This is a genomic window from Phenylobacterium zucineum HLK1 (assembly GCF_000017265.1).
GTDB classification, from domain to species: Bacteria; Pseudomonadota; Alphaproteobacteria; order Caulobacterales; family Caulobacteraceae; genus Phenylobacterium; species Phenylobacterium zucineum.
On the sequence record NC_011144.1, the window covers coordinates 1,280,001 to 1,334,839 of the forward strand.

54 protein-coding genes (2 of these 54 cut by a window edge) are annotated in these 54,839 nt (G+C 72.5%); 34 read left to right on the forward strand and 20 right to left on the reverse strand.

The genetic code is table 11. The annotated features are described in order from the left end of the window. Both PHZ_RS06160 and PHZ_RS06165 read left to right on the forward strand, forming a co-directional pair. On the forward strand, nucleotides 1-114 hold the end of the coding sequence (locus tag PHZ_RS06160; RefSeq protein ID WP_041373281.1) for a cytochrome c. Its footprint begins 318 nt before the window's first position; 114 of the gene's 432 nt are visible here — the last part of the coding sequence; the start codon falls outside the window, past its left edge; the stop codon is at nucleotides 112-114. 83 nt (nucleotides 115-197) lie between these two features. Continuing rightward, a complete protein-coding gene (locus PHZ_RS06165; protein WP_148216806.1) occupies nucleotides 198-710 on the forward strand; it encodes a hypothetical protein in 513 nt (170 codons plus the stop codon). Here PHZ_RS06165 and PHZ_RS06170 read toward each other — a convergent pair. The 3 genes from PHZ_RS06170 to PHZ_RS06180 form a co-directional block, all read right to left on the reverse strand. Then, nucleotides 699-1,646, reverse strand: coding sequence for an aldo/keto reductase (locus tag PHZ_RS06170; RefSeq protein ID WP_148216807.1), 948 nt, complete (start codon nucleotides 1,644-1,646; stop codon nucleotides 699-701). The two genes, PHZ_RS06165 and PHZ_RS06170, sit on opposite strands and share 12 nt — an antisense overlap. Before the next feature lie 82 nt (nucleotides 1,647-1,728). After that, nucleotides 1,729-2,493, reverse strand: a complete 765-nt coding sequence (locus tag PHZ_RS06175) for an SDR family NAD(P)-dependent oxidoreductase (protein ID WP_012521678.1) — start codon at nucleotides 2,491-2,493, stop codon at nucleotides 1,729-1,731. Continuing rightward, entirely contained in the window at nucleotides 2,490-3,224 is a 735-nt protein-coding gene (locus PHZ_RS06180) for an SDR family NAD(P)-dependent oxidoreductase (protein ID WP_012521679.1), read from the reverse strand. Before PHZ_RS06180 ends, PHZ_RS06175 begins: the two co-directional genes overlap by 4 nt. A gap of 123 nt (nucleotides 3,225-3,347) precedes the next feature. Here PHZ_RS06180 and PHZ_RS06185 point away from each other — a divergent pair, with 123 nt between their 5' ends. Genes PHZ_RS06185 through PHZ_RS06215 form a run of 7 tightly spaced genes read left to right on the forward strand, consistent with a single transcriptional unit; the run spans nucleotide 3,348 to nucleotide 9,085 of the window. Further along, nucleotides 3,348-4,313 (forward strand): alpha/beta fold hydrolase, encoded by a 966-nt coding sequence (locus PHZ_RS06185; protein ID WP_012521680.1) that lies wholly within the window; start codon nucleotides 3,348-3,350, stop codon nucleotides 4,311-4,313. Between the two features lie 52 nt (nucleotides 4,314-4,365). Then, the gene (locus PHZ_RS06190; RefSeq protein WP_012521681.1) at nucleotides 4,366-5,328 is read left to right on the forward strand and encodes a Vgb family protein; all 963 of its coding nucleotides are present in this window, start codon (nucleotides 4,366-4,368) and stop codon (nucleotides 5,326-5,328) included. 26 nt (nucleotides 5,329-5,354) lie between these two features. Further along, complete coding sequence (locus tag PHZ_RS06195) at nucleotides 5,355-5,696, forward strand: c-type cytochrome (RefSeq protein ID WP_049758158.1); 342 nt, start codon at nucleotides 5,355-5,357, stop codon at nucleotides 5,694-5,696. Further along, on the forward strand, nucleotides 5,693-6,328 hold the full coding sequence (locus PHZ_RS06200; protein ID WP_012521683.1) for a glutathione S-transferase family protein: 636 nt from the start codon (nucleotides 5,693-5,695) through the stop codon (nucleotides 6,326-6,328). Before PHZ_RS06195 ends, PHZ_RS06200 begins: the two co-directional genes overlap by 4 nt. A gap of 58 nt (nucleotides 6,329-6,386) precedes the next feature. Next, a complete protein-coding gene (locus PHZ_RS06205) occupies nucleotides 6,387-6,761 on the forward strand; it encodes a phosphatase domain-containing protein (protein ID WP_012521684.1) in 375 nt (124 codons plus the stop codon). A gap of 3 nt (nucleotides 6,762-6,764) precedes the next feature. Beyond that, nucleotides 6,765-8,363 (forward strand): capsular polysaccharide biosynthesis protein, encoded by a 1,599-nt coding sequence (locus PHZ_RS06210; RefSeq protein ID WP_012521685.1) that lies wholly within the window; start codon nucleotides 6,765-6,767, stop codon nucleotides 8,361-8,363. Continuing rightward, on the forward strand, nucleotides 8,360-9,085 hold the full coding sequence (locus PHZ_RS06215; RefSeq protein WP_012521686.1) for a glycosyltransferase family 2 protein: 726 nt from the start codon (nucleotides 8,360-8,362) through the stop codon (nucleotides 9,083-9,085). Before PHZ_RS06210 ends, PHZ_RS06215 begins: the two co-directional genes overlap by 4 nt. Here the strand turns inward: PHZ_RS06215 and PHZ_RS06220 are convergent. After that, nucleotides 8,995-10,230, reverse strand: a complete 1,236-nt coding sequence (locus PHZ_RS06220) for a glycosyltransferase family protein (RefSeq protein WP_012521687.1) — start codon at nucleotides 10,228-10,230, stop codon at nucleotides 8,995-8,997. The genes PHZ_RS06215 and PHZ_RS06220 overlap by 91 nt on opposite strands. Nucleotides 10,231-10,378: 148 nt before the next feature. On the opposite strand from PHZ_RS06220, the gene PHZ_RS06225 reads away from it, so the two are divergent. The 3 genes from PHZ_RS06225 to PHZ_RS06235 are packed head-to-tail and all read left to right on the forward strand — an operon-like array spanning nucleotide 10,379 to nucleotide 13,994. Further along, entirely contained in the window at nucleotides 10,379-12,229 is a 1,851-nt protein-coding gene (locus tag PHZ_RS06225; RefSeq protein WP_012521688.1) for an AMP-binding protein, read from the forward strand. A gap of 1 nt (nucleotide 12,230) precedes the next feature. Continuing rightward, a complete protein-coding gene (locus PHZ_RS06230) occupies nucleotides 12,231-13,139 on the forward strand; it encodes a glutathione S-transferase family protein (protein ID WP_012521689.1) in 909 nt (302 codons plus the stop codon). A gap of 12 nt (nucleotides 13,140-13,151) precedes the next feature. Then, complete coding sequence (locus PHZ_RS06235; protein WP_012521690.1) at nucleotides 13,152-13,994, forward strand: crotonase/enoyl-CoA hydratase family protein; 843 nt, start codon at nucleotides 13,152-13,154, stop codon at nucleotides 13,992-13,994. Between the two features lie 53 nt (nucleotides 13,995-14,047). Here PHZ_RS06235 and PHZ_RS06240 read toward each other — a convergent pair whose 3' ends face one another. Both PHZ_RS06240 and PHZ_RS06245 read right to left on the reverse strand, forming a co-directional pair. Continuing rightward, entirely contained in the window at nucleotides 14,048-14,320 is a 273-nt protein-coding gene (locus PHZ_RS06240) for a hypothetical protein (RefSeq protein WP_041373283.1), read from the reverse strand. Between the two features lie 211 nt (nucleotides 14,321-14,531). Next, nucleotides 14,532-15,272: an SDR family oxidoreductase gene (locus tag PHZ_RS06245; protein WP_012521691.1), complete on the reverse strand. Its 741-nt coding sequence runs from the start codon at nucleotides 15,270-15,272 to the stop codon at nucleotides 14,532-14,534. A gap of 60 nt (nucleotides 15,273-15,332) precedes the next feature. On the opposite strand from PHZ_RS06245, the gene PHZ_RS06250 reads away from it, so the two are divergent. Then, nucleotides 15,333-17,336, forward strand: a complete 2,004-nt coding sequence (locus tag PHZ_RS06250; protein ID WP_041373285.1) for a TonB-dependent receptor — start codon at nucleotides 15,333-15,335, stop codon at nucleotides 17,334-17,336. On the opposite strand, the gene PHZ_RS06255 is transcribed toward PHZ_RS06250, so the two are convergent. Together PHZ_RS06255 and PHZ_RS06260 are read right to left on the reverse strand one after the other, a co-directional pair. Further along, on the reverse strand, nucleotides 17,333-18,544 hold the full coding sequence (locus PHZ_RS06255) for an LLM class flavin-dependent oxidoreductase (protein ID WP_012521693.1): 1,212 nt from the start codon (nucleotides 18,542-18,544) through the stop codon (nucleotides 17,333-17,335). The two genes, PHZ_RS06250 and PHZ_RS06255, sit on opposite strands and share 4 nt — an antisense overlap. An 89-nt stretch (nucleotides 18,545-18,633) precedes the next feature. Further along, complete coding sequence (locus tag PHZ_RS06260; protein WP_012521694.1) at nucleotides 18,634-19,710, reverse strand: DNA topoisomerase IB; 1,077 nt, start codon at nucleotides 19,708-19,710, stop codon at nucleotides 18,634-18,636. Nucleotides 19,711-19,817: 107 nt separating this feature from the next. Here PHZ_RS06260 and rlmJ point away from each other — a divergent pair, with 107 nt between their 5' ends. From rlmJ to PHZ_RS06290, 6 genes are all read left to right on the forward strand, one after another. Further along, complete coding sequence (rlmJ, locus tag PHZ_RS06265; RefSeq protein WP_012521695.1) at nucleotides 19,818-20,645, forward strand: 23S rRNA (adenine(2030)-N(6))-methyltransferase RlmJ; 828 nt, start codon at nucleotides 19,818-19,820, stop codon at nucleotides 20,643-20,645. A 62-nt stretch (nucleotides 20,646-20,707) separates the two neighbouring features. Further along, nucleotides 20,708-21,160, forward strand: coding sequence for a hypothetical protein (locus PHZ_RS06270; RefSeq protein WP_049758159.1), 453 nt, complete (start codon nucleotides 20,708-20,710; stop codon nucleotides 21,158-21,160). A 53-nt stretch (nucleotides 21,161-21,213) separates the two neighbouring features. After that, a complete protein-coding gene (locus PHZ_RS06275; RefSeq protein ID WP_041373958.1) occupies nucleotides 21,214-21,774 on the forward strand; it encodes a sugar transferase in 561 nt (186 codons plus the stop codon). A 60-nt stretch (nucleotides 21,775-21,834) separates the two neighbouring features. Continuing rightward, complete coding sequence (locus PHZ_RS06280; protein WP_236611874.1) at nucleotides 21,835-23,961, forward strand: AsmA family protein; 2,127 nt, start codon at nucleotides 21,835-21,837, stop codon at nucleotides 23,959-23,961. A gap of 59 nt (nucleotides 23,962-24,020) precedes the next feature. Then, nucleotides 24,021-24,527, forward strand: coding sequence for a c-type cytochrome (locus PHZ_RS06285; RefSeq protein ID WP_012521698.1), 507 nt, complete (start codon nucleotides 24,021-24,023; stop codon nucleotides 24,525-24,527). 4 nt (nucleotides 24,528-24,531) lie between these two features. Continuing rightward, nucleotides 24,532-25,203, forward strand: coding sequence for a cytochrome b/b6 domain-containing protein (locus PHZ_RS06290; RefSeq protein WP_012521699.1), 672 nt, complete (start codon nucleotides 24,532-24,534; stop codon nucleotides 25,201-25,203). Here PHZ_RS06290 and PHZ_RS06295 read toward each other — a convergent pair. Then, nucleotides 25,200-25,532 carry a hypothetical protein gene (locus PHZ_RS06295; RefSeq protein ID WP_041373286.1) on the reverse strand — a complete coding sequence of 111 codons (333 nt, stop codon included), beginning with the start codon at nucleotides 25,530-25,532 and terminating at the stop codon, nucleotides 25,200-25,202. The two genes, PHZ_RS06290 and PHZ_RS06295, sit on opposite strands and share 4 nt — an antisense overlap. Nucleotides 25,533-25,692: 160 nt before the next feature. Between PHZ_RS06295 and PHZ_RS06300 the strand changes: the two genes are divergently transcribed. Next, complete coding sequence (locus PHZ_RS06300; protein WP_012521700.1) at nucleotides 25,693-26,445, forward strand: hypothetical protein; 753 nt, start codon at nucleotides 25,693-25,695, stop codon at nucleotides 26,443-26,445. Between the two features lie 67 nt (nucleotides 26,446-26,512). Further along, entirely contained in the window at nucleotides 26,513-27,652 is a 1,140-nt protein-coding gene (locus PHZ_RS06305) for an L-lactate dehydrogenase (RefSeq protein ID WP_012521701.1), read from the forward strand. Here PHZ_RS06305 and PHZ_RS06310 read toward each other — a convergent pair. After that, nucleotides 27,649-28,731 (reverse strand): acyltransferase family protein, encoded by a 1,083-nt coding sequence (locus tag PHZ_RS06310; RefSeq protein ID WP_012521702.1) that lies wholly within the window; start codon nucleotides 28,729-28,731, stop codon nucleotides 27,649-27,651. The two genes, PHZ_RS06305 and PHZ_RS06310, sit on opposite strands and share 4 nt — an antisense overlap. Nucleotides 28,732-28,834: 103 nt before the next feature. On the opposite strand from PHZ_RS06310, the gene PHZ_RS06315 reads away from it, so the two are divergent. The 3 genes from PHZ_RS06315 (at nucleotide 28,835) to PHZ_RS06325 (ending at nucleotide 32,335) form a co-directional block, all read left to right on the forward strand. Continuing rightward, entirely contained in the window at nucleotides 28,835-30,022 is a 1,188-nt protein-coding gene (locus tag PHZ_RS06315) for a glycosyltransferase (RefSeq protein ID WP_012521703.1), read from the forward strand. A 109-nt stretch (nucleotides 30,023-30,131) separates the two neighbouring features. Further along, the gene (locus PHZ_RS06320; protein WP_236611875.1) at nucleotides 30,132-31,382 is read left to right on the forward strand and encodes a glycosyltransferase family 2 protein; all 1,251 of its coding nucleotides are present in this window, start codon (nucleotides 30,132-30,134) and stop codon (nucleotides 31,380-31,382) included. Beyond that, the gene (locus tag PHZ_RS06325; RefSeq protein WP_012521705.1) at nucleotides 31,379-32,335 is read left to right on the forward strand and encodes a glycosyltransferase family 2 protein; all 957 of its coding nucleotides are present in this window, start codon (nucleotides 31,379-31,381) and stop codon (nucleotides 32,333-32,335) included. The genes PHZ_RS06320 and PHZ_RS06325 overlap by 4 nt, the downstream gene beginning before the upstream one ends. An 8-nt stretch (nucleotides 32,336-32,343) precedes the next feature. On the opposite strand, the gene PHZ_RS06330 is transcribed toward PHZ_RS06325, so the two are convergent. The 6 genes from PHZ_RS06330 to PHZ_RS06355 all read right to left on the reverse strand — a co-directional run bounded on the left by PHZ_RS06330 (nucleotide 32,344) and on the right by PHZ_RS06355 (nucleotide 40,452). Beyond that, a complete protein-coding gene (locus tag PHZ_RS06330) occupies nucleotides 32,344-33,849 on the reverse strand; it encodes a lipopolysaccharide biosynthesis protein (protein ID WP_148216808.1) in 1,506 nt (501 codons plus the stop codon). Further along, the gene (locus tag PHZ_RS06335) at nucleotides 33,846-35,414 is read right to left on the reverse strand and encodes an O-antigen ligase family protein (protein ID WP_041373287.1); all 1,569 of its coding nucleotides are present in this window, start codon (nucleotides 35,412-35,414) and stop codon (nucleotides 33,846-33,848) included. The genes PHZ_RS06330 and PHZ_RS06335 overlap by 4 nt, the downstream gene beginning before the upstream one ends. Next, on the reverse strand, nucleotides 35,411-36,340 hold the full coding sequence (locus PHZ_RS06340; protein ID WP_049758160.1) for a glycoside hydrolase family 16 protein: 930 nt from the start codon (nucleotides 36,338-36,340) through the stop codon (nucleotides 35,411-35,413). Before PHZ_RS06340 ends, PHZ_RS06335 begins: the two co-directional genes overlap by 4 nt. Before the next feature lie 20 nt (nucleotides 36,341-36,360). Next, complete coding sequence (locus PHZ_RS06345) at nucleotides 36,361-38,571, reverse strand: GumC family protein (protein WP_049758161.1); 2,211 nt, start codon at nucleotides 38,569-38,571, stop codon at nucleotides 36,361-36,363. Between the two features lie 194 nt (nucleotides 38,572-38,765). Beyond that, nucleotides 38,766-39,440, reverse strand: coding sequence for a polysaccharide biosynthesis/export family protein (locus PHZ_RS06350; RefSeq protein ID WP_049758162.1), 675 nt, complete (start codon nucleotides 39,438-39,440; stop codon nucleotides 38,766-38,768). Between the two features lie 109 nt (nucleotides 39,441-39,549). Beyond that, nucleotides 39,550-40,452 carry a glycosyltransferase gene (locus tag PHZ_RS06355; RefSeq protein ID WP_012521710.1) on the reverse strand — a complete coding sequence of 301 codons (903 nt, stop codon included), beginning with the start codon at nucleotides 40,450-40,452 and terminating at the stop codon, nucleotides 39,550-39,552. Between the two features lie 148 nt (nucleotides 40,453-40,600). Here PHZ_RS06355 and PHZ_RS06360 point away from each other — a divergent pair, with 148 nt between their 5' ends. The 3 genes from PHZ_RS06360 (at nucleotide 40,601) to PHZ_RS06370 (ending at nucleotide 42,445) form a co-directional block, all read left to right on the forward strand. Beyond that, nucleotides 40,601-40,789: a hypothetical protein gene (locus PHZ_RS06360; RefSeq protein WP_041373288.1), complete on the forward strand. Its 189-nt coding sequence runs from the start codon at nucleotides 40,601-40,603 to the stop codon at nucleotides 40,787-40,789. Between the two features lie 261 nt (nucleotides 40,790-41,050). Continuing rightward, a complete protein-coding gene (locus tag PHZ_RS06365) occupies nucleotides 41,051-41,722 on the forward strand; it encodes a sugar transferase (RefSeq protein ID WP_148216809.1) in 672 nt (223 codons plus the stop codon). 9 nt (nucleotides 41,723-41,731) lie between these two features. Next, nucleotides 41,732-42,445 carry a phosphatase PAP2 family protein gene (locus tag PHZ_RS06370; RefSeq protein ID WP_012521712.1) on the forward strand — a complete coding sequence of 238 codons (714 nt, stop codon included), beginning with the start codon at nucleotides 41,732-41,734 and terminating at the stop codon, nucleotides 42,443-42,445. Here the strand turns inward: PHZ_RS06370 and PHZ_RS06375 are convergent. Next, a complete protein-coding gene (locus PHZ_RS06375; protein WP_012521713.1) occupies nucleotides 42,442-43,719 on the reverse strand; it encodes an amidase in 1,278 nt (425 codons plus the stop codon). The genes PHZ_RS06370 and PHZ_RS06375 overlap by 4 nt on opposite strands. Before the next feature lie 71 nt (nucleotides 43,720-43,790). Here PHZ_RS06375 and ppc point away from each other — a divergent pair, with 71 nt between their 5' ends. After that, a complete protein-coding gene (gene ppc, locus PHZ_RS06380; RefSeq protein WP_012521714.1) occupies nucleotides 43,791-46,487 on the forward strand; it encodes a phosphoenolpyruvate carboxylase in 2,697 nt (898 codons plus the stop codon). Continuing rightward, entirely contained in the window at nucleotides 46,487-47,893 is a 1,407-nt protein-coding gene (locus PHZ_RS06385; RefSeq protein WP_012521715.1) for a malonate--CoA ligase, read from the forward strand. Before ppc ends, PHZ_RS06385 begins: the two co-directional genes overlap by 1 nt. Here the strand turns inward: PHZ_RS06385 and PHZ_RS06390 are convergent. After that, nucleotides 47,869-48,600: a Crp/Fnr family transcriptional regulator gene (locus tag PHZ_RS06390; RefSeq protein WP_049758163.1), complete on the reverse strand. Its 732-nt coding sequence runs from the start codon at nucleotides 48,598-48,600 to the stop codon at nucleotides 47,869-47,871. The two genes, PHZ_RS06385 and PHZ_RS06390, sit on opposite strands and share 25 nt — an antisense overlap. A 367-nt stretch (nucleotides 48,601-48,967) precedes the next feature. Here PHZ_RS06390 and PHZ_RS06395 point away from each other — a divergent pair, with 367 nt between their 5' ends. Next, on the forward strand, nucleotides 48,968-49,174 hold the full coding sequence (locus tag PHZ_RS06395) for a hypothetical protein (RefSeq protein ID WP_041373289.1): 207 nt from the start codon (nucleotides 48,968-48,970) through the stop codon (nucleotides 49,172-49,174). Between the two features lie 68 nt (nucleotides 49,175-49,242). Next, the gene (locus tag PHZ_RS06400; protein ID WP_012521717.1) at nucleotides 49,243-50,013 is read left to right on the forward strand and encodes an SDR family NAD(P)-dependent oxidoreductase; all 771 of its coding nucleotides are present in this window, start codon (nucleotides 49,243-49,245) and stop codon (nucleotides 50,011-50,013) included. Nucleotides 50,014-50,020: 7 nt separating this feature from the next. Here PHZ_RS06400 and PHZ_RS06405 read toward each other — a convergent pair whose 3' ends face one another. Continuing rightward, nucleotides 50,021-50,881, reverse strand: a complete 861-nt coding sequence (locus PHZ_RS06405) for a pirin family protein (RefSeq protein ID WP_012521718.1) — start codon at nucleotides 50,879-50,881, stop codon at nucleotides 50,021-50,023. Between the two features lie 85 nt (nucleotides 50,882-50,966). Here PHZ_RS06405 and PHZ_RS06410 point away from each other — a divergent pair, with 85 nt between their 5' ends. Further along, a complete protein-coding gene (locus PHZ_RS06410; protein ID WP_012521719.1) occupies nucleotides 50,967-51,785 on the forward strand; it encodes an acyl-CoA thioesterase in 819 nt (272 codons plus the stop codon). Here the strand turns inward: PHZ_RS06410 and PHZ_RS06415 are convergent, their stop codons facing one another. Then, nucleotides 51,786-52,220 carry a hypothetical protein gene (locus tag PHZ_RS06415; protein ID WP_049758164.1) on the reverse strand — a complete coding sequence of 145 codons (435 nt, stop codon included), beginning with the start codon at nucleotides 52,218-52,220 and terminating at the stop codon, nucleotides 51,786-51,788. Nucleotides 52,221-52,367: 147 nt separating this feature from the next. On the opposite strand from PHZ_RS06415, the gene PHZ_RS06420 reads away from it, so the two are divergent. Further along, on the forward strand, nucleotides 52,368-54,488 hold the full coding sequence (locus tag PHZ_RS06420; protein WP_012521721.1) for a M13 family metallopeptidase: 2,121 nt from the start codon (nucleotides 52,368-52,370) through the stop codon (nucleotides 54,486-54,488). A 101-nt stretch (nucleotides 54,489-54,589) separates the two neighbouring features. Next, nucleotides 54,590-54,839, forward strand: partial view of a TrmH family RNA methyltransferase gene (locus PHZ_RS06425; protein WP_012521722.1) — the beginning only. It continues 458 nt past the right edge of the window; 250 of the gene's 708 nt are visible here — the first part of the coding sequence; its start codon is at nucleotides 54,590-54,592; the stop codon falls past the right edge of the window.

Genomic DNA, 54,839 nt, shown 5'->3' on the forward strand with positions numbered 1-54,839 from the left:
GGCGCGGTCCCCGCGCTCCGCGCCCGGGACGCGGAAGCCGCCTTCGCCGCGGGCGGGGCGCTCTACGACTCCTGCAACGGCTGCCACAAGATCTACGCGCCCGCCCTGCGCTGAGGGCCGCCCGTCCTGCGCCGAGGCGCCACAGGAGCGCCGCGATGCTGCGCGATGGGGCGGACAGTCCCCCGCCGGAGTCGCGCATGCGCCGCCTGATCCCCACCGCCCTCCTGATCGCCCCCCTGGTCGTTCTGACCTGGCCCGCCGTCGCCGTGGGCGCGCCCACCGAGGAAGCCCGGTCGGCGGTGGGGGCCTGCCTGTCGGCCGTGATCGACGGCGCGCCCGTGGCCGACCAGATCGAGGGGGAGGACGTCGAGATTCGCCGCCGCGCCGAGCCGGCCACCTGTACGGTGACGGTGACCGGGGGCGAGCCGGTGGCGGTTCGCGCCGCCGTCCTGGAGGCCCTCGCCAAGCGGCGCGAGCGGTTCTCGCCCGCCAAGACGAAGTGGGATCCCGGCAAGTTCGCCAGCCGCGAGACGTTCTGCAACATGCCCGCGGGCCGCTCGTTCAACGTCCTGGTCAGCACGGCCAAGCCGGGCGAGCCGCTGGTGCTGACCGCTACCGTGCTCGAGACCAAGGCGCGGGACGTCCGCTGCGACCGCGACGAGGGCCTGCAGACCCCGGCCCTGCCCGAGGAGGGCGGCTCAGGCGGCTGAGACCGCCTCGACGATCCGGCGGCGCTGGGCCTCGTCGGGGAGGGGTTCGGTCGCCGCGCCCAGGTTGTCGAGCACGTGGCGCGGGTTGCGCGTGCCGGGGATGGCGCAGGTCACCGCCGGATTGGACAGCACGTACTTCAGCATCACCTGGGCCCAGCTGGGGGCGCCGATCTCGGCCGCCCAGCCGGGAAGCGGCAGGCGCCGCACGCGGGCGAACAGGTCGCCGCCGGCGAACGGCCGGTTGACGATCACGCCCATGCCGCGCTCCTGCGCCAGCGGCAGGATGCGGGCCTCGGACTCGCGCTCGGCCACCGAGGCGTTGATCTGGATGAAGTCGAGCCGGTGGCGGGTCATGGCCGCCTCGAGCGCGTCATAGGCGCCCTCATGATAGTGGGTCACGCCCAGGTAGCGGATCCGCCCGGCCGCCTTCCAGTCGCGCAGCGTCGCCAGGTGGGTCTCGAGGTCGAGCAGGTTGTGCACCTGCATCAGGTCGATCGTCTCGGCCTGGAGCAGGCGGCGCGAGTCCTCCATCTGGCGCAGGCCCGCCTCGCGCCCGCGGGTCCAGACCTTGGTGGCCAGGAACAGGCCGGACCGCAGGCCGAGCTCGGCGGAAAGCGCGCCGACCGCCGCTTCGGCGCGGCCGTACATCGGCGAGGAGTCCACGACGCGTCCGCCGGCCGCGGAGAAGACGCGCAGGGCCTCGCGCGCCTGGTCCCACTCGGGCCCGCCGGGCGCGATGTCGAACGCCTGCCAAGTGCCGAGGCCGACGACCGGCAGCTGCTCGTCGGTGTTCGGGATGGCGCGGCTCAGCAGCGGGGTTCTGCGGAACGGGGCGGCGGGCATCTTCGGCTCCTCGGGCGCGGCGGCGGCCGGTTCGCGCGAGCAGCCGGCGAGCGCCGCGCCGGCGGCGATGATCTGGCGTCGGCTCCAGCGCATGGGCGGCTCCGCGGGGTCCGCCGGCATGATGCGCGCAAACCAGTCCTGGCGGAAAGTCCGGACGGGAAGGTGGGCCGGGACCTCAGGCGTTCCGGGCCATCAGCCCGCCGTCGACCGGGATCGTCGCGCCGGTGACGTAGGAGGCGGCCGGCAGGCAGAGGCTGAGCGTCATGTGGGCGACCTCCTCGGGCGCCCCGTAGCGGCGCAGGGCCGTGCGCCGCCTGGCGAAGGTCTGGCGGTCGGCCTCGGGAAGGCCTTCCGTCATGCCGGTGAGGATGGGACCCGGGCAGATGCAGTTGACGGTGATCCCCTCGGGGCCGAGCTCGACGGCGAGGGCGCGGGTGAGGCCGGTGACGCCCGCCTTGGCCGCCGCATAGGGACTGTCCCGCGACGTGGCGCCAAGGGCCTCGGTGGAGGCGATGTTGACGATCCGCGGCGCCTGCGAGCGGCGAAGGTGGGGCAGGGCGGCGCGGATGATCCGCTGGTGGGCGGTGAGCAGAACGCCGACGGCGCGGTTCCAGATGTCGTCGTAGTCCTCGGAATCTATGGGAGAAAAGGCAGAAATCCCGGCGTTGTTCACGACGATGTCGAGACCGCCGAAGCGGGCGGCGATCGCCGCCACGACTTCGCGGATCGCCCGTGGGTCCGAGACGTCGAGCGCCCAGGCCTCGGCGCTTCCGCCGGCGGCCTCGATCGCATCGGCGACGGCGCGGGCCCCGGCCTCGGAGACGTCGGTGACGGCTACGTGCGCGCCCTCGGCGGCGAAGAGTTCGGCGGTGGCCCTGCCCATGCCGCCGGCCGCGCCGGTGACGAGGGCGACCGAGCCCTTGATCGAGCGGCTGGTCATGAGAGCGAGAGGCCTCCGTCCACGATGAGGGTCTGGCCGACGACATAGGCCGCCAGCGGCGAGGCCAGGAACAGGGCCGCGCCGGCCATGTCCTGCGGCGTGCCCATCCGGCCGATGGGGATGGACCGGAGCGCCGCCTCGCGCCGGCCGGGATGTTCGGTCGTCACCTTGGTGAGCTTGGTGTCCACGAGCCCGGGGGCCAGGCCGACGACGCGGATCCCGTCGGGCGCCCAGGCCTCGCCCAGGGTCTTGGTCAGGCTGACCGCCCCGGCCTTGGAGGCGGCGTAGGCCGGATTGCCGCGGTTCGACTGGAAGCCGGACACCGAGCTGACCACGATGACGACTCCGCGCCGCTCGGCCAGGGTCTCGCGGAACTTGCGCGCGCAGTCCATCAGGCTGTCCAGGTTCACGGCCATCACCCGGTCCCAGCCCTCGGGCTCGAACTCGGCGCGGCGGTACTGGACCGTGCCCTGGCACAGCACCAGCACGTCCAGCGGCCGGATCGCCTCGGCCGCCTCGATGGCGGCGCGGTCGCCGACGTCCACCTGGGCGTAGGCGAGGTCGGAGAGGTCGGAGCCCTCCACCCCGGCGTAATCGGCGGCGCTGGCGCGGGTGCCCCAGACGTGGACGGCCGCTCCGCGCCCGCGGAAGGCGTGGGCGACGCCGTTGCCGATGCCGCTGGAGCCGCCCACGACCAGCACGGTCTTGCCGCTGAAATCGAGCTCGTTCACGTGTGGCTTCCTCCCCGCCCGATGCTGGCACGGAGGGCGTGGGGGTCAACGCTGACGCCCCGTCAGCCTTGCCAGGAGGCGCTGGGCCGGAGAACCATCGCGGCAAGAAGCGGGGAGGATCGCATGCCGCAGTTCCGGATGGTCGACGCGGGCGAGGTGCGCATCCGGGCGGCGCTGAAGGGCGAGGGCCCGCTCGTCGTGCTGGTCCACGGCTTCCCCGAGAGCTGGTTCTCGTGGCGTCACCAGATCGACCCGATCGCCGACGCCGGGTTCACGGCCTGCGCCATCGACGTTCGCGGCTACGGCGGCTCTGACAAGCCGCACCCGGTCGAGGCCTATGCGATGGAGCGGCTGACCGCCGACGTGGCGGGCGTGGTCCGGGCGCTGCAGCCGGGGGCGCCGGCCATCCTGATCGGCCACGACTGGGGCGCGCCCATCGTCTGGAACACCGCCCTGGCGAGGCCCGAGAGCGTGCGGGCGGTGGGCGGGCTGTCGGTGCCCTACCTCGGCATCCCCTCGCGCCCGTTCACCGAGGTGTTCGACGCGCTGTTCACCCAGAAGGGGCGGTTCTTCTACCAGGCGTGGTTCCAGAAGGAGGGGCCGCCCGAGGCGGAGGCCGAGGCCGATGTGCGCGGCTTCCTGCGCAAATTCTACTACGCGATCTCGGGCGATGCGCCGCCCGGCGCCTGGCCCCAGAAGCCGGCCGGCGCCACGCTGCTGGAAGGCCTGATCGACCCCGACCCGTTCCCCGCCTGGCTGACCGAGAACGAGCTCGACTACTACGAGGCCGAGTTCCGGGAATCGGGCTTCCGCGGCCCCATCAACCGCTACCGCAACCACGAGCGGGACTTCGCCTGGCTGCAGGGCTTCCAGGGGCGGACGATCGAGCAGCCGGCGCTGTTCATCGGCGGGACCAAGGACCCGGCCAGCACCGCCTTCGGGGGCCTGTCGGACCCGATCGCCGCCATGCGGCCCCACGTCCCGAACCTGGTCAGCGCACACATGCTGGAGGGCTGCGGCCACTGGACCCAGCAGGAACGGCCCGAGGAGGTCACGCGCCTGATCCTGGAATGGCTGAAGGGCCTGTGAGCGGCGGGATTCCGCGGTAGGGTTCGGGCCAGGACACAAGGGAGGACAGGCGATGCGCAAGCTCCTGATCGCCGCCGCGGCGCTCGCGGCCGGCATGATGGCGGGCTGCGGCCCGGCCGCGGCCCAGCAGGCGCAGTACTTCGAGGTTCCGAAGGGCGGGCGGCCGCACGACGTCGCCGCCGCCCCGGACGGGACCGTCTGGTACACGGCCCAGCGGACGGGGAAGCTGGGAATCTTGGACCCGAAGACGGGCCGGGCCGAAGAGGTCCCGCTGGGCGAGGGCTCGGCGCCGCATGGCGTCATCGTGGGCCCGGACGGTGCGGCGTGGATCACCGACGGGGGCCTCAACGCCATCGTCCGCGTCGATCCCAAGACCCGGGCCGTGAAGGCCTGGAAGCTGCCGGAGGACACCGGCTACGCCAATCTCAACACCGCCGCGTTCGACGGCCGGGGCCGCATCTGGTTCACCGGCCAGACCGGCTTCTACGGCCGGCTCGATCCGGCGAGCGGGGACATGAAGGTCTGGAAGGCGCCCGAGGGCCGCGGGCCCTATGGCATCACGGCCACGCCCGCGGGCGAGATCTACTACGTCTCTCTGGCCGGCAGCCATCTCGCCAAGGTGGACCTGGAGAGCGGGGCGGCCACGGTCATCGAGCCGCCGACGCCGGACCAGGGCGCGCGCCGCGTCTGGTCCGACAGCCAGGGGCGGCTGTGGATCAGCGAGTGGAACTCGGGCCAGCTCAGCCGCTACGACCCGAAGGCGGGGGCCTGGAAGAGCTGGATGCCGCCGGGCGAGAAGCCTCGCACCTACTCCGTCTACGTCGACGAGACCGACAAGGTCTGGATCACCGACTTCGCCGCCAACGCCATCCTGCGTTTCGACCCGGCGACCGAGACGTTCCAGAGCTTCCCCAGCGACCGGCCGGGCGCGAACGTGCGCCAGATGCTGGGCCGCCCGGGCGAGGCCTGGGGGGCGGAGTCCGGGACCGACCGCCTCGTCGTGATCCGGTACTAGGCGTGCTGGCGGCAAGCCTCGCTCTGATGCTGGCCGCCTCGGCGCCCTCGGCCGCCGAGGGCGCGCGGGTGTTCCAGCGCTGCTTCTCCTGCCATTCGGTGGACCCCGCCGAGGGCCATGTGCAGGGGCCGAACCTGGCCGGGATCGTGGGGCGCCGAGCGGGCACGCGGCCCGGCTATTCCTATTCGCCGGCCTTGCGGCGGGCGCGGGCGGGCGGGCTCGTCTGGACCGAGCAGGCGCTGGACCACTTCCTGGCCGACCCCGAGGCGATGATCCCGGGCACCGAGATGAGCATGCCGCCCCTTCGCAAACCGCGTGACCGCCAGGCGGTGATCCGCTTCCTCCAGACCACGGCGAGCCCCCGATGATCGAACTCTGGCACTGCCCCGACGCCCGCTCGTTCCGGCCGCTCTGGGCCCTGGAGGAGCTGGACCTGCCGTACGAGCTGCACCTGCTGCCGTTCCCGCCGCGGGTGCGCGCGCCGGAATACCTGGAGGTCAATCCGCTGGGGACCATCCCGGCGATGCGCGACGGCGAGACGTTCATGAGCGAGTCCGCGGCCATCGTGCAGTACCTCGTCACCCGCTACGGCCCCAGCGACCTGGCCGTGCCGGTGGAGGACCCCGCCTACGGCGCGTGGCTGAACTGGCTGCACTTCGGCGAGGCGACCCTGACCTTTCCGCAGACCCTGGTGCTGCGCTACCGCACCTTCGAGCCAGGCAAGGCCGAGGTCGTGGCCGACGACTACGCCAAGTGGTTCCTGAGCCGCCTGCGGCACGTGGACCGGGCGCTTTCGGCGGGCGACTGGCTCTGCGCCGGCCGGTTCACGGCGGCGGACATCTCGGTCGGCTACGCCCTCCTGCTGGCGAACCACCTGGGCCTGAGCGAGAGCTTCAGCCCACAGGTGAAGGCCTATTGGGAGCGGCTGAAGGCCCGGCCCGCCTTCCAGGCCGCCAAGGCCGCGCAGAAGATGGAGCTGTCCGAGGCGCTGTCGTCCTGACCCGCCGGCTCGGGAATCGGCCTAGGACAGGGGCGTTGCGCACGATGTCCACGGTCCGATGAAGCGGCTGGTCTTCGATCTCGACGGCACCCTGGCCCTCGACGAGCCCGAACGTCCCTATCCCGAGCGGCGCCCCAATGCGGCGGTGATCGCCCAGCTGCGCGCCTATCGCGAGCAGGGCTTCGAGATCATCATCTGTTCGGCCCGCAACATGCGCACGCACCAGAACTCGGTGGGCAAGATCAACGCCCACACCCTGCCGGTCATCCTGGAGTGGCTGGCCCGGCACGAGGTGCCCTACGACGAGATCCACGTGGGCAAGCCCTGGTGCGGGACGGACGGGTTCTACATCGACGACAAGGCCGTCCGGCCCAGCGAGTTCGTGAAGCTCTCGCCGCAGGAGATCCAGGCCCTGCTCGACGCCGAGCGCTGAGGCGTGGCGACGCTGCGGCTGATCATGTCGGGGGCGGTGGTCGGCCAGGAGCTGGCCGCCGAGTTCGGGCCCCTGCCGCCCGCGTTCCTGCCGGTCGGCACGCGCCGGCTCTACGACCTGCAGCTCGATGCGCTGGAGGGGGCCGAGGGCCTCCACATGGTGCTGCCCGAGACCTTCCGCCTGGCGGCGCACGACGCCCGGCGGCTGGCCGAGCGGGGCATCGAGGTCCTGACCGTCCCGGAGGGCCTGCGGCTGGGCGAGGCGCTGGTCTATGCGATCAACTCGGTGGGGGCGGGCGAGGGGCCGGTGCACGTGCTGCACGGCGACACCCTGATCGCCCGGCCGCCGCTGGACCGTCACGACGTCATCGTCGGCGGCCCCCGGGCCAACGAATACGCCTGGGCCGAGATGCGCCTGGGGCAGGACGGCCAGGTCCTGGGGCTGGAGACCACGGCGGCCGGCGAGGATGGGCAGGAGGGCCGGCCCATCGCCGCCGGCTACTTCAGCTTCTCCTCCTCGCTGGGGCTGCTGCGCTCGCTCACCCGGATGCGGGGCGACTTCATCGCCGGCGTGAACCACTACCTAGGCGAGCGGCGCATGGAGACCGTCCCGGCCGCCGAATGGCTGGACTTCGGCCACCTGCAGACCTTCTTCCAGTCGCGGTTGGCGGTCACCACGGCCCGGGCGTTCAACACCGTGCGGATCGACGGGCTGACCGCGCGCAAGTCGAGCCAGGACCGGGCGAAGATCCGCGCTGAGGCCCACTGGCTGAACGCCATCCCCGCGCCGGTGCAGATCCATACCGCGCGGCTGCTGGCCCATGGGGTGGCGGACGGGAACGCCTTCTACGAGACCGAGTACGCCTTCCTGCCGGTGGTTTCGGAGCTGTTCGTCCACGGCCAGCTCGGCCGCCACTCGTGGATGCGGGTGCTGTCGGCCATCGAGGCGCTGCTCGCCGCCTGCGCCGCCGACACGGGCGAAGGCTCGGCCGACGCGGCGCTGCGGGCTCTGTGCGTCGACAAGACGGCCGCGCGGCTGGAGCGTTTCGCCCGCGAGACGGGCTTTCCGATCGACAGGCCGCTGCGCTACGCCGGCCGGCCGACCCCCTCGCTCACCGAGATCGCGGAGCGGCTGGCGCAGGCCCTGGACCTGGAGAGCGGCCGGCGCGAGTGCGTCATGCACGGCGACCTGTGCTTCTCGAACCTGCTCTACGACAGCCGCCTGCGCCGGGTGCGCGCGCTCGACCCGCGCGGCCTGGTGGGGGAGCGGCCGGGGATCTACGGCGACCTGCGCTACGACCTCGCCAAGCTCGCCCACTCGGCGGTGGGCCGCTACGACCAGATCATCGCCGGCCGCTACGACCTGGCCGAGGCCGACGGCGACTTCGAGCTGACCTTCGAGGAGATCGCCGCCCAGCCCTGGCTGGAGGGAGCGCTCGGCGAGATGCGGGTCGACGGCGCGGAGGCGCTCTCGCTCACCGTGCAGGCCGCGATGACGGGGCTGTTCCTGTCGATGCTGCCGCTGCACGCCGACCGGCCCGACCGCCAGCGGGCGTTCCTGGCCAATGCGCTGCGGCTCCACCGGGACCTCGAAGCCGGATGATCGTCATTCCCATGGCGGGCCGCTCGCAGCGGTTCCTCGACGCCGGCTACGACCGGCCCAAGCACGCCCTGCCGCTGCACGGCCGCAGCGTCTTCGACCATGCGGTAGGCAGCTTCGCCGCCGAGTTCGAGCGCACGCCCTTCCTGATCATCGCCAGGGGCGAGGCGGCGGACTACGCGCGCCAGGCCGGCGCCGCGCTGGGCGTAAAGGACTGCACGGTGGTGGCCCTGGATCGTCCGACGGCCGGCCAGGCCGAGACGGTGGCCCTGGGCCTGGAGGCGGCCGGGACCGCGGCCGAGACGCCGCTGACCATCTTCAACATCGACACCTTCCGGCCGGGCTTCCGTTTCCCGGGCGCGCCGTTGGCCGGGATGGACGGCTGGCTCGAGGTGTTCCGGGGGGAGGGGGCCAACTGGTCCTACGTCCGGCCGGGTGCGGGCGAGGCGCCGCTGGCGCTGGAGACCGCCGAGAAGCGGCCTATCTCGGATCTGTGCTGCACCGGCCTCTACCACTTCGCCCGCGCGGCGGACTTCGCCTGGGCGCTCGCCGAGGAGCGCAAGGCGCCGCAGGCGGCCGAGCTCTATGTGGCGCCGATCTACAATCACCTGATCCGCGCCGGCCGACGGATCGGCTACCGGCTGATCGGCCGGGACGAGGTGGTCTTCTGCGGCACGCCGGCGGAATACGAGGCGCTGCTCAGCGGGCCTGCTTCACCGCCTTGACGATGCGGGCGGCGCGATCGGACCGAGCGGTGCTCGGCCATGGCCCGCTTCCAGCCGCCGCGGGCGATCCCCGCGAGCCTTGGCGTGTCGGACATCAGCTCCAGGATCTGGCCCGGCGCCTCGTCCAGCCGGTTCCAGGCGAAGGTGATGATCTCGCGGCCTTCCTTGAAGGCGTCGGCGTAGTAGCGGCTGGCGTCCGAGACGACCGCCGCGCCCGCGCACATGGCGGTGAAGACGCGCTCGTGGCCGCCGGCGACGAAGCCGTTGTTGGTGTTGAGCACCAGCCGCGCGCGCCGCAGCAGGTGCAGCGTCTCCTCGAAGCTGCCGACGCCGCCGTAGACGAAGGACGGATAGCGCTGCGCCAGCGGCTCCCAGCCGTTGCCGTAGACGTGCAGCGGGGCCCCGGCGGCGCCCAGGGCGTGGAGCAGCCGGTCGCGGTGGTAGGCCTCGGCGAACGCCTGCGGGGTTTGCAGCAGGGGCACGAGCTGGTCGAACAGGTCGGCGGTGAGCTGGGCGCCGCGGGCGGCCATGGCGGCCTTCAGCGCATCCAGGATCGGCAGGCGGGCGTCGGCCGCCATCCGGTCGGCGACCTCGGCCACCAGGTCCCGGGCCGGGCTGGCCTCCCAGGCCGCCCAGGCCGGCTGCGGCGCGCCGCGGTAGGTGCCGGTGAAGAGCAGGGGAATGTCGCGGGCGCCGAACGCCTCGTCCGAGGCGTCCACCGGCTCGGGCAGCTCGTTGGCGCCGGGGGGCAGGAAGCCCACCTGGGCGATCTTCGCCGTCGGCCAGGCCGAGACGAACTGCACATGGCTGCGGTCGAGGAAGAAGGCGACGTGCCGGCGGATCGGCGCGGTCACCCGGGGCGCCTGGTGGACGGGATGATCCACGTGCAGGGTGGCGTAGACGACCCCGAGCTGGTCGTAGACCGAGGCTCCGCCGCTGGAGAGCTCGGCGCCGAGCCCGCCGATCCCGAAGTAGCAGTCCGGCGGGGCGCCGAAGGTCGCCTGCAGCTCGCCCTGGCCCTCGGGCGCCGCCAGGTCGACCACCTGGACCTCGTGCGCCAGCTCGCGCAGGGCGGCGGCGAGCTGGTCGACGTGCAGCCGCAGCGAGCCGTACTGCGACTGCCCCTTCATCAGCACGAACTTCATCGACCGTTCCCCCAACGCTGAGGTTCCCGGTCTAGGGCGGTTCGGGCGGGGAATGGAAGCGTGGCCCCCTTACGTGGCGTCGGCGTTGCGGGCGGGGCGCATTGGCATAGGCTTGGGCCCAAGAACCAAAGACAACGGGAGGATCGCCATGAGCCCAGCCGACGATGCGGGCGCCGCCATCGCGTCCAAGCCGCCGTTCAAGCCGCTGCCGCAGAAGGCGCCGGACGTTTCGGTCGAGCGCCGGGCGGACGGCAGCTACATCATCCGCTCCAACCATCCGCCGGGCGAGGGGCCGCGCTCGATCGCGCACCTCCTGGCCGAACGCGCCGCGCAGCATCCCGACCGGCCCTACATCCTGCAGCGCGCGCCGAACCACGGTCCCTGGACCGGCGTCACCTACGGCGAGGCCAAGCGCGCCGCCGACGGGATCGCCCAGTGGCTGCTGGACCGCGGCCTGGGCGGCGAGGACAGCGTGATGGTGCTGTCGGCCAACTCGGTCGAGCACGCCCTCGTGATGCTGGGCTGCTACACCGCCGGCGTGCCGGTGGCGCCGATCAGCCCGGCCTACAGCCTGATCTCGTCCGACCACGCCAAGCTGAAGCACTGCTTCGCCACCGTCCGGCCCAAGGTGGTGTTCGCCCAGTCCAGCGAGATGTTCGCCCGCGCCTTCGAGACGCTGCGGGCGCTGGACCCCACCCTCGCATTCGTGACCGTCGATGGCGGGAACGGGACGATCCCGCTTTCCGAACTCGCCTCCACCACGCCCGGCGAGGCGGTCGAGGCGGCGCGCGAGGCCCTGCACCACGGGACCGTCGCCAAGTACCTGTTCACCTCGGGCTCCACCGGCATGCCCAAGGGCGTGCCCCAGACACACGGCATGTTCGCGGGCGTCATCGCCGGCCAGGAGGGCCTGCGCGACGAGGCGCCCGATCCGGACAATCCGCCCCAGGCGCTGGACTGGATGCCCTGGAGCCACATCTCGGCCGGCAACATCGCCTTCAACGGCAACCTCTGGGCGGGCGGGACCCTGCACCTGGACGAGGGCAAGCCGATCCCGGGCATGTTCGAGACCACGATCAAGAACCTCTACGAGGTCTCCCCCTGGGTGTTCGGCTCGGCGCCGGTGGCCTTCGGCATGCTGGCCGAGGCGATGGAGCAGGACCCCGTGCTGCGCCGGAGCTTCTTCAGGAACCTGCGCTACATGGGCTACGGCGGCGCGACGCTGTCGAACGACATCTATGAGCGGATGCAGGCGCTGGCGATCGCCGAGACCGGCCACCGCATCCCGCTGACCACCATGTACGGCGCGACCGAGACGCAGGGGATCACGGTCGTCCACTGGGTGACCGAGCGGGTGGGCCTGATCGGCCTGCCGCTGCCGGGCATCACCCTGAAGCTCGCGCCCAGCGGCTCCAAGCTGGAGGTGCGGGTGAAGGGGCCGACGGTCACCAGCGGCTACCACAACGACCCCGAGAAGACCGCCCAGGCCTTCGACGAGGAGGGCTTCTACAAGCTGGGCGACGCCTGCCGGTTCCTCGATCCGGACGATCCCGCGCAGGGGCTGGTGTTCGACGGCCGGGTGACCGAGGACTTCAAGCTGGATTCCGGCACCTGGGTGTCGGTCGGCACGCTCAGGCCCGACCTGGTGGCCGCCTGCAGCCCCTACGTCTTCGACATCGTCGTCGCGGGCCAGGACAAGCCCTTCGTCGGCGCGCTGGTGTGGCCGGCGCCGGCGGCGCTCGGGTCGCTGGGCGAGGATCCGCTCGGCAAGCTGACCGAGATCTTGAAGGAGCGGCTGGGGGCCTTCAACAAGAGCGCCGGTGGATCGTCGCGGCAGGTCGGCCGGTTCCTGGTCATGACCGAGCCGCCGTCGATCGACGCGGGCGAGATCACCGACAAGGGCTATGTGAACCAGCGCGCCACGCTGGAGCGGCGCCAGGCGCTGGTGGACGCGCTGTACGCCGACCCGCCGGGGCCGGGCGTGGTGAGCCTGCGCTAGGATGGCCGGGATCGTCCTGCACCACTACGACACCTCGCCCTTCTCGGAGAAGGTGCGGGTGATGCTGGGCGTGAAGGGCCTCGAGTGGCGCTCGGTGATCCAGCCGGTGGTGATGCCCAAGCCCGAGCTGGTCCCCCTGACCGGCGGCTACCGGCGCATCCCGGTGATGCAGATCGGGGCGGACGTCTACTGCGACACCCAGGCCATCCTGGCCGAGCTGGACGCCCGCCATCCCGAGCCGGCCACCGCGCGCGGCGGGGACTGGGCGGTGAACCTGTGGGCCGACCGGCTGTGGTTCCAGGCGAGCGTGGCGGTGGTGTTCGCACAGATCGGCGACGCGGTCCCGCGCGAGTTCATCGAGGACCGCGAGAAGCTGTCGGGCCGGCCGTTCGACATCGCCGGCATGAGGGCGGCCGCGCCGCACATGCGGGCGCAGTGGCGGGCCTATGCCGCCTGGGTGGAGGACGGGCTCTCCGGGGTCGACTTCCTGGGCGGGACCAAGGTCTCGCTGGGCGACATCGCCGCGTACATGAACGTCTGGTGGCTCGGCGCGGCCGCGCCCGCGGCGGCCGAGACCCTTCTGGCGGGCCTGGATCGGGTGCAGGACTGGCGCGCGCGGATCGCCGCGATCGGCCACGGCCGCCGGACCGAGATGAGCGGCGCCGAGGCGCTGCGGGCGGCGGCCGACGCCTCGCCTGCGCCGGTCCCCGACAGCGACCCCGACGATCCCTCGGGCCTGAAGCCCGGGGAAGCGGTGACGGTCCAGGCCGACGACTACGGCCGCGATCCCGTCACGGGACGCCTCGCGGCCCTGACCCGCGAGCGGATCGTGATCGCCCGCGAGGGCGAGGGCCTCGGCCTCGTGCATGTGCATTTCCCGCGCGCCGGCTATGCGCTGGCCCGGGCCTGAACGGAGAGACTGATGAACGACCGCGTGACCGTGGACATCCAGGACGGCGTCGCCGACGTGCGCCTGGTCCGCAGCGACAAGATGAACGCCCTCGACGGCGCCATGTTCGACGCCCTGATCGAGACGGGCGAGCGGCTGAAGGGCGAGGCGGGCGTCCGCGCGGTGGTGATCTCGGGCGAGGGCCGGGCGTTCTGCGCCGGCCTCGACATGGGCAACTTCCAGTCGATGGCCTCGGGCGAGCGCAAGGGCGGGCAGGGCTCGGCCGGGGCGCTGCTGACCCGCGACCGCACGCCCGGGGGCTCGAACCGGGCGCAGCACGCCTGCATGGTCTGGCGCGAGATTCCCGTGCCGGTGATCGCCGCCGTGCATGGCGTCGCGTTCGGCGGCGGATTCCAGCTCGCCCTGGGCGCGGACCTGCGGTTCGTCGCCCCCGACGCGCGCATGTCGGTCATGGAGATCAAGTGGGGCCTGGTGCCCGACATGGCGGGCATGGTGCTGATGCGCGGCCTGGTGCGCGACGACCTCGCGCGCGAGCTCACCTGGAGCGGCCGGATCTTCGACGGACAGGAAGCCGCGACGCTGGGCCTGGCCACCCGGGTCTGCGCCGACCCGCGCGCCGAGGCGCTGGCGTTCGCGCGCGACGTGGCCGGCAAGAGCCCCGACGCGATCCGCGCGGGCAAGCGCCTGCTGAACCTGATGGGCCATGCGAGCCAGCACGAGATCCTGCTGGAGGAGAGCCGCGAGCAGGCGGCCCTGATCGGCTCGCCCAACCAGGTCGAGGCGGTGATGGCCAACCTCCAGAAGCGGGCGCCGGCGTTCGCCGACGGGGCCGCGCCCGAAAAGGCGGAGGTCTGACGGCAGGCGACGGCTGGGGAGCGGGCGCGTCGCCGCCCGCTCCCGCCGCCCCCTTACCGCGACGCCAGCTTGGCGTTCGCGGCCAGCTTGGCGGCCGCCGGCTGGGCGAAGGCGTGGGCGAGGCTGGCCTTCATGCAGGCTTCCTTCTCTTCCCGCGGGAAGGTCGCGTTCTGGGTGGCGCGCGCACAGACCTTGCGGGCGGCCTTCACCACCTCGGCGTGGAGCTGTTCGGCGGACTTGCCGTCGGTCGAGACGCGGATGGTCTGGGCGCCGGCCGGGGCGGCGAGGAGGGCCGCGGCGGCGGCCAGGGTGACGATGCGGATCATGGGTTCGGTTTCCGGTTCAAGGGTTGCGACAACCCCTTTCCGGCGTTCCTCTCGGGCGGGGCCGGCGACTGACGCCCGGCTCTCTTCGCCCGAGGGGATGGAATCCACAGCCGGGCGTCAGTCCGCAAGTGGAATGCTGCGGTGCAGCGAAAAATTCACATGGGCGCCGTGGGGGGCGCCGCGGTGGTGGGCGCCCCCGCCGCCGGATTGGTCAGCCGCGGCCGATGTACGGCATCTTCGTCGCCATCACGGTCATGAACTGCACGTTGGCCTCCAGCGGCAGGCCGGCCATGTACAGGACCGCTTCGGCCACGTGGCGCACGTCCAGATAGGGCTCGGGCTTCATCGCGCCGTCGGCCTGCAGCGTGCCCCTGACGACGCCGCGGGTCATCGGCGTCTCGGCGTTGCCGATGTCGATCTGGCCGCAGGCGATGTCGTAGGCGCGCCCGTCCAGCGAGGTGGAGCGGGTCAGGCCGGTCATCGCCGCCTTCGTGGCGCTGTAGGCGATGGTGAGCGGGCGCGGGGCGTGGGCGGCGATCGAGCCGTTGTTGATGATCCGCCCGCCGCGCGGCGCCTGGGCCTTCATCAGCCGGAAGGCCGCGCGGGTGCACAGGAAGGCGCCGGTGAGGTTCACGTCCACGACGCGCTTCCAGTGGTCCAGCGCGTGGTCCTCGATGGGGACGGGCGGGGCGCCGGTCCCGGCGTTGTTGAACAGCAGGTCCAGACGGCTGAAGCGGGCCTTCGTCTGCTCGAACAGCGCATCCACCGCAGCCTCGTCCGCCACGTCGGTCGGGATCGCCAGGGACTCGCCGGCCGAGAGGGCGGCGGTCTCCGCCAGCGCGTCCGCGCGCCGCCCCGCCAGCGCCACCCGCCAGCCGGCGTCCAGTAGCGCGACGGCCACAGCCCGGCCGATCCCGCTGCCCGCGCCGGTCACGATCGCGACCTTGCCCATTGCGCTCTCCATCCCCGCTGTTTAGCCCAGGCCCGGGCCATACCAGAAATACGAGGAAACATGCCGGATCTGCCGCCGCCGCCCGCCACCCAGGTCGAAGCCGTCGTCGTCCACGCCCCGCGGCTCGCGCCGCTCGGCGGCGAGGCGGCCTTCAGCGCGGTGCAGATCGACGCCCTGGAGCTGAAGGAGACGCCGCGGCTGGACGAGGCGCTGAAGCGGGCGCCCGGCGTGTCCCTTTTCCGACGCACGGGCAGCGGGGCGGCCAATCCGACGACGCAGGGCCTGTCGCTTCGCTCCATCGCCCCCTCCGGCGCCGGACGCGCGCTGGTGACCCTGGACGGCGCCCCGCAGAACGATCCCTTCGGCGGCTGGGTGATCTGGAGCGCGCTCCCGCCCGAGGGGCTGGACGGGGCGACGGTGGTGCGCGGCGCGGGCGCGGGGCCCTATGGCGCCGGCGCCCTGACCGGCGTGGTGGCGCTGCAGGAGCGCGGCGCGCGGGACGGCCTGGCCGCATTCGACATTTCGGCGGGCGAGCGCGACAGCTACCGGGCCGCCATCGCGGGCGGGACCGAGCATGTCCTGCTGACCGCGGCGGCGTCCAAGACCGACGGCTACTACGCCGTGCGCGGGCTGCAGCGCGGCGCGGCCGACGAGCGCGTGTCGCTGGAGGACGTCTCGGGCGCCCTGCGCGTCCAGCACGAGATCGGCGGCGTGGAGGCCGCGGCCCGGGTCTCGGCCTATCGCGAGATCCGCGGCGCCGGGCTGGTGGGCGCGCGCTCGGTCGCGTCGGGCCAGTCGGCGACCGTCACCCTGGCGCGTTCGGCGGAGGCAGGCGTCGGCGGCTGGCGGCTGCAGGCCTGGGTGCGCGAGAGCGACCTGAAGAACAGCTCGGCGGCGGTGGCCGCGGGCCGGACGGGCACGACCCCGGCCAACGACCAGTACGAGACGCCGGCCACGGGCTACGGCGTCAACGCCGCCCTGCAGGGCCGGATGGCGGCGGTGGCGTGGGAGGTCGGCGCCGACCTGCGCTGGACCGACGGGCGAGTTCGCGAGCGGTTCCGCAACCTGGGGGCCGGATTCACCCGTCACCGGGAGGCCGGCGGCGAGACCTTCGTCGGCGGCGCCTATGTCGAGGCGGCCTACGACAGCGGCCCCTGGCTGCTGACCGGCGGGGCCCGGATCGACCGGTCGGAATCGAGCGGCGCGATCCGCCGCGAGCGGGACCTCCAGACGGGCGAGGTCCTGCTGGACCTGCGGCCGGACGGCTCGTCCGAGACCACGCCGACGGCCCGGTTCGGCGCCCGCTACGACCTGGCTGACGGCCGCTACGTCCGGGCCGCCGCCTATGCCGGCTTCCGCCCGCCGACGCTGAACGAACTGCACCGGCCGTTCCGGGTCGGCAACGACATCACCGAGGCGAACGCCGCGCTGAAGCCCGAGACGCTGCAGGGTCTGGAAGCCGGGGTCGGCGGCGAGGGACCGGTGCGCTGGAGCACGACGCTGTTCTGGAACCGGATCAAGGACCCGATCACCAACGTCACCATCGGCTTCGGGCCGGGCGCCTTCCCGACCGCCGGCTTCGTGCCGGCGGGCGGGGTCCTGCGCCAGCGGCGCAACGCCGGCGAGATCGAGGCCTGGGGCGTCGAGGGCGAGGCGTCCGGCGATCTGGGCGCGACCGCGTCCTGGCGGCTCGCGGCCGCCTACACCGACGCCGAGGTGGACGGGGGCGGCGCCGCCCCGCAGCTCACCGGCCTGCGCCCGGCCCAGACGCCGAAGTGGACGGTCACCGCCGGGGCCGACTGGCGCCCGCTCGCCCGCCTGACCCTGGCGGCGGACCTGCGCTACGAGAGCGCCCGCTGGGAGGACGACCTCAACAGCCGCCGCCTGAACGCGGGCGTTCAGCTCGACGCGCGGGCGGCCTGGCGGCTGTCGGACACCGCCGAGGTGTACCTGGCGGCCGAGAACCTGACCGACGAGGAGCTCGAGATCGGCGAGACCGCCGACGGCGTCGAGAGCTACCTGGCCCCGCGGACGATCCGCGTGGGCTTCTCGATCCGGCGCTAATCCTTCTTCGGGGCCGCCGCCCCGGCGACGAGGGCGGCGAACTCGGGCCGGATGTTCTCGGCGCCCTTCTCGGCGATGTGCTGGGCGATGCGCGCGCCCATGGCGGCCATGGTCTGGCCGGTGAACTCGCCCTTGTTGGCGCCGACCCAGTCCATCGAGGCCTGCCGGTTCTCGTTGAGCTGCTGGAACTTCGGGAAGACGTAGCGGGCGATCAGCTCGTAGCTGCGCTTCTTGGCCTCCCACGGGGCCCAGTTGTGGTCCATCAGCAGGAAGCAGCCGAAGCCGCCGCTCTGGTCCACAAGCTGCTGGATGCGGGCGGCCGCGTCGTCGGGCGTGCCGATCACCGCCGTGCCGCTGTCGATCAGGGCCTGCACGGGGTCAGGGCCCTCGGGCACGATCGGCAGGTTGGCGATCTCCTTGAAGTAGTAGATCCACTTCTCCAGGCCGAAGCGCGCGTCGGCCATGGCCTGCTCGCGGGTCTCGGCGATGTGCATGGGCCCGACCAGGCGCCAGGCGCTGCGGTCCATGGTCTGGCCGTGTTCGGCGGCCTGCTCGCAGGCGATGTTCCAGTTCGAGGCCAGGGCGTTGAACGCCGCCGTTCCGGTCGCGCCCAGCGACAGCAGGCCCGCGCCGTGGCGTCCCGCCGCCCGCGCGCCGGTGGGCGAGACCTGGCTGGCCACCGCGATCTCCACCGAGGGGCGGGAGTAGGGGGTCATCTGCAGCCGGGCCTGCCACAGCTCGAACCAGTCGGACTTGTGGGTGACCTCCTCGCCGCGCATCAGCCGGATCAGCACCTCCAGCGCCTCGTCCATGCGGTCGCGCTGCTTGGCGACGGGGATGCCCATCATGAAGGCGTCCGAGACCAGGGCGCCGGGGCCCACGCCGAACATCACCCGCCCGCGGGTCATGTGGTCCAGCTGGTTGATCCGGTCGGCCAGCATCAGCGGGTGGTGGTAGGGCAGGGACGAGACGCCCGTGCCCAGCCTGATGCGCTTCGTCCGCTGGGCGGCGGCGGCGATGAACAGCTCGGGACTGGCGATCAGCTCGTAGCCGGCCGAGTGGTGCTCGCCGAACCAGGCCTCGTCGTAGTCGAGGCGCTCCATGTGCTCGACGAGTTCGAGGTCGCGCTCGAGCGCGAGGGTCGGGTTCTCGTCCACGGGATGAAAGGGCGCGATGAAGGCGCCGAAGCGCAGGCGCGGGCCGAACATGGGATATCCTCCGGCGGCGCGTGTCCCCCCGCGCCTTGTGCCGGGAAGGGTAACGCCGGTCGGCGAGCCCGCGCCAGCGTGCCGCCACGTCAGGCCTTGCGGGCCATCTCCCGCGCGGCGGCGGTCTTCTTCTGCGGGTCGTCGTCGCGCACGCCTTCCAGGAACCGCAGGACGGCCAGCTCGAAGGCCCGCTCGTCGCTCCCCGAGGCCTTCACCTCCAGCGCGCCGTCCTGATAGGCCTCGAGCACCGCGGGGTGGATGTAGGCGCTGCGGGCCACCGCGGCCGTGTTGCCCAGCACGCCGGCCACCGCCTTCACGCAGGTGGAGACATTGCGCTTGGCTTCGGCGGCGCTGGCGCAGGCCGGCGTCTCCATCAGCGCGCGGGCGGCCATGACGGTCCCGGCCCAGGTGCGGAAGTCCTTGGCCGAGAAGTCCTCGCCCAGCGCGTCGCGCAGGTAGGCGTTGACGTCGGCGGACTCCACCGCGTGCTGCAGCCCGTCGTCGCCGACGTACTGAAACAGCCGCTGGCCCGGCAGGTCCTGGCAGGCCTTGACGATACGGGCGAGCCGGCGGTCGTTCAGGCCGGTCTTGTGGACCTTGCCGCTCTTGCCGCGGAACTCGAAGACGGCGCCGGCGCGGCCGACCTTCACATGCCGGTCGCGCAGGGTGGTCAGGCCGAAGCTGCGGTTCTGCTTGGCGTATTCCTCGTTTCCGACCCGGATCAGGGTGGTCTCCATCACCCGGATGACGGCGGCCAGCACCTTCTCGCGCGGCAGGCCCGGACGCTTCAGGTCCTCCTCCACCCGCCGCCGAAGTCGGGGCAGGGCGCGGCCGAAGGCGAGCACCCGGTCGTACTTGTGGCTGTCGCGCACCTCGCGCCAGCGGGCGTGATAGCGGTACTGCTTGCGGCCCTTCTGGTCGCGGCCCACCGCCTGGATGTGGCCGTTGGCGCGGGGGCAGATCCAGACGTCGGTCCAGGCCGGCGGGATGGCCAGCGCGCGGATGCGATCCAGGGTCTTCTCGTCGGTGACCGGCTCGCCGTTCGGCGCGAGGTAGTTGAAGCCGTGGCCCCGCGCGGGCTTGCGCGCGATGCCCGGATCGCCGTCGCTCACGTACCTGAGCCCGGCCTCCTCGATGTGTTCGGCGGCCGCGACGTCGTTCGGCATGTGCCCTGGCGCTCCCCGCGTGGCTCACCGGGGCCCTGGGCCCTCCACGCGCCCCGCGGCAACGTGGTATGCGCGGCGCAGGTTCCTAACGGGGAGCGTCCACCGCCTTGAACTACCGCCACGCCTTCCATGCCGGGAACTTCGCCGACCTGGTGAAGCACGCCGCCCTCCTGCGCCTGCTGGCGCGCCTGATGGAGGACGGGCGGCCGCTGACGGTGATCGACACCCACGCCGGCCGGGGCCTCTACGATCTGGCGGGGGAGGAGGCGCGCAAATCGGGCGAGGCCGAGGCGGGGATCGTGCGGCTGATGGGAGCGAAGGATGCGCCGGCCGCCTTCCGGCCTCTCGTGCAGGCGGTCGCGGCGCTGAACGGCGGCGGGCCCGTGCGACGCTATCCCGGTTCGCCCTGGCTGATCGCCCAGGCGCTGCGACCCGCCGACCGCTACCTGGCCTGCGAGCTGCGCAAGGAGGAGCACGACGCACTGCGCAGCGCGCTGAAGGGGCGGGCGAACGTCGAGACCCTCTGCACCGACGGCTACCGGGCGGCCGTCGAGCGCTGCCCGCCGCGAGGCCGTGCGCTGCTGCTGATCGATCCGCCGTTCGAGAAACCCGACGACTACGGCCGGATCGTCGAGACGCTGGAGGGCGCCCGGGCGAGCAACCCGGCCGTCCAGGCGCTCGTCTGGCTGCCGCTCAAGGACCTGGAGACCTTCGACGCCTTCCTGCGGGATCTGGAGGACGCCGGCCTGCCGCCGGCGCTGGTCTGCGAGGCGCGCATCCGCCCCCTGGCCGATCCCATGAAGATGAACGGCTGCGCCCTGGTGCTGTGGAACGGGCCCGACTTGGCGACCGATCTTGCCGACATCTGCGGCTGGGTCGCCCAGGCCTTGGGCGACGGCGGCGCGTCGCGGGTCTATCGGCTGCCGTCATCGTAAGTTCGCATCCGGTCTCGTGCGGGCTGTGTTATGTTGCAGCGCACAATCGAAGGAGACCGGCCATGACGTTCCTTCCCGAGTCCGCCGACCGTCCCGGCGCGTTGTCCAGACCCCTCTCGCCCGAGCTGATGATCGGGGCCGCATCCCCGCTGTGGGGCTATTTCGGTGGAGCCGCCGCCGCGGGCGTCGCCTGGTGGTGGATGACCCGCTGGACCCCGCAGAACCTGGAGGCGATGTTCGCCGCCGCCTCGCTCCGGACGCTCGAGGCCGCCGAGGACCTCGTCGCGGCCGAGGTCGGCGCGCCGCTGCAGGCGGCGGCGGAACTCACCTGCGAGGTGACGCCCACCGCCATCGAGGCGGCCGAGGCCCTGCCGCCGATGGGCGGGGAGTCCGCGCCGATCGGGCCCGTGGCCGCCGAGCTGATGCGCGAGGAGACGGCCGCCCCGCCGGCCGAGCCCGCGCCGCCTCCAAAGGCGAAGCGCGCCGCTCCGGACGCCGACCCGGCTTCGGCCTGACGACCTGGCCTGACTTGGCGCTCCCGCCCGGCGCGCTCTAGAAGGGCGGGGTGCTGAAGCGGGCCTTCGACATCGCTGCGTCCCTCGCCGGGCTGGTCGCGCTTTCGCCGGTGCTGCTGGCGATCGCGGCGGCGGTGCGCCTGGACAGCCCCGGGCCCGCCGTCCACTGGTCGCGGCGCGTGGGACGCAACAACCGCGTCTTCCGGATGCCGAAGTTCCGCACCATGCGGATCGACACGCCGGACGTGGCCACGCACCTGCTGGACCGTCCCGAGCAGTGGATCACGCCGCTGGGCCGCTTTCTGCGCCGCACCAGCCTGGACGAGCTGCCGCAGCTGTGGAGCGTGCTGACGGGCGAGATGAGCCTGGTGGGTCCCAGGCCGGCGCTGTTCAACCAGGACGATCTCGTCGCCCTGCGCACCGAGGCCGGGGTGGAGCGGCTGCGGCCCGGCGTCACCGGCTGGGCCCAGATCAACGGCCGCGACGAGCTGCCCATCCCCGAGAAGGTGCGGCTGGACCGCGAGTACCTGGAGCGGATGTCGCTCGCCTTCGACCTCCGGATCCTCGTCGCGACGGTGCTGGCCGCGTTCAGCGGGCGGGGCGTAAGCCACTAGACACGCTCGGGAACTCTCCTCCGCAGGCTGCGCTTTTGATGGGGTCCCGGAGACCCCCGCGTGAGCAACGAAGCCTTCCAGAACCCCGAGCCCGGCCGGCGCCGGGAGCCCGAGCGGACGTCGGCGCGCCGTCGGACGCTCCAGCGGGCCCGGTCCTGGGCGCAGGCGGGGTGGACCCGGATCCGCAACACGCGCCTGCCGCCGCCCCGGCTGAGGAAGCCCAGCCGCAAGGCCCTGTACTGGACCGGCGGCGTCCTGGCCGCGCTGGCGGTCGCCATCGGGGTGCTCGTGGCCATCTGGGACTGGAACTGGTTCAGAGGGCCGGTCGAGCGGATCGCCTCGGCCCGGCTGAACCGCGAGGTCAGCATCGCGGGCGACCTCGACGTGCGGCTTTGGTCGTGGCAGCCCCGGGCGACCGTAGAAGGCGTGCGGATCGCCAATGCGCCGTGGGCGGGCCGCGACCCGCTCGGGACCTTCGAGAAGATCACCGTGCAGATCCGGCTGGTCCCGCTGCTGTGGGGGAACGTCGACCTGCGCCTGCTGCGGTTCGACCGTCCCGAACTGCGGCTCTACGCGGACGCCCGGGGCCGCCGGAACTGGGATTTCTCGGACGGCCGCAAGAAGGAGCCCATGCGGCTGCCGCCGATCCGCAGCTTCATCGTCGCCGACGGCCGGATGTCGTACCTCGACGTGAAGCGCGACCTGCGCTTTGAGGGGACGATCAACGCCGCCGAGACCCTGGGCGACCGGAGCCGCGGCTTCGAGCTGGTCGGCCAGGGCACGATCAACCGCCAGCCGTTCCGGATGGAGGTCACCGGCGGGCCGCTGGTGAACATCGAGCGCGACAGGCCCTATCCGTTCAACGCCGAGATCCGGGCCGGCCGGACGTACATCACGGCCAACGGGGCGGTGCCCAAGCCCTTCGACCTCGGCCGCTTCCACATGTTCACGACCGCGCGCGGGCCGGACCTGTCGGACCTCTATCCGCTGACGGGCGTCGCCCTGCCGAACACCCCGCCCTACAGCCTGCGCGGCCGCCTCTCGCGCGACGAGCTGGTCTGGCGCATCGACAACCTCGGCGGCCGGGTGGGCGACAGCGACCTCGCCGGCGACATCAAGGTCGAGACCGGCCGGACGCGGCCGATGTTCGAGGCCGACCTGCGCTCGCGCAGCCTGGACTTCGACGACCTGGGCGCGCTGTTCGGCGGCGCGCCGGCGACGGGTCCCGGCGAGACGGCCTCGGCCGAGCAGGTGGCGGTCGCCCGCGCGCTGAACGCCCAGCAGCGGATCTTCCCGGATTCCACCCTCGACGTGAGCCGCATCCGGGCGATGGACGCCGACGTCCGCTACCGGGCCCAGTCGATCCGCGACGCGCCCGTGAACCTCACCGCCGGCCAGGTGCGGGTGAAGCTGGACAACGGCCTCCTGCGGGCCGAGCCGCTGGTGCTGGACCTGCCGCAGGGCCGGGTGAGCGGCTTCGTGGCCCTGAACGCCCGCCGGGAGGTCCCCGTCACCGAACTGGACCTGCGGCTGGCCAACGCGCGGATCGAGCAGCTCATCCCGGTCACCTATGAGGGCGGCCATCCCCTCACCGGAGCCGTCTCCGGCCGCGCCCGGCTGACCGGCGCGGGGGACAGCATCCACAAGGCGTTCGCGAGCGCCGACGGCGAGGTGATGGTGGTCGCCCCCGGCGGCGAGATCCGCAAGGCCTTCGCCGAGCTGATGGGCGTGAATGTCGTGAAGGGCCTTGGCCTGCTGCTCAGCAAGGACGACGACACGACCGCGCTGCGCTGCGGGGTCGCCCACTTCCGCACGACCGACGGCGTCATGCGCGCCGGCAACATCGTGGTCGACACCGGCCCGGTGCTGATCACCGGCAAGGGCGCGATCAACCTGGGCACGGAGCGGATGTCCTTCGAGGTCCGCGGCCATAACAAGAAGTTCCGGCTGGTCCGCGCGCTGATCCCGGTGAAGGCCGAGGGGCCGATCCGGGCGCCGAAGCTGGGCCTGGAGCCCGGTGGGGCGATCGCGCAGGGCGCCGCCGGCGTCGGCCTCGGCGCGCTGCTCAACCCGATCGCGGCGCTGCTGCCGTTCGTCGATCCGGGCCTCGCCAAGGACGCCAACTGCGGCGCGATGCTGGCCCAGGCCGGCCGCGAGGGCGCGCCGGTGAAGTCCGCGAGCCGTTGACGGCCAAGGCCGGGCCCCGGCAATCTCCCGCGCTGGCAGGGTTTCAGAAGGCGAGCTTCATGGCGATCGGGAAGAGCAGGGGCGCGGTCGCGGCGATCGCCCTGGGAATCGGCGCGGCGGTGGCCGCGACGGGGGCCTTCGCCCACAACGAGCCCATGCCGAAGGGGCCGATGAGCGCGGGCGCGCGGGCGGCCCACCAGCGCCACGCCAATTTCGAGAAGCTGGGCGCGGCCTTCAAGGCGCTGAACGACGAGCTGCGCAAGGGCAATCCGAACGCGGCGACCGTACAGGCCCAGACCAAGACCATGGCCAGCCTCGCCACCGCCCTGCCGACCTGGTTCCCGCGCGGGAGCGGCGTCGAGGCGCGGCCGAAGAGCGAGGCCAAGGCCAACATCTGGACCGACGCCGCGGGCTTCTCCGCGGTCGCGTCGGCGATGCAGGTGCAGGTCTCCAAGCTGAACCAGGCCGCCCTCAGCGGCGACATGGACGCCGTGAAGGCCCAGGTGCGGCCTACCGGGGCGTCCTGCAAGGCCTGCCACGACAAGTACCGCCAGCAGAAGGACTGAGGCCTTGGCGTCCCCCGAGGCCGGCGTGCGGGCGAAGCTCTGGGACGCGCCCGTCCGCATCGTCCACTGGCTGCTGGTGGTGCTGGTCGCCTTCTCCTGGTGGTCGTCCGAGGACCACCTGAACTGGCACCGGTGGAGCGGCTACGCGATCCTCGGGCTGGTGCTGTTCCGCATCTACTGGGGTTTCGCCGGCGGCGGGGCGGCGCGCTTCGCCAGCTTCGTGAAGGGGCCCGGCGCCGTGCTCGCCTACGCTCGGGGCCTGCCACAGCGGGCGGCGGCCGCCGTGCCGGGGCACAACCCCCTCGGCGGCTGGAGCGTGATCGCCATCCTGGCCGTGCTGGCCGTGCAGGTGACGACGGGGCTGTTCGCGGTGGACGTGGACGCCTTCGAGGCGGGACCCATGTCGGACCGGGTCAGCTTCGAGACCGGGCGGGCCATCGCCGAGGTCCACGAGCTGAGCTTCCGCGCGCTGCAGGCGCTGCTCGTCCTGCACGTCGCCGCGGTGCTGTTCTACCTCTTCTACAAGCGCACGAACCTGATCCGGCCGATGGTCACCGGCTGGCGGACGTTTCCGCAGGACCCGGGCCTTGCGGGGGCGCCGGCGTGGCGGCTGGTCGTGGGCGTCGTCCTCGCCGCCGCCATCGCCTGGTTCGTGTCGAAGGGCCTGCGGCTCTAGCCCCGATCAGCCGCGTCGCGCAGGCAGGTCAGCCAGGCGTCCTCGCGCGCCTTCTCGGCCTCGCGCAGCTTGGACTCGGCCTCGCGGACCGCCGCGTCGTGCTTGCGCCATTCGCCGACGGCTTCCTCGCGGGCGGCGCGGGCGGCCTCCATCGTCGGATAGCGGGCCAGGACCGCGCGCGTGGAATAGCTGACCGGCGGGCCGACGGTCTCGCGGTCGGGATAGAAGCCGGTGATCGAGTCGCCGGATTCGCTCTCGATATGGAACACGTCCGCCCACCCGGCGTGGTGACGCATCAGGGCCCAGGGACGTTCGATCCGTTCGCTCACCGATATCTCCTCATCGAATCCGCTTCTCGACGATCGGGCTTAGCCTTAGCGCGCCCGACCCCCGCCTCCAACGCCGCAGCGCGAATTCGGCTTCCATTCCGCCGCGTCGCCGTGACAAAGCCGGGGACCTGTTGCGTGACATCCCCAGACGAGCGTTTCCTTGTCCAAGATCATGATCGGCCGCCAGTTCTGCGGCCCCCCGAACTCCGGCAACGGCGGCTATGTGTGCGGCGTCCTGGCCGAGGGCCTGGAGGGGCCCGTCACGGCGGTGCTGCGCGCGCCGATCCCGCTGGACGTGGACCTCGACCTCGAGCGCCAGGACGGCGGGACGGTGCTGACCGGAGAGGGCGGCGGGCTGATCGGCCAGGCCGGGGCCGCGCGGACCGAGCTGCCCGAGCCGCCGCCGGCGCCCAGCCTCGAGGCCGCCCGCGCGGCCGGCGCCCGGCACATGGGCCACGCCGAGCGCGTTCATCCCATCTGCTTCACCTGCGGCACGGCGCGGGAGGAGGGGGACGGCCTGCGGGTGTTCGCCGGGCCCCTGGAGGGCGCCGCGCCGGGCGTCGTCGCCTGCACCTGGCGGGCGCACGAGCGCTTCGCCCGTCCCGACGGGACCATCGCCCAGGAGGTCGTCTGGGCCGCCCTGGACTGCCCGGGCTACTTCGCCTGGGTCGAGAAGGAGGGCCGCCACGGCGCTCTTCTGGGCACCATGACCGGCGAGGTCCTCAAGGCGCCGCGCGCGGGCGAGGAGTGCATCCTGGTCGCCTGGCCCATCGCCAAGGAGGGACGCAAGGAGACGGCGGGGGTGGCGCTCTATTCGTCGGACGGCGAGCTGCTGGGCCGCGCGCACCAGGTGTGGATCGTCATCGGCCCCGCGCCGGGACCCGCCCCGATGAAGGCCGCCGCCGAGGCCTGACCCATCCGCCGGGACCTTGCGCCCGGCGGGCGCAGGCTTCACCTTCCCGCGCCCAGGGAGGGACGGCATGCGTGCAGCTTCGGTTTCTGACTTCCGCGAACTCGCGCGGCGCAGGCTTCCGAAGATCTTCTTTGAGTACATCGACGGCGGCTCCTACGCCGAGGTGACGCTGAAGCGGAACGTCGAGGACCTGGAGGCTATCGCCCTGCGCCAGCGGGTCATGAAGGACATGACCGAGCTGTCTATGACGGTGGAAACGCTGGGCCAGACCCTGGCCATGCCCGTGGGCCTCGCGCCGGTCGGCATGGCGGGGATGTACGGCCGGCGCGGGGAGACCCAGGCGGCGCGCGCGGCGGCGGCGGCCGGCGTGCCGTTCTGCCTGTCGACCGTGGGCGTCTGCTCGGTGGAGGAGGTGGCCAGGACCGGCACGCCCCCCTGGTTCCAGCTCTACATGCTGAAGGACCGCGGCTACATGCGCGAGCTGCTGGCCCGCGCCCACGAGCTGGGCTCGCCCGTGCTGGTGTTCACCGTCGACCTGCCGATCCCCGGCGCCCGCTACCGCGACGTCCGCTCGGGCTTCACCGGCGCCGGCAAGCTGGAGGCGGTGCTGAACCAGGCCTGGGACGGGATCACCCATCCGGCCTGGACCTGGGACGTGTTCGTCCACGGCCGGCCCCACACGTTGGGCTCGGTCGCCGGGGCCGTGCAGGAGGGCCGCCGGGTGACCGACTTCCTGGTCTGGATCGCCCGCAACTTCGACCGCTCGGTCACCTGGAAGGACCTCGACTGGGTGCGCGAGAACTGGGACCGGCCGATCGTGGTCAAGGGCGTGCTCGACGTGGAGGACGCGCGCGACGCGGTCCGGGCCGGGGCGCAGGGCGTGGTGGTCTCGAACCACGGCGGCCGCCAGCTCGACGGGGTGAAGTCCTCCATCGCCTCGCTTCCCCGGATCGCCGACGCCGTGGGCGGCGAGCTGGAGGTGTTCATGGACGGCGGCGTGCGCTCGGGCCTGGACGTGCTGAAGGCGCTGGCCCTGGGTGCCAAGGCCTGTTTCGTCGGCCGCCCGTGGGCCTATGCGCTCGGCGCGGGCGGCGAGGCGGCGATCGGCAAGATGCTGGGCCTCATGCGCTCCGAGCTGGCCGTGGCCATGATCCTGACCGGCTGCAACGACGTGCGGCGGGCCGGGCGCGAGCTGCTGGACATCTAGCGCGCCGTCATCTCGCGCGGGGTCTGGGCGGCCACGCCGCTCGGCCGATGGGCGCCGAGGCCGGTGCGGAACAGCTTCATCATCGGCTTCTCGGCCAGGTGATAGGCGATCAGGCCCGCGACCACGCCGGCGACGATCGAGGCCGAGAACAGCAGCGCCGGGGCGGTGACGCCGACGACGGCGAGCAGCCGGAAGGTCGCCGAGATGGCCAGGCCGTGCACGAGGTAGAGTGAGTAGGACGCATCGCCGATCACCCGCAGCGGCCAGAGGCTGGGGATCGGGCCCTGGCGTTCGACCGTCACGGCGCCGGCCACCAGCAGCAGGGCGGGCAGGCCCCATAGGAGGACCCGGGCCGTCGAGACGTCGGTCCCGGCCAGGGTGACCGCCGTGAAGCCGGCCAGGCCCGCCGCGGCCAGCGCCCAGCCGATGCGCGCCGACGGCAGGCGCCGCTCGGACCACAGCTTGCCCAGCCAGACGCCGGCGCCGAATTCCAGCAGGATCGGGTCGGTGTAGGCGGCCACCAGCGGATTGGAGGCGTCCAGCAGCGGCCGCACGGCCACCAGCGCCACCAGCGCCGCCGACACCAGCCACGGCCGCAGCTTCGCCGGCGCCAGAAGGCCCGCAGCGAACAGCAGGCAGAAGAACATCTCGTAGTTCAGCGTCCAGCCGGGGACGATCAGCGGCGCGATCAGTCCCTGCGGGTCGCGGTAGGGGACGAAGAACAGCGACTTGATGAGGGCCTCGGCGGTCACCTGCATGGCCGGGAAGGCCGCCGGTACCGCGAGCGCCACGCCGGCCACCAGCAGGGTGACGCCCCAGTAGAGGGGCACGATCCGCTGCACCCGCCGCAGCAGGAAGTCGCCGGGGCCCGGGCTCTTGCGGCAGGTGACCACCCACATGATGAAGCCCGAGATCACGAAGAAGACGTCCACGCCCGCGGCGCCCACGCCGAAATGGCCGCCTGCCCGTTCGGCCGCATGGAACACCAGCACGCCGAAGGCCGCGATCCCGCGGAGGTACTGGATGGAACGGATCTCGCCGGGAGCCTTCTGGACCGGCCCGACCGCGGGTTGAGACATGGACTGGAACACCCCTCCGCAACTGCAAGGCTGCCGCGGTTCCAAACGGGCCGTCGCGCGTTTGGTTCGCATCCACACGCTTCAGCTTTGAGGGGGCGCGCACGTGAAGCTGGCCTACTTCGTCCACGACCTGACCGATCCGGCCGTCACCCGACGGGTTCGGATGCTGAAGGCCGGCGGGGCCGAGCCGGTGGTGCTGGGCTTCCGGCGCGCGGACGCCGCGCCCGAGGCCCTGGAAGGCTGCGCCACGGTGGACCTGGGCCGGACCTACGACGCGCGCCTCGGCCACCGCGCCCGGCTGACGGCCCTGGCCGCGCTGCGCTCGGGACGGTTCCGCAAGCTGCTGGAAGGCGCCGAGGTTGTGCTCTGCCGCCAGCTCGAGATGCTGGCGGTGGGCGAGGCGGCCCGCTGGACCTGCGGCCTGAAGGCGAAGCTGGCCTACGAGGCGCTCGACATCCACCGGATCATGCTGGCGGACGCCGGCAAGGGCCGGGCCATGCGGGCCGTCGAGAAGGCGCTGCTGAGGCGGTCGGACCTGCTGATCGTCAGCTCGCCGGCGTTCGTGGACTCCTACTTCGCACCGGTGCAGGGCCTGGGGCGCGACCTGCGCACCCCCGTCATGCTGGTCGAGAACAAGGTGCTGGAGCTGGAGGGGGCGGGCGGCGCGCCGCTGGGACCGCCCCCGGCCGGGCCCCCCTGGCGCATCGGCTGGCTGGGCGCGATCCGCTGCCGGCGGAGCCTCGACATCCTGACCGGGCTGGCGCAGCGCCGCCCCGACCTGCTGGAGGTGCGGATCTGGGGGCGGCCGGCCCATGTGGAGTTCGCCGACTTCGACGGCCAGGTGGCGGCCACGCCCAACGTGAGCTTCGGCGGCCCCTACCGGGCGGCGGACCTGCCGCTGCTGTACGGCCAGACGCACTTCAGCTGGGCCATCGACTTCATGGAGGAGGGGCTGAACTCGTCCTGGCTGCTGCCCAACCGGATCTACGAAAGCGGCCGCTACGGCTCGGTCCCCGTCGCTCTATCGGGCGTGCAGACCGGCCGCTGGCTGGCGGAACACAGCTTCGGCGTGCGCCTCTCGCGGCCGGAGGATCTGGAGGGCTTCCTGGAGGGGCTCACGCCCGAGCGCTACGCGGCGTTACGGCGCGAGCTGGAGGCGCAGCCCCGCTCTGCGTTCGTGGCCGACGCCGGCGACTGCCGCCGCTTGACGGAAGGGTTGAGAAACCCGCAACCGGCCCTTGGTTCCAACGGCCAAGCTATTGATTCCGCATCATCAAAATTGGCGGCCTAGACCCGCAGCGGGGCCGGAACGGAATCCCGGGCGCATGGTTTAAGCCGCGTCGACCGCGGAGCTTTCCGCGCGGTCGGCTCTGGTCGAATTTCTCGGATGCGCCCCCGACATGTTGAGTTCCAAGCCTACGCCCGAACCTGAGTGGGAGAGGGACGAAGCGTCCGGTCCCGAAGCGCGGGACCGCCGCGCGTCGGAACCGCGATCGTTCGCGCCGCTCGCCGCCCGCCGCGCGGGCCTCGGCGAGGCCGAGGCGCGCTGGCCGCAGGCCTGGGACGCCATCTCGTCCGAGGCGCTGATCCGGATGCCCGCCGCGGCGCGCGATCTCGAGAACCGGGCCGAGAACCGGGCGGTGATCGTCATCCCGGCCCTGAACGAGGCGGCGGCGATCGCCGGCGTGATCGAGCGGATCCTGGACGACGCCGGCCTGGTCGAGCCGCTGGTCCTGGTGGCCGACGGCGGCTCCACCGACGGGACGCGCGAGATCGTGGCCGAGATCTCCGCGCGCGACCCGCGCGTGCGGCTGCTGCACAACCCGGGCCGTCTGCAGAGCGCGGGCGTGAACCTCGCGGCGGGGATGATCGAGGCCGACGACCGCGCCTGGATGGTGCGGGTGGACGCCCACGCCGACTATCCCCCCAACTACGTCTCGACCCTGATCGCCGAGGCCCGGCGCACCGGCGCCTCGTCGGTGGTGGTCTCGATGGACACCAAGGGCGAGGGCGCCTTCCAGCGCGCCGTCGCCGCCGCCCAGAACTCGATCCTCGGCACCGGCGGCTCGGCCCACCGGCTGGAGGGCGAGGGGCGCTGGGTCGACCACGGCCACCATGCCCTGTTCCGGCTGGAGGCGTTCGAGACCGTCGGCGGCTACGACGAGACCTTCAGCCACAACGAGGACGCCGAGCTGGACCTGCGGCTCGGCAAGGAAGGCGGCCGCATCTGGCTGACCGACAAGGTCCGCATCGGCTACCACCCGCGCTCCACGCCGGGCGCGCTGTGGAAGCAGTACTTCAGCTACGGCAAGGGCCGGGCGCGGACGGTGCTGAAGCACTTCACGCCGCTGAAGGTGCGCCAGGCCCTGCCGCTGGCCGTCGCGCCGGCCGTGGTCTTCCTCCTCGCCGCTCCGTTCTTCTGGGCCATGGCCTTGCCGGCGCTGATGTGGATGGCCGCCGCGCTGAGCTACGGCCTGCTGCTGGGCGTGAAGAAGCGCGATCCCGCCGCGCTGCTCTCGGGCGTCGCGGCCATGATCATGCACCTGGCGTGGTCGGCCGGCTTCTGGCGGCAGCTGTTCGGGGATCGGCCCGATCCCGCACCCCTCGAGCGGCACGAGCCGCTGCTGGTGCGGCGGCCCGCGGCGCCATGACCGGCCAGGCGCCCCTCGTCTCGGTCGTCACCGCCAACTACAACGGCGCGCGCCACCTCGCGCCCGCGATCCGCTCGGTCCTCGGCCAGACGCTCGGCGAGCTGGAGCTGATCGTCGCCGACGACGCCTCCACCGACGACAGCCTGCAGGTGATCGCGGAGGCCGCGGCAGGCGATGCGCGGGTGCGCGTGCTGACTGCGCAGCGAAACGGCGGCCCCGGCGCTGCGCGCAACCGCGCGCTCGCCGCCGTGCGCGGCCGCTATGTCGCCGTGTTCGATTCCGACGACCTGATGGCCCCCGACCGGCTGGAGAAGCTGGTGGCGCGCGCCCGCGGCGACCATGCCAACATCGTCGTCGACAACCTGCACGTCTTCCAGGACGGCGGCGAAGCGCCGTGGAAGCCGTTCCTCTGCCAGAAGGCCTGGGCGCACCCGCGCTGGATCACCCTGGCCGACTACATCGAGGCCGGGCGCATGTACTCCAGGCAGCCGGGCCTGGGCTACCTCAAGCCGCTGTTCTGCGCCGAGGCCCTGCGGGGCGAGCGCTACCGCGAGGACCTGCGCATCGGCGAGGACTACGACCTGGTGCTGCGGCTGCTGGCCAAGGGAGCCACGATGCGCTTCGTGCCCGAGGCGCTCTACCGCTACCGCAAGCACGGCGCCTCGATCAGCCACGTGCTGCGGCGCGAGCACATCGAGCAGATGCTGGCGGCGGACGCGGCGCTGGAGGCGGCGCTGCGCGAGCAGTGCGAGGCGGTTCGCCGGGCCCAGGCCAGACGCCGGCGCTCGCTGGAGACCGCGCTCGCCTACGACCGCGTCATCTGCGCCCTGAAGGCCAGGGACGTCCCGCAGGCGCTGGGAACCTGTGCGCAGGAGCCCGCCGTCTGGCCGTTGCTGGCCATGCCGGTGAAGGCGCGGCTGAAGCGCCTGGCCAGCCGGCTGCAGCCGGCCTGATCCCCAAGCTAGACGGCTTCCGGAACCGCTGACGGCGCGGCGCCCTTGGCGTGCGCGCGGGCGAAGCGCCTGGCGTCGTCGATCAGCCGCCCGCGGGCGAGGGCCAGCACCACGGCGCCGTAGACGGCCCCGCCCAGGGCGATCATCGCCACGAGCCGCGCCAGGTCCGGCAGCGAGGCCAGCAGCGGCTCGGCGGCGAACAGCGCGCCGGCCATGACGGCGGCGCCCGCCAGGCCGGGGAGGAACGCGCCCAGCAGCCGGCGGCGGGGGATCCGCAAGTCGCGGGCCAGCACCTCGAGATAGGCCAGCATCACCAGCAGGATGGCGCTCCCGATCGCCGCCGAGGCGGTCTCGACGCCGAAGCGGGCGGTGACGGCGATCGTGCCGATGGTGGTCGCCCCCGCCAGGGCGGTCATCCGGAACTGCAGGTGCGAGCGGCCCAGGCCCATCAGGATCGCGCCCATGACGAAGCAGTGGGCGAAGCCGAAGCCGGCGGCCGTCAGGTGGGTGAGCACCGGCGCGGCGTCATGCCACTTCTCGCCCAGCACCAGGGCCACGGCGAGGGGCGAGATGATCGCCAGGCCCACGAAGGTGGGGGCGAGCACCGACGAGGCCAGCCGCAGGGCCGAGACCGCCAGGTCCGCCGCCTTGCCTCGCGCGCCGTCGTGGGCCGCCCGCGAGACTGCGGTGAAGACGTAGAGATAGAGCGGCCCGGAGATGATCAGGTCGGGCACCCGCACGATCTGGTAGGCCATGGCGTAGTAGCCGAGCGCCACGGTGCCCAGCACGCCGCCGACGATCAGGTTGTCGACGTTGCGCGAGACGAAGTCCGACAGGTTCGCGCCGACGGAATGGACGCCGAACCGCACCAGGTCACGCACCTCGGAGGGGCGGAAGTAGCGGCGGATCCGCGGCCGGGCGTTGAGGTTCACCCAGGCGAACTTGCAGACCCACATGGTGAGCTGCTGGGCCACCAGGCTCCAGGCGCCGGCGCCGTTGAGGGCCGCCGTCAGGGCGACCGCGGCCGAGGCCACAGTGGAGATGAAGTCCCCGCCGGCGAAGACGCCGAACCGCCCCTCGCGGATCACCCGGGCGTTGGCGACGGCGGTCAGGCCGCTCATCACGAGGATGGGCGAGAGGGCCATGATCAGCCACGGCAGCCGCGGCTGATCCAGCACCAGGGCCAGCGGCCAGGCCAGGGCGCAGGCCAAGACCGAGAGGGCGAGGCCGAGGCCGCCGGCCAGCCAGAAGACGGTGGACTCCAGCTCGGTCGTCACCTCCTGCCGGCGGGCCAGCGCCTGGCTCATGCCGGCGTCGGCCAGCATGTTGCAGAACAAGACGAAGGGGACCGCCAGGGCGACGAGGCCGTACTCAGAGGGGCCCACCAGCCGCGCCAGGATCGGCAGCATGGCGAGCTGCACGCCCATGCGCAGGACGTTGGAGCCGCTGAGCGCCAGGGCCCCCAGGGCCGCCGGGTCGAACCCGCGCCTGCCGCGCACGCCCGCCAGGCTCACGGCCGCTCGTCCGGACCGCGCAGGAGGCGCAGCGAGCCGGGCGCCGGCGCCGGCCGCGTGTTGGCCCACCCAGCGGCCGAGTAGTCCACGGGCTCGAGCCGGATCACGTTCGGCGAGCGGTAGGGGACGCGCGCGGCGCGGGGCGCCTTCACCCGTCCGAAGGCGGCGCCCAGGGCGGCGAAGGCCAGGACGGTCGAGAAGTAGAACGGGGCCACGCCGATGCTCTCGATGGGCGTGCGCGCCAGCTGGTAGAGCAAGAGGCTGATCCAGCAGACGAGGGCGATCGACGGGCGGACCACGAAGCGGCGGACCAGGGCGATCACGCCCACCAGGGCCACCGCCGCGGTGAGGATCAGGCCGATCCAGCCCACCGTCACCAGCAGCTCGACGGCGGTGTTGTGGAAGGTGAAGCCGCCGCGCTCGTCGATGCCGAAGTAGCGCCAGAGCCCCTCGGCGTCGATGTTCCCCTGCAGCCAGAAGGCGTAGTAGCCGCGGCCCAGCAGGGGCTTTTCCTGGATCAGGTCGGCGGCGCGGTACCAGAGGTAGGTGCGGCCGGTCAGGGTCGGGTCCTTGTCGAACACCTGGGCGCCGACCTCGATCATGGTCTGGGCGAGCCAGCGGTAGGAGAGGCCGGCGGCGATCAGGCACAGGGCCACGGCCGCGGTGAGCCAGGCGCGGACCGCCTTGCCGACGGCCAGCAGCGGCGCCAGGGCGAGCATGGCGCACGCGCCCATGGCCAGGCCCAGCAGGGCGCCGGCCGAGCGGGCGGCGAGCACGACGTAGAGGTCGAGCAGGATGGCGGCCGCCGCGATCACGATCCAGAGCGGCCGGCGGTGGCGCACGCCCAGCATCAGCGTGGCGATCGAGATGATCATCCCGCTGGAGGCGATGTCGCCCAGCAGGTTCTTCGAGCCGCTGAGGCCCGAAAAGGCGTAGCCGCCGGCGCCCACGCCTACGGCCACCGAGCCGCCGAAAGCGATGGAGGCGGCGACATAGGTCAGGAACGCCAGGGTGAGGCCGCGCAGCACGGCGAACTGGTCGCGGGCCGAGGACAGGAGCAGGCCCGCCAGCACCGTCAGGCCGAACTCGATGGCGTACTTGAAGGTCTCGCCGGGCGCCTGGGACCAGAGCACCGAGAAGAGCGCGAAGGCCGGGACCAGGAAAAGGAACAGCCGGGGCCACATCACCTGCAGCAGCCGCTCGCGCCGGACGAAGACGTACAGCGGAATGACCGCCGCCACGGCCGCGGCGCCCAGCGATCCGAGCTGGGCGATGAACAGCAGCGGCAGGAACAGCAGGAAGGCGAAGACCCCGTCGGGATCGAGCCGGAGGCCGCCGATCCGCCAGCCGATGTCGGGCTGGGCCGCCGCCTCGGCGCGCTCGGCCACGAGGCGCTCGTCCACCAGCCGCAGGACCTGGGCGGTCCTCTGCTCGCGGCGGTTCGGGCCGGGGGAGACCGCCTCGGCGTCGCCGCGCAGGCGGCGGGGGCGGACGTACGAGGCGCCTTCGTCCGTGTCGCGGATGCGGCGACGGCGCGGGCCGCCCATGTCCCAGGTGGTGCTCATCGGGCGAACCTGTAGGCGCGGATGTAATCGATGGTGAGCCGGGCGGGCAGCGGCGTGGAGGCGTCGGGCTCGCCGGCCCAGTCCCCGCCCGAGGCGATGTTGGCCAGCATGTACATGGGCTTGTGCATGTCGGCCGGCGTGCGCTCGCGGCGCACCTGCCGCCCGTCGATGAACCAGGTCACGTGCTCACGGTCCCAGGCGACGGCGTAGGTATGGAAATCGCCGGGGGAGACGCTGAGCTCCCGCCCTTCGATCTTCGCGGCGTTGGAGTGATAGGTGACGTAGACCTTCGAGGGATCGCCCACGCTCTCCATGACGTCGATCTCGGGCGGCCAGGACAGGTCCTTGGGCAGCAGCCAGAACGCCGGCCAGATCCCCTTGCCGCGGGGCAGCTTCGCCCGCATCTCGAAGTAGCCGTAAGTCTGGGAGAACGACGGCTCGGTGGTGATCAGGCCCGAGACGTAGCGGAATCCGCCGAGGGTTTCGCGATGCCGCGCAGGCGCCCGGTCGAAGCGGATGGAGAGCTTGCCGTCGCCGACCTCGAAGGGGTTCAGGCCCAGCGCCGGTCCCCGGCCGCGGTGGAGCCCGGGCGGCTCGTGGTCGCCGTGCCGGCCCGGATGGCCGCGCATGTCCGGATCCACGTACAGCTGGACCTCCTTGTTCCACTTGAGCGTGCGCAGGTTGAAGTCGTCGTCGTTGTCGTCGCGCCCGTCGCGGAAGGTGGTGCGCCAGACCCCGCGGCCGCCGCGCCAGGGCCGGAACGTGTCGAACTCGTCGGCGAAGGTGAGCTCCAGCGGCCGGCCGTCGGGCGCCGCCTTCAGCGGTCCCGAGGCGGCGGCGGCCCGCTGGCATCCCGCGGCCGCCACGCCGGCGACGGCCAGGGCGGCGGCCGCGAGCGCGGCGGGGCGGGAGCCGGCGGGGAACATCTCGTGCGCTCCCGCGGGCCTTACGCCGCCGCGATGTAGTAGTTCTTGAAGTAGCCGTAGTAGTCGCTGGAGTCGCCGTAGCCGTACCGCGCCTGGCCCTTCACGTTGACCTTGGTCAGCAGCGCGCCGGCCACGTTCGCCCCGCATTCCTGCAGGATGTCGATGGCCGACTGGGCGGCGCGCAGCGGGGTCTTGTTCCACTGCACGAGGTACAGGACCCGGTCCGCCTTGGCCGCCAGGATGCGGGCGTCGGCGACGCCGAGGATCGGCGGGGCGTCGAGGATCACGTAGTCGAACCGCTCGGACAGCTCCCGCAGCACCTCGTCCGTCTTGGGGTTGGAGAAGAGGTCGTAGGGGATCGACTTCCCGGCCGCCGGCAGGACGAACATGTTGCTCTTCGGATCGTGCACCAGGGCCTCGGACAGCGGGACGTCGTCCTGCACGACCTCGACGAGGCCGACTTCCTTCGGACCCGAGAGCTTGGTCGCGCCGCGCTGGCGCAGGTCGCAGTCCACCAGCACCACGCTGGAGCCCGAGAGCGCGAGCGTGCGGGCCAGGCAGAACGAGGTCAGGCTCTTGCCTTCCCGCGGCACGGCCGAGGTCACGGCGATCAGCTTGGAGTCGTCGCCGCGGCTGGACACCATCAGGAAGGCCCGCAGGTTCCGGAAGGCCTCGGCGAAGCCCGAGAACGGATGGCTGACCAGGTATTCCGCCGGCTGCGCCTGGGGCCCGCGCAGGCCCTTCGGCTTGACCGACCGGAAGTCGGGCAGGACGCCGGCGAACGGCACGCCCAGCTCGCGCTCCACGTCGAGGCGCGAGCGCAGGTGCTTGTCCCAGAACTCGGCCATCAGGACCGCGGCGCCGGCGGCGATGAGGGCGGCGAGGACGGCCAGGGCGGCGCCCAGCTTCATGTTCGGCGAGGACGGCGCGGTCGGCACGGCGGCCTGCGAGTTGATCCGGGCGTCGGGCTGCTGGAGCGAGCCGGCGGCGGCGACTTCCTTGGCGCGGTTCAGATAGGCCTCGTAGATGGCCTTGGCCGCCTCGGCGCGCTGCTGCAGGGGCAGCAGGCCGACCATGGCCGAGTTGTTGGCCGCGATGCCGCCCTGGGCCGCGCCGCGGCTGCCGGCGAGCGAGGCCACCCGGCCGGCGGCGGCCGTGGCGTCGGCGCGCAGGCTGGACATGATCCGGTTGATCTCGGCCTGGATTTGGCCGCGGATGTCGCGCAGCTGGGCCTCGGTGCGCTTCACCTCGGGGTATTCGTCGGTGAAGTCGGTGCGCAGCTGGGCCAGCTTCACGGAGAGTTCGGCCTCGCGCTTGCGCATCTCCTTGATGGTTTCGGAGCCGAGGGCGGCGCCCACGTCCGAGCCCATGTTGCCGTTGCGCAGCTGGGCCTGGGCGGCGGCCACCCGGGCGGCCTTCTCGGCGGCCTCGGCGCGGGCGACGGCGAGCTGCTGGTTCAGGACCGAGACTTCCTGCTCGGCCATGGTCTGGCCCTCGCTCGAGAAGAGGCCGTTGGCGTTCTTGTACTCCTGGACGCGGGCCTCGGCGGCCTCGGCCTCGCGGCGCATCTCCTCGAGGCTGCGGCCGAGCTCGGTGTTGGCCCGGCTGACCATGGCGACCTTCTCGTCCAGCTGGCGGTCGAGGTAGGTGGTCAGGATGGCGTTGGTGATCCGCGCGGCCTTCTGCGGCGAGGTCGAGCTGGAGCCCACCTGCACGACATAGGTCAGGCCGGCGCGGCGCGCCCAGGTCCGGTCCTGCAGCGTGCGGGCGACGCGCGAGATCGTCCGCTCGTCGGGATTGGCGATCGGCGGCTTGGCCGGCGTCAGGCCGAACATGCCGGGCCCCTGCGAGGGGTTGTATTCCGGATCGTTGTACAGCTTCAGCCGCCGGACCACGTCCTGGTAGAGCGCCGGCGAACGCAGGATCTCCACCTGGGTGTCCACGGCGCTGGTGTCGGGCGGCAGCGTCCCCTCGGACTGGCGGGCGCTGGTCAGCTCGGCGTTGCGCGGATCGATCACCACCGAGCCCACGGCGGAGTAGGTCGGGGTCTTCAGGGCGAAGGCGCCCAGCACGATCAGGAAGACGACGCCGGCCACGCCCAGCCCGAGCTTGGCCCTCTGCAGCAGGATGCCGAAGAGTTGGCGCAGGTGCATGCGTTCGGGCTCGATGGGCCGGAAGGCCTGCATCGGATGCGCCGGCAGCTCGTGCGTGACGGGGATAAGCGTGCTCATGGGCGACCTGCGTTCGGGGGCTCTTGAGGGGTGGTCTGCGGGCGTCTCGGGGCTCCGGCGGGGCCCGCGGCCCACCCGGTCGGAAAACTAGCGGTGCTGATAACCCCGACCCCAACCGGCGGTTCCGCGGTCCGGGTGCGGTTGGGCGGGGTTCGCCTGGCGATGGGTGTTCGCGGCCACGGCGGGACGCCGGATCACCAGGCCAGGAAGCCCAGGAGCGGGAACACGCCCTGGAAGTTCTGGATGAAGCGGTTGCCGCTGGAGGTGTCGACGACCACGATGTCGTTACCGTAGATCTGCGGGTCCTCGGTCTTGCCCTCGCGGATGTCGTTCAGGTTGAAGGTGGCCGCGTGGCGCTTGCCGCCCACCTGCCGGAAGACAGCGACCTTCTTCACGTTGGCCAGCTTCTGGTCCGGTCCGCCCCCAAGAGAGACCGCCTGCAGCAGGGTCGTGGGGCCGGAGAGGGGATAGACGCCCGGCTTGTTGACCGCGCCGTCGATCGTGACCCGCTGGCTCTGGGCGTTCTTGACCGTCACGATGACCTGCGGGTCCTTCATGTACTTGGCCTTCAGGGCGGCCTCGACGTCTTCCGAGAACTCACCGGGCGTGCGGCCGCCGGCCTGCAGCTCGCCGACGAGCGGCAGGATCACCTTGCCCCCGGCGTTCACCTGGACCTCGCGCTTGAGCTCCTCGATGCCGAAGACGTTCACCTCCAGCACGTCCTGGGCGCCGATCCGGTAGTCGGCGGCGGCGGGGGACAGGAGGCCCGCCGAATCCGGCGGGGGCAGCTTGCTCGCAGCGAAGGCGAGGGTGGGGGCGGCCGACGCCAGCAGCGCGGCGGCGGCGAGCGAGGTGAGATGCCTGCGCATGATGGGGCTCCGTGGAATCGCGACCAGACGATTTCGAATGCGCGCCGGGCGCACATCCGCGCCCATCAACTCGCGGGGGCTCGCGGCCGTTCCCCGGCCGCCGCCAGGATCAGTAGAGTTGGAGCTCGCGCCAGCCGGCGAGCCTGGCCACGACGCCGGCGTGGAGCGCCCCCCGAACCAGCCAGCGCCCGCGGCGGGCCGGAGAAAAGGCGCTGGCCGCCGCGCCGGCCAGGCACACGCCTCCCTTGGCCGCCGCCAGGCCCGACTGGACCAGCCGCCCCGCGGCGCCCGGAGAGCGACGGCGCAGGCGCGAGCCATGGGTCTGGCCGGTGCGGAAGCTGCGCTTGAGCAGCCACTTCAGCGAGGCCCGCTGCTCGGGCACCGGTTCGAAGGCCAGGGCGTCTGGGGCGTAGCCGATCGTCCCGCCGGCGTCGGTCAGCCGGTAGAAGAAGTCGTCGTCCTCGCCGCCCTGACGGCCCAGCGCGAGATCGAACCTGAGGCCAAGACGCTCGACCGTCTCCCGCCGAACGAGCACATTGCCGGCATAGCCCTTCAGGATCCGCCCGCCCGCCTGCACCGGACGCGTGGAGTGGAAGTCGCCGGCCGCCATCCACGGCGGCGCCTGCGGGCCGTAGACCGCGCGGACCGGCCCCAGCACCGCATCCCAGCCGCCGGCCTCCGCCTCGGCGAGGAGGGCGGCGAGCCAGCCTTCCGAGGCGGTCTCGTCGTCGTCGATGAAGGCGAGGAAGGGCGCCTCCGCCGCCTCGAGGCAGGCGTTGCGCGCCAGGGAGATGTTGCGCGCGGGGGCATGCACGTAGGCCACCTCCAGTGCCAGCGCCTTCGCCGCGGCCAGAACCCGCGCGCGGGCCTCGGGCTGTTCGTCGTTGTCGGCGACGATCACGCGGACGCGGACGTCCGGCGCCAGGGCCTGGCGGGCGATCGAGGCCAGGGTCTCGGCCACGGCCGGGCGGCGGTAGGTGCAGACGGCGACGTCGACGGTCGTGGCGGCCAAGGCTCCCCTCCAAGCTTCGCCGCCGGAATGCCGCCGGGCGCGGCCGGTTCCCCGATCACGTTTCCGCCATCGCTGCACTGGCCCGCCGGCTACGGCGGAAACCCGAGCCCTTTCCGCGTGTTGAGCAGCAGTGGTTGGAGGACGGGAGATGCACGAGCCGCGGTCGTTCGCCTATTCGCTGAGCCAGAGCGAAACGGGCTGGCGCTGGAGCGTCTATGACGAGGACGGCGTCACGGTGGCCGGCGGAGCGGACGTGAGCCGCGCCGCCGCCCAGGCGGCCGTGGAGACGATGCTGAGGGGCGCGGCGGTCGCGCCGCCTTCGACCGTCGAGGCCTGAGCGAGGCCTGAGCGGCCGGAGCCTTCAACCCATCTGCGGCGGACGATCCGCGCGACCGCGCGCGCGGTCGCGTCGGCCTGCGCCGTGGTCAGGAACGGGGCCAGGGACGAGGCCAGGGACGGGGCCAGGGACGGGGCCAGTACAACAGTCGGTGAGCGCCGACCGGTTCTTCGAATTGCTCCGGAACTTAGCCGCACGGCCGCGGGTTGTTCGGCTCGTTTACCGGGCCCTAGCCCGACCATCCCTTTCGCCAGAGTGCTCATGTCCGAAATCGTCTTCGCGAACCCGACGACCGTCCGCTCGCACGCGCCGGGGCTGTCCCTGGACGGGGCGGCCACCACCACGATGAACGTGACGATCGCGCTCGCGGCGATCCTCTTCCTCGCCCCGCTGATGATCGTGGTCGCCCTGCTGATCTACGCCCAGGACGGCGGGCCGGTGGTCTTCGCGCACAAGCGGCTGGGCCGCGGCGGCAAGCACTTCAAGTGCCTGAAGTTCCGCTCGATGGCCGTGGACGCCGAGGCGCGGCTGGCCGAGCTGCTGGCCCGGGACCCGGCCGCCCGCGCCGAGTGGGAGAAGGATCACAAGCTGCGGCAGGACCCGCGGGTGACGAAGCTGGGCGCCTTCCTGCGCAAGTCGAGCCTGGACGAGCTGCCCCAGCTCTTCAACGTGCTGCGCGGCGAGATGAGCCTCGTGGGGCCCCGCCCGATCGTCGACGCCGAGGCCGCCAAGTACGGCCGCCGCTTCCGCCACTACTGCGCGGTGAAGCCGGGGATCACGGGCCTGTGGCAGGTCAGCGGCCGCAACGACACCAGCTACCGCGCCCGCGTGGCCATGGACTGCGTCTACGCCGCGCGCCGCAACGCCATGCTGGACCTCAAGATCATGTTCGCCACCGTGCCGGCGGTGCTGCTCAGCCGCGGTTCGTATTAGAAGGGGCGTATGCCGATCCGACACACGAGGGCGGCGGCGGCCGTCCTCTGGGGATTCCTGCGGCGCTTCGAGACGCGCGCCCTGCTGCTCTTCATCGGGGCGGTCGGGGCGCTGTGGGCGTTCTTCGCCATCGCCGACGAGGTGGACGAGGGCGAGACCCGGGCGCTGGACGAGCGCCTGATGCTCCTCTTCCGCACGCCGGGCGACCTGAACGACCCGGTCGGACCGCGCACCTTCGAAGAGGCGGTCAGGGACGTCACCGCCCTCGGGGGCTTCACCGTCATCACCCTGGTGACCGTGGTGGCGGTCCTGGCGTTCCTCTTCCACCGGCGGGTGCGCCACGCGGCCGTGCTGGCTGGGGCGGTGGTGCTGGCGGTGATCTCCAGCGAGGCGATGAAGGCGATCTACGCGCGTCCCAGGCCCGAGCTCGTGACGCACGGCAGCTACGTCTATTCCGCCAGCTTCCCGAGCGGCCACTCCACCTTGTCGGCGACCACCTTCCTGACGCTGGCCATCCTCATCGCCAGCCTCGAGGGGCGGCGGCGCACGAAGGCGCTGGTCTGGACACTGGCGCTGGCGTTGCTGGGCGCCGTCGGGCTGAGCCGCGTTTACCTGGGCGTCCACTGGCCCAGCGACGTCCTGGCCGGCTGGTGCCTCGGCGCGGTCTGGGCGCTGGGCGCCTGGATCGTCCTGCGGTGGATCGGCGGGCGCGTCCGCGGCTAGGCGAAGCCGGCGAGGTCCGGCGCGCGGCCATCCCAGCCCGACACGCGCTCGAAGGCCGCGCCCAGGGCCACGACCGAGGCCTCGTCCCGCGGCCGACCCAGGATCTGCAGCCCCGCCGGCAGGCCCTCGCCGGTGAGGCCGCAGGGCACGCTGATCCCCGGCAGGTCGAGGTAGTTGGCCGCCCGCGTCAGGCGGCTGAGGGGCGAGACGGTCTCGTCCACCTCGTCGATCGGGGGCGCGGGGATGGGGCAGGTGGGCGAGAGCAGGCCGTCCCAGCCGGCGATCCAGGCGTGGAAGGCGGCCTGGTCCTCGGCCCGGCGGCGGTGGACGTCCTCGAGACGCTGGTCGGTGACGTCGCGGCCGGCCTCGAAGCGGCGGACGATCCAAGGGTCCATCACCTCGGCATGGCGCTGGATGCGCTCGCCCCAGATGCGCCAGCCTTCCCCGGCCATCAGCAGGCCATTGGGCGCGAAGGACTGCTCCAGGGCCGAGGGCGGGCGCACCATCTCGACGGCGACGCCGGCCGAGCGCAACCGCTCGATGGCCTCGAGGTAGAGGCGGCCCACGTCGGGGTGGACCTCGCCGAGGTCGTCGAGGGGAATGGCCGCGACGCGGCGTCCGCGCACATCCATCGACAGGGCGGCTTCGGAGTCGAACGGCTCGCGGACGGCGGCCGCGCCGTCGGGGCCCGAGATGGCGGCCAGGGCGCGGGCGGCCATCTCGACAGACCGCGCGAGCGTTCCCACGGTGTCCAGCGCGGGGCTGAGCGGATGGACGCCGCGCAGGCTGACGAGGCCGCGGCCGGGCTTCAGCCCCACCACGCCGCAGACCGCCGCCGGGATGCGCACCGACCCGCCGGTGTCCGAGCCGAGGGCGGCGTCGCAGAGCCCCGCCGCGACCGCCACGGCCGAGCCCGAGGAGGATCCGCCGGGCGCGCGGTGGACCTTGGGATCCCAGGGATTCCAGGGCGCGCCCACGGCCCGGTTGGTGCCCCAGCCGCCATAGGCCAGCTCCACCGTGTGGGTCTTGCCGACCGCGCTCCAGCCGGCCTGCAGCAGGCGCTCGACGGCGCGCGAGTGGCGGGTCGGGCTGGGGTCGAGCGGAACCTGGGCGCCGCCGCCGGTGGGCACGCCCGCGACGTCGAACAGGTCCTTGATGGCGAAGGTGGGCCCGTCCAGGTCCTCGCCCAGGAGCGGCGGATCGAAGACCCGCACGAAGGCCTTCAGCCGGGGATCGTAGGTGCGGATGCGGGCGAGGGCCTCGGCGGGGGTCATGCCCCCTTATCGCCGACCGGCGGTCGCGAAACCAGATGACGCCTGCGCGGCGGGAGGCTTAAAGGCGAACCATGACCCAGTCGGTTCCGGACCAGCTGCGCGCCGCCGTGCGCTTCCTCGGCCGCGTCCTGGGCGACGTGATCCGCGCCCAGGACGGGGTGGCGGTGTTCAACCAGATCGAGGACATCCGCCAGGCCTCGGTGGGCTTCCACCGCGAGGGCACGCCCGAGGCGGCGCGGCTGATGGCCGAGCGGCTCGGGTCGCTCAGCCTGGAGGACACGGTCCGTTTCGCCCACTCGTTCGCCTGTTTCCTGCAGATCACCAACATCGCCGAGGACCAGATCCAGCGCCGCCGAATCCGGGCCGGGGAGGCCCGCCCGGACACCCTGGCCGGCGCGGTCCGCGCGCTGGCGGCCGACGGCGTGGAGCGGAAGGAGGTCGAGGATCTCCTGGCCGGCGCCCTCATCGCCCCCGTGATCACCGCCCACCCGAGCGAGGTGCGCCGCAAGAGCGTGCTCGATCGGCAGAGCGCCATCGCCCGCGGGCTGGAGGCCTTCGACCGCGCCCGCACCGACGCCGAGCGGGAGGCCGCCGAGCAGGAGCTGGTCCGCGAGGTCTCGATCTTCTGGCGCACCCGGCTGCTGCGGCACGTGAAGATCGCGGTCGGCGACGAGATCGAGAACGCCGTCTCCTATTTCGAGCGCAGCTTCCTGGCGGCCCTGCCGAGGCTCTACGCGCGCTGGCGCCACGTGCTGGGGCAGGACGAGGCCCTGGCCAGCTTCCTGCGCGTCGGCTCGTGGGTCGGCGGCGACCGGGACGGCAATCCCTTCGTCACCGCCCAGGTGATGCGCCAGGCCCTGGCGCGCCAGTCGCGGGCGGCGCTCCGGCTCTACCTCGACCAGGTCCACGCCCTGGGCGCGGAACTCTCCATCTCGTCGGACCTCGCGGGCGTCACGCCCGAACTCCAGGCGCTGGCCGACAAGGCGCACGACGCCTCGCCGCACCGGACCGACGAGCCGTACCGGCGGGCGCTGACGGGCGTCTACGCGCGCCTGGCGGCCACCTATCCGCTGCTGACGGGAGAGGCGCCGCCGCGGCCCGCCAGCACTCCGGGCGAGCCCTACGAGGACCCGCAGACGTTGCGGGCCGACCTGCAGACCGTGCTGGATTCGCTCCTGCGGATGCATGGGGAGGCCTTCGCCGACGGGCCGCTGCCGGACCTCATCCGCGCGGTGGACGTGTTCGGCTTCCACCTGGCGACGCTCGACATGCGGCAGAACTCCGCCGTCCACGCCCGCGTGGCGGCCGAACTGCTGCGCACGGCGGGCGTCTGCGCCGACTACGAGGCCCTGGACGAGGCCGGCCGCTGCCAGCTGCTTCTGTCCGAGCTGCGGCACGGCCGGCTGCTCGCCTCGCCGTTCGCGACCTACAGCGAGGAGACCGCGCGCGAGCTGGAGATCCTGGCCACGGCCGCCGAGATCAAGCGGCGCTACGGGCCGGACTCGATCCGCGCCTACATCGTCTCGAACACCACCTCGGTGTCGGACCTTCTGGAGGTCTATCTGCTGCTGAAGGAGGTGGGCCTGTTCCGGCCCGGCGCCCCGCCGACGGCCGAGATCCTCGCCGAGCCGCTGTTCGAGACCATCGAGGACCTGCGCGCCGCGCCCAAGACCATGGCGCGCTACCTGGCCCTGCCGCAGATCCACGACCTCCTCGCGGGGCACGGCCTGCAGGAGGTGATGATCGGCTACTCCGACTCCAACAAGGACGGCAGCTACCTCACCTCCACCTGGGAGCTGCACAAGACCTCGCGGGCGCTGGCCTCGGTGGTGGGCGGGGCCGGCCTGCGGCTGCAGCTCTTCCACGGGCGCGGCGGGGCCGTGGGGCGCGGCGGCGGCTCCAGCTTCGAGGCCCTGGTGGCCCAGCCGCGGGGGACGGTCGGCGGCCGCATCCGCATCACCGAGCAGGGCGAGGTGGTGGCCAACAAGTACGCCGACCCGGAACTCGCGGGGCAGAGTCTCGAGACCCTGACCGCCGGCGTCGTGCTGGCCTCGCTGCGCAGGCATGCGTCCGAGGATCTGGCGGCGCCGCAGACCAAGGCGATGGACGCGCTCGCCCGTCACGCCATGCAGGCCTACCGGAGCCTCGTCTACGAGACGCCGGGTTTCGTGGACTACTTCTTCGCCGCCACCCCGATCGCCGAGATCGCCGACCTGAACATCGGCAGCCGGCCGACGTCGCGCCAGGCCAGCCGCAGCATCCAGGGGCTGCGGGCCATTCCCTGGGTGTTCTCATGGTCGCAGTCGCGGGCGATGCTGCCCGGCTGGTACGGCTTCGGCTCGGCGGTGGCGAACGGCGGCGTGCCGATGGCCCAGCTGCGCGAGCTCTTCGAGAGCTGGCCGTTCTTCGCCACCACCCTGGCCAACATGGAGATGGTCCTGGCCAAGGGCGACCTGGCCATCGCCGGCCGCTACGCGGGCCTGGTGGAGGATCAGGCCCTGGCCGAGACGGTGTTCGGGCAGATCCGCGCCGAGTGGGAGCGGACGACCGAGGCGCTGCTGGAGATCACCGGCCAGTCGGCGCTGCTGGAGCACAATCCCGACCTGGCGGCGGTGATCCGCTCGCGGCTGCCCTACATCGATCCCCTGAACCACCTGCAGATCGAGCTGATCCGCCGCCGCCGTTCAGGGGACGATCAGGAGGCCGTGCGCCAGGGCATCCACCTGACGATCAACGGCGTGGCGGCGGGCCTTCGGAACACCGGCTGATGAGCGAGAACCTCTACGACCTGCTGGCCGGCGGCTTTCCCGCCGACCGCTCGAAACCCTGCTTCCTGCTCGGCGACGGCAGCGCGATCAGCTACGGCGAGCTCGAGGCGGCCGCCGGCCGGATCGCCGCGCGCCTCCTGGCCGAGGGAGTCGGGCCGGGCGACCGGGTGGCCCTGCAGGCCGAGAAGTCGCCCGAGGTCATCATGATCTACCTGGGCGTGCTGAAGGCCGGCGCGGTCTTCCTGCCGCTCAACGCCGCCTACACGGCCGCCGAGGTGGACTACTTCCTGGGCGACGCCGAGCCGAAGGTCTTCGTCACCGATCCGCCCGCCTTCGTGCGCGACGCCGCGGCCCACGCGCCGCTGGCCCAGGCGGTCCCGCGGGCGGCCTCCGACCTGGCCTCGCTGATCTACACCAGCGGCACGACCGGGCGCTCCAAGGGCGCTATGCTGAGCCACGGCAATCTGGCGACGAACGCCGTCGCCCTGCACCGGGCCTGGGGGTTCGGGCCGGACGACGTGCTGCTGCACGCTCTGCCCGTCTTCCACGTCCACGGCCTGTTCGTGGCGCTGCACTGCGCCCTCCTGTCCGGCTGCCCGATGGTCTGGCTGCCGAAGTTCGAGGACGCCGCGGTCCTGGCCGGGCTGCGGCGCTCGACGGTGATGATGGGCGTGCCGACCTTCTACACGCGCCTCCTGGCCAATCCGGCGTTCACGCGCGAGGCGGCGGCGGGCGTGCGGCTGTTCATCTCGGGCTCGGCGCCGCTGCTACCGTCCACCTTCGCGGAGTTCGAGGCGCGCACCGGCCGGCGGATCCTCGAGCGGTACGGGATGAGCGAGGCGGTGATCATCACCACCAATCCGCTGGAGGGCGAGCGGCTGGCCGGCTCGGTCGGCTATCCGCTGCCCGGCGTCGAGCTGCGGATCGGCGGGGGAGATGAGACGGGCGTCATCGAGATCCGCGGGCCCAGCGTCTTCTCGGGCTACTGGCGGATGCCGGACAAGACGGCCCAGGAGTTCACCGCCGACGGCTTCTTCGTCACCGGCGACGTGGGCCGCCAGGACCCCGACGGGCGGGTCTGGATCTCGGGCCGGGCCAAGGACCTGATCATCTCGGGCGGCTACAACGTCTATCCGAAAGAGGTCGAGCTGGTGCTGGACGAGCTGCCCGGCGTGCGCGAGAGCGCCGTGATCGGCGCGCCGCATCCCGACTTCGGCGAGGGCGTGGTGGCGGTGGTGATCGGGCAGGGCGACGAGGCCGCCCTCATCGCCGAGGCGCGCAGGCAGCTCGCCGCCTACAAGGCGCCCAAGCGCGTCCTTTTCGTCGATGAACTGCCCCGCAACGCCATGGGCAAGGTCCAGAAGAACCTGCTGCGCGAGCGCTACGCCGACGTCTTCTCCAGCTGACGGCGGGCCGGCGAGGGGGCCCGCACCGCGGGCCCCGGCTCGTAGTGGGCGACCTCGGCCAGGACGTCCGGCTGCAGCAGGATGGCCACGCCCGACCGCAGCTCGATCAGCCGCTCCTTGCGCAGCTGCTGCAGCGTGCGGTTCACGTGGACGATCGACAGCCCGAGGGCGTCGGCCAGGATTTCCTGGGTGAGCGGCAGCGGGAAGCGCTGGTTGTCGCCGAGCCCGGCGACGTGCAGCCGCCTTTGAAGCTCGAGCAGGAAGTGGGCGACCCGTTCGTAGGCGGTTTGCTGGCCGAGCCGCACCATGTGGTCCAGCAGGAGCTGCTGTTCCTGCGCCGCGGCGGCGGCCATCGCCTGGCCCAGTGCGGGCGTGCGCTCGTCGAGGACGGCGTCCAGGGCGGCCTCGGCGTCGACCGTCTCGAGGGCGGTGAGCGCGACCACGCTCCAGGGCGAGGGCGGCGCGGCCCTGTCGCAGAACCCGAAGTGGTCGCCGGGCAGGATCAGCCGGAAGATCTGGCGCCGGCCGTCCGGCAGCACGCGCTGGCAGGCGGCCCAGCCGGCCACAACGAACCTGGGCCGGCGCGCGGGCTGACCCTCGGGGATCAGCTCCTCGCCGGGGGCGAACCGCTCCCGGCGTTCGCTCAGGCTTCGGACGAACGCCTCTTCGGCCTCCGGCAGGGGTGTAAGCGACCGCAGCTTCCGCACGACCGGATCTATGGGCCATGCGGCGAGGCGAGGTCTGAACCGGCCCGTCATCCGGTGCTCCTCATGGGCTAAAGGCTACGCGAGGTCCGGAAACCGATTGCGCCTGAGCGCAGACACGACCCCCGGACAAAGTCGATACGCGCCAGGAAGGATGTGGTTCCTGAGTCACAGACCAGACATAGGGCTCGCCGGGGGTGTTTCAGGTGCTGGGAGGCCCGGCCCAGGCATTCGATCGCCGCGCCAGGAGCAGCCTTGGAGTCGGAGGCGAAGAAGAGCGGCCGGGACCGGTCTTCTTTTCTTCAGCAGGGGAACGGGCGGCGGGTCGCGCCGTTGGATGACGCCTGTGAGCAGCTGCTGGAGTTCTTCGATGCGCGTTTCCGGCGCGGACTTCGGATACCGGATCGCCGAGACATCCGCGGGATGGGCGTGGATCGCCTACGACCGGGGCGGCGATCCCGTCGAACAGGGCCTCGCGCCCAGTCGCGCCGTGGCGGCCGCCTGCGTGATCCGGGTGTTCGCCCGCTCGCACGCGCCCCGCAGCCCGGACGCGGCGCCCCGCCGGCTCGCGGGCTGACCTAGCGGCGCCGCTGGCGTCGGGGCCGGCGCTGGGGCAGGTTCGCGGCCGAACGAGGGAGTGAAGCCATGGACCTGCAGCTCAAAGGGAAGACCGCGGTGGTGACCGGCGGGACGCGCGGCATCGGCCGCAGCATCGCCGAGTGCTTCGCGGACGAGGGCGCCAACGTGGCGGTGTGCGCCCGCCACGCCGACCAGGTCGCCGAGACGGTCAAGGCGCTGGAGGCCCGGGGCGTGAAGGCCTGGGGGCAGCCGGCCGACATCGCCGACAAGGCCAGCCTGCAGGCGTTCGTCCGCGGCGCCGCCGAGGCGCTGGGGGGTGTCGACGTGCTGGTCTCCAACGCCAGCGCCCTGGTGCAGGGCGTGACCGACGAGGACTGGCGGGCGATGTTCGAGGTGGACCTGCTGGGGGCGGTCCGCAGCTTCGAGGCGGCCAAGCCCTATCTCGAGAAGGCCGCCGCGGCCAACGGCGACGCCTGCTTCATCCTGACCTCCTCGATCTCGGCCGCGGAGGCGACGAACGCCTCCTCGTACGGTGCGATCAAGGCCGCGCTGATCCACTACGCCAAGGGCGTGGCCCGCGAGAACGCGGCCAAGGGGCTGCGCTGCAACGTGGTCTCCCCCGGGACCGTGCTGTTCGACGGCGGCGTGTGGGGCAACGTGCGCGACAACATGCCGGACTTCTTCGCCCAGATGATCAAGCGCAACCCCACCGGGCGCATGGCCACGCCCGAGGAGATCGCGGCGGCCACGGTGTTCCTCGCCAGTCCCCGGTCGGCCTTCACCACCGGGATCAACATGGTGGTGGACGGGGCGATCTCGTCGCGGGTGAACTTCTAGCGGCGCCTCAGGCCGAGACGTTGTCGAACAGGCCGGCCTGGTAGTCGCGGATCGCCTCCACGATCTCCTCGCGGGTGTTCATCACGAAGGGCCCGTGCGCGACCACGGGCTCGCCGAGCGGCTGGGCGTGGCCGAAGACGACGAGGGCGCCGTCGCCGAGGCCCTCCAGCTCGACGGTGTCGCCCGGAAGGTCGAGCTGGACGAGGTGGCAGGCCGAGGCGGCCACCCCGTTGACCGCCGCTTCGCCGCGCGCGACGTAGCAGAAGACGTTGCGCCCCTGCAGGGCCCCGAAGCCGGCCCGCGCGCCGCGCTTCAGCTCCACCGTCGCCATGAACACGCCGGTTAGCGAGGGGACTGCGCCGGTCACCCCGCCCCAGGTCCCGGCGATCAGGCGCACGGTCGCGCCGTCGCCGGCCGACAGCTCGGGGATCTCGTCCGCCTGCACGCCAACGTAGCGCGGCCGGGTCATCTTCAGCCGCGACGGCAGGTTGACCCACAGCTGCAGGATCTCCAGCGGCCCGCCCCGGCGCATGAAGTCGTCCGGCGAGACCTCGGCGTGGATGAGGCCCGAGCCGGCGGTCATCCACTGGACCCCGCCTGCGCGGATGATGCTCTCGTGGCCGGCCGAGTCCCGATGGGCCAGCTCGCCGTCGAGGATGAAGGTCACCGTCTCGAACCCGCGGTGCGGGTGCGGCCCGAACGGCAGGCCGCGATTGCCGGGCGGATAGACCTGCGGACCGTGGTGGTTGAGGAACAGGAAGGGGTCCACCTGGTCCACGCCGGGCCCGGGCAGAGGCCTGCGGGTGACGAGGTCGCCGATGTCGTCCCGATGGGCGGCGTGCTGGGCGATGACGGTCTTGGCGGGCACGGGCGCGGTCCTCCGGGGGGCTTTGCGCCATATAAGCGCGAACCGGGGCTTGCGGAGCCACTCCGGCCGCGCTTTCAGGGGCGCGATGGACAAGCTCTTCTTCGACCTGCGCGCCACGCACAACCCGCACCGCTGGTACATGCCGCTTTCGAACGCGGTCTGCGTGGGGCCGCCGGGAAACATGTTCATGTTCGGCGGCGTCGGCCTGGGCGCGGCGGTGGCGGCGATGGAGCGCACCTGCGGCCGGCCGGTGGTGTGGGCGACGGCGCAGTACCTGTCCTACGCCAAGCCGCCGAGCGTGGTGGACCTCGACGTCTGGACGCCGGTGCAGGGCAAGTACAACACCCAGGCCCGCGTGGTCGGCCACGTCCACGACCGCGAGATCTTCACGGTCAACGCCGCCCTCGGCGAGCGGCCCAGCGAGCTGTCGCGGCAGTGGCTGGAGATGCCGGACGCGCCCAAGCCCGGCGACTGCGAGCCGGCCGAGCACTGGCGCGGCGGCGGCGAGGGGCTGCACAGCCGGATCGAGGTGCGGGTCGCCAAGGGCCGCTACGGGGCCGACCGCAACGGCCAGCCCGAGCCCGACGGCCGCTCGCTGCTGTGGATCCGACCGCGGGAAGGGTTCGCGGTCGATGCGCCGATGCTGGCGATCATGGCCGACTTCGTCCCCTCGGGCGTCGGCAACGCCCTGGGCAGGAACGCCGGCGGCAACAGCCTCGACAACACCCTGCGGATCCGCCGGATCGTGCCGACCGAATGGGTGCTGTGCGACATCCGCATCCACGGAGTCCACGGCGGCTTCGCCCACGGCGCCATGTACCTGTTCGCCGAGGACGGCGAGCTGATGGCCACCGCCAGCCAGTCGCTGATCGTGCGGATCCGCGAAAGGGCGGACGAGCGCTAGCTAGAAGGGCTGGGCCTGCACGCCCGGCCGCTCGTTGTCCCAGATCATCGAGATGATCCTCCAGTCCCCGCCCGCGTCCCGGTAGAGCTGGATCGAGTTGATCCCCCGCCGCTCGGGCGTGGCGTCGTCGGGCGCGGTGCGGGCCTCGTAGAGGCTCCAGACGTGGGCCATGTTCCCCAGCACGTCGATCCGCCGGGCGATCTCGACCTCGAAGAACGGGTTGGCCATGAAGAAGGGCGTCACGTCGGCCTCGTATTCGGCGGGCGACATGATCCTGATCCAGGGGGCGCCGTGCTCGTCCACGCCGGTGCGCATCTGCCGGGACTGCGGGTGGAAGACGGCGCGCTGGCGCGACCAGTCCCGCGGGCCGGCGGGCCCCGAGATCATCGCGTACATCTCGTCGATCACGGCGCCGATGGCGGCTGTCTCGTCCATGGAGTCCCCCGTTGAAGCGCCGAGCGGTCCCATGCGTCCGCCGCGGCGGGCAAATGACAAAGCTGTAACGGTCGCGGCCGGCGCGGGGCGGTGTAGAACCCCTGCAAACGCGCGCGGCGACGGCCGCGCCGCCGGAGAGAGACATCGATGACGTTCCGCCCCTCGTGGCTCGCCGCCGCCTCGGCCGCAGCCCTGCTCGCCGCCTGCGCCACCACGCCGACAGCGCCTTCCGCCGAATCCGCCGCCCAACCCGCCCCCGCGCCGGCGCCCGAACGCCCTAAGGCCCAGGTCGGGACGTTCGGCTTCGACGTCTCGGGCATGGATACGTCGGTCGCCGCCGGCGAGGACTTCTTCCGCTACGCCAACGGCAAGTGGGCGGACCGCACCGAGATTCCCGCCGACCGCTCGAACATCACCAGCTTCGCCGCCATCGCCGAGACGGCCGCCCAGCGCACGCGGGCGATCATCGAGCAGGCCGCCGCCTCCGACGCGCCGGCCGGGTCCGAGGCCCGCAAGATCGGGGACTACTTCGCCAGCTTCATGGACGAGGCGCGGATCGAGCAGCTCGGCGTCGCGCCCGTGAAGCCCGAACTGGACCGCATCACCGCCATCCGCACCCGCGCCGACCTGTCCCGCGAGCTGGGCGCCGCGCTGCGCGCCGACGTGGACGCGCTGAACGCCACCGACTTCTACACCGACCGCCTCTTCGGCCTCTGGGTCGCCGAGGATCTGACCGACACCACGGTGTACCGGCCCTACATCATGCAGGGCGGGCTCGGCATGCCCGACCGCGAGTACTACCTGGGCGACAGCGAGCGCTTCCGCGAGCTGCGGACGAAGTACCAAGCGCACGTCGCCGCCATGTTCCGGCTGGCGGGCTTCGACGACGCCGAGGCGCGGGCGAAGCGCGTGGTCGACCTGGAGACCGCCATCGCCCGCACCCACTGGACCGTCGACCAGACCGCCGACATCCAGAAGGCCAACACGGTCTGGACCCGGGCCGAGCTGGCGGCCAAGGCGCCGGGGATCGACTGGACCGCGTTCCTGACCGCCGCCGGCCTGCAGGACCAGCCGCGCTTCGGCGCCTGGCAGGACAGCGCCATCGCCGGGACGGCCAGGCTGGTGGGCTCGCAGCCGCTGCAGGCCTGGCGGGACTATCTGGCCTTCCATGCGGTCGAGCGGGGCGCGCCCTACCTCTCCAAGGCGTTCGTCGACGAGCATTTCGCGTTCAACGGCCAGGCCCTGACCGGCCAACCCGAGCAGCGCGAGCGCTGGAAGCGCGGCGTGGACAACACGAGCGCGGCGCTGGGCGAGGCCGTCGGCAAGCTCTACGTCGAGCGGCACTTCAGTCCCGAGGCCAAGGCCAAGGTCCAGGAGATGGCCGACAACGTGCTGAAGGCGTTCGGCCGGCGCATCGACAGCCTCGACTGGATGAGCCCGGAGACCAAGGCCGAGGCGAGGAAGAAGCTGGCCAACTTCCGCGTCTATGTCGGCTATCCCGACACCTGGCGGGACTATTCGGGGCTGGAGATCGTCCGGGGCGACGCCTACGGCAACCAGTTCCGGGCCGAGCTCTTCGAGTACCGCCGCAACCTCGCCAAGCTGGGCCGGCCCGTGGACCGCGAGGAGTGGTTCATGACGCCCCACACGGTGAACGCGCTGTTCGCGCCAAGCCAGAACTCGATCATCTTCCCGGCGGGGATCCTGGAGCCGACGTTCTTCGACCCCGCCGCCGACCCGGCGGTGAACTACGGCGCCATCGGCGGGGTCATCGGCCATGAGGTCAGCCACGGCTTCGACGACCTGGGCGCACAGTTCGACTCCGACGGCAATCTGCGCAACTGGTGGAAGCCCGAGGACCTGGCCCGCTTCCGGGCCGAGGCCAAGAAGCTCGCCGACCAGTACAGCGCCTACGAGGCCCTGCCGGGGCTGAACCTGCGCGGCGAGCAGGTGCTGGGCGAGAACATCGCCGACGTCGCGGGCCTGGCCACCGCCTATGACGCCTACCGCCTGTCGCTTGGCGGGGGCGAGGGGCCGGTGATCGACGGCTTCACCGCCGACCAGCGGTTCTTCCTCGGCTGGGCGCAGAACTACCGGGCCAAGTACCGCGAGGCGGCGCTGCGGCGGGCGGTGATCACCGGTGTCCACTCGCCGGGCCCGTGGCGGGCGCTCACCGTCCGCAACCTTGACCAGTGGTATCCGGCTTTCGACGTCCAGCCGGGACAGGCGCTGCACCTGGCGCCGGCCGACCGGGTGAAGATCTGGTAGCCGCGCCGGAGGCGATCCGGGTCACCGACCCGGGCGACCCTCGCATCGAGGGCTACCGCGCGGTCCGCGAGCGCGATCTCGCGGGCCGCGACGGCCTGTTCGTGGCCGAGGGACGGGTGGTGCTCGAGAAGGCGGCCCGCGCCATGCCGGAGCGTATCGTCTCGGTGCTCGTCGCCGAGAACCGGCTGGCGGCGCTGGGGCCGGTGCTGGCGGACCTGCCGCCCGGTACGCCGGTCTATGCGGCAGGACAGGCGGTGATGGACTCCATCGTCGGCTTCCCGATCCACCGCGGGATCCTGGCTCTGGGTCGGCGGCCGGAGCGGTCGGCGGCCGGGCTGCTGGCGGGATTGC

Excerpts from the sequence above, each read along its gene's own strand:
- PHZ_RS06165 (WP_148216806.1), top strand. The coding sequence starts at position 198 with ATGCGCCGCCTGATCCCCACCGCCCTCCTGATCGCCCCCCTGGTCGTT.
- PHZ_RS06170 (WP_148216807.1), bottom strand. The coding sequence starts at position 1,646 with ATGCGCTGGAGCCGACGCCAGATCATCGCCGCCGGCGCGGCGCTCGCC.
- PHZ_RS06175 (WP_012521678.1), bottom strand. The coding sequence starts at position 2,493 with ATGACCAGCCGCTCGATCAAGGGCTCGGTCGCCCTCGTCACCGGCGCG.
- PHZ_RS06185 (WP_012521680.1), top strand. The coding sequence starts at position 3,348 with ATGCCGCAGTTCCGGATGGTCGACGCGGGCGAGGTGCGCATCCGGGCG.
- PHZ_RS06190 (WP_012521681.1), top strand. The coding sequence starts at position 4,366 with ATGCGCAAGCTCCTGATCGCCGCCGCGGCGCTCGCGGCCGGCATGATG.
- PHZ_RS06195 (WP_049758158.1), top strand. The coding sequence starts at position 5,355 with ATGCTGGCCGCCTCGGCGCCCTCGGCCGCCGAGGGCGCGCGGGTGTTC.
- PHZ_RS06200 (WP_012521683.1), top strand. The coding sequence starts at position 5,693 with ATGATCGAACTCTGGCACTGCCCCGACGCCCGCTCGTTCCGGCCGCTC.
- PHZ_RS06205 (WP_012521684.1), top strand. The coding sequence starts at position 6,387 with ATGAAGCGGCTGGTCTTCGATCTCGACGGCACCCTGGCCCTCGACGAG.
- PHZ_RS06215 (WP_012521686.1), top strand. The coding sequence starts at position 8,360 with ATGATCGTCATTCCCATGGCGGGCCGCTCGCAGCGGTTCCTCGACGCC.
- PHZ_RS06220 (WP_012521687.1), bottom strand. The coding sequence starts at position 10,230 with ATGAAGTTCGTGCTGATGAAGGGGCAGTCGCAGTACGGCTCGCTGCGG.
- PHZ_RS06225 (WP_012521688.1), top strand. The coding sequence starts at position 10,379 with ATGAGCCCAGCCGACGATGCGGGCGCCGCCATCGCGTCCAAGCCGCCG.
- PHZ_RS06230 (WP_012521689.1), top strand. The coding sequence starts at position 12,231 with ATGGCCGGGATCGTCCTGCACCACTACGACACCTCGCCCTTCTCGGAG.
- PHZ_RS06235 (WP_012521690.1), top strand. The coding sequence starts at position 13,152 with ATGAACGACCGCGTGACCGTGGACATCCAGGACGGCGTCGCCGACGTG.
- PHZ_RS06240 (WP_041373283.1), bottom strand. The coding sequence starts at position 14,320 with ATGATCCGCATCGTCACCCTGGCCGCCGCCGCGGCCCTCCTCGCCGCC.
- PHZ_RS06245 (WP_012521691.1), bottom strand. The coding sequence starts at position 15,272 with ATGGGCAAGGTCGCGATCGTGACCGGCGCGGGCAGCGGGATCGGCCGG.
- PHZ_RS06250 (WP_041373285.1), top strand. The coding sequence starts at position 15,333 with ATGCCGGATCTGCCGCCGCCGCCCGCCACCCAGGTCGAAGCCGTCGTC.
- PHZ_RS06255 (WP_012521693.1), bottom strand. The coding sequence starts at position 18,544 with ATGTTCGGCCCGCGCCTGCGCTTCGGCGCCTTCATCGCGCCCTTTCAT.
- PHZ_RS06260 (WP_012521694.1), bottom strand. The coding sequence starts at position 19,710 with ATGCCGAACGACGTCGCGGCCGCCGAACACATCGAGGAGGCCGGGCTC.
- PHZ_RS06270 (WP_049758159.1), top strand. The coding sequence starts at position 20,708 with ATGACGTTCCTTCCCGAGTCCGCCGACCGTCCCGGCGCGTTGTCCAGA.
- PHZ_RS06285 (WP_012521698.1), top strand. The coding sequence starts at position 24,021 with ATGGCGATCGGGAAGAGCAGGGGCGCGGTCGCGGCGATCGCCCTGGGA.
- PHZ_RS06305 (WP_012521701.1), top strand. The coding sequence starts at position 26,513 with ATGCGTGCAGCTTCGGTTTCTGACTTCCGCGAACTCGCGCGGCGCAGG.
- PHZ_RS06310 (WP_012521702.1), bottom strand. The coding sequence starts at position 28,731 with ATGTCTCAACCCGCGGTCGGGCCGGTCCAGAAGGCTCCCGGCGAGATC.
- PHZ_RS06320 (WP_236611875.1), top strand. The coding sequence starts at position 30,132 with ATGTTGAGTTCCAAGCCTACGCCCGAACCTGAGTGGGAGAGGGACGAA.
- PHZ_RS06325 (WP_012521705.1), top strand. The coding sequence starts at position 31,379 with ATGACCGGCCAGGCGCCCCTCGTCTCGGTCGTCACCGCCAACTACAAC.
- PHZ_RS06335 (WP_041373287.1), bottom strand. The coding sequence starts at position 35,414 with ATGAGCACCACCTGGGACATGGGCGGCCCGCGCCGTCGCCGCATCCGC.
- PHZ_RS06340 (WP_049758160.1), bottom strand. The coding sequence starts at position 36,340 with ATGTTCCCCGCCGGCTCCCGCCCCGCCGCGCTCGCGGCCGCCGCCCTG.
- PHZ_RS06345 (WP_049758161.1), bottom strand. The coding sequence starts at position 38,571 with ATGAGCACGCTTATCCCCGTCACGCACGAGCTGCCGGCGCATCCGATG.
- PHZ_RS06350 (WP_049758162.1), bottom strand. The coding sequence starts at position 39,440 with ATGCGCAGGCATCTCACCTCGCTCGCCGCCGCCGCGCTGCTGGCGTCG.
- PHZ_RS06360 (WP_041373288.1), top strand. The coding sequence starts at position 40,601 with ATGCACGAGCCGCGGTCGTTCGCCTATTCGCTGAGCCAGAGCGAAACG.
- PHZ_RS06365 (WP_148216809.1), top strand. The coding sequence starts at position 41,051 with ATGTCCGAAATCGTCTTCGCGAACCCGACGACCGTCCGCTCGCACGCG.
- PHZ_RS06370 (WP_012521712.1), top strand. The coding sequence starts at position 41,732 with ATGCCGATCCGACACACGAGGGCGGCGGCGGCCGTCCTCTGGGGATTC.
- PHZ_RS06375 (WP_012521713.1), bottom strand. The coding sequence starts at position 43,719 with ATGACCCCCGCCGAGGCCCTCGCCCGCATCCGCACCTACGATCCCCGG.
- ppc (WP_012521714.1), top strand. The coding sequence starts at position 43,791 with ATGACCCAGTCGGTTCCGGACCAGCTGCGCGCCGCCGTGCGCTTCCTC.
- PHZ_RS06385 (WP_012521715.1), top strand. The coding sequence starts at position 46,487 with ATGAGCGAGAACCTCTACGACCTGCTGGCCGGCGGCTTTCCCGCCGAC.
- PHZ_RS06395 (WP_041373289.1), top strand. The coding sequence starts at position 48,968 with ATGCGCGTTTCCGGCGCGGACTTCGGATACCGGATCGCCGAGACATCC.
- PHZ_RS06400 (WP_012521717.1), top strand. The coding sequence starts at position 49,243 with ATGGACCTGCAGCTCAAAGGGAAGACCGCGGTGGTGACCGGCGGGACG.
- PHZ_RS06410 (WP_012521719.1), top strand. The coding sequence starts at position 50,967 with ATGGACAAGCTCTTCTTCGACCTGCGCGCCACGCACAACCCGCACCGC.
- PHZ_RS06415 (WP_049758164.1), bottom strand. The coding sequence starts at position 52,220 with ATGGACGAGACAGCCGCCATCGGCGCCGTGATCGACGAGATGTACGCG.
- PHZ_RS06420 (WP_012521721.1), top strand. The coding sequence starts at position 52,368 with ATGACGTTCCGCCCCTCGTGGCTCGCCGCCGCCTCGGCCGCAGCCCTG.